This window comes from Mesorhizobium sp. GbtcB19 (assembly GCF_019091085.1).
Taxonomy (GTDB): Bacteria; Pseudomonadota; Alphaproteobacteria; order Rhizobiales; family Rhizobiaceae; genus Mesorhizobium.
Genome location: NZ_JAGXJY010000020.1, coordinates 1 through 56,404 on the forward strand (window position 1 = coordinate 1; position 56,404 = coordinate 56,404).

Genomic DNA, 56,404 nt, shown 5'->3' on the forward strand with positions numbered 1-56,404 from the left:
GGAAGCTCCTGGTCGTCCTCAACGCCATCATCAGGGACAAAATCGCATTCGCATGAACACAGTTGCCATTCCGTGACTTGGAAGCGTCGCTACGGTGCAGAATTCTGCAGCGCCGTATTCTACGGCTCAGGTAACGGAATGGATCCTCGGGTCTGCGCCGCGTCGCTTCGCTCCTTGCTTCGCCCGTGGATGACGAAGGTGCGAAATTACCCCTGTGCGGCCTGCAGCCTGTTATAATCATGCAGCGTGCGGCTGAGCCTTCGGCGCAGGAAGTTCGAGATGTTGTCGAAGATGAAGACGACGAGCAGCGTCAAGAGCACCATATAGAAGACGTTGGCCCAGTTCGAATTGGTGCGCATCGCTTCCCAGAGCTTCAGGCCGATGCCGCCGGCGCCGACGGCGCCGATGATCGTGGCGCCGCGCGTGTTCGATTCCCACTGGTAGAGTGTCTGGCTGATGAAGATCGGCACCACTTCGGGCAGCACGCCGTAGCGCTGCACCAGCAGACCGTTGGCGCCGGTCGAGAGCACGCCTTCGCGCGGCTTGTCGTCGATGTTCTCCAGCGCCTCGGAATAGGTTTTGCCCAATGTGCCGATCTCGGTGAAGAAGATGGCAGCGCTCCCCGCCAGCGGTCCGGGGCCGAAGGCGCGGGTGAAGAACAGCGCCCAGATCAGCATGTCGACCGAGCGCATGAAATCGAAGAAGCGTTTCAGCACCTGGCTGAGCAGACCGCTCGGCGTGATGTTGCGTGCGGCGAAGAAGGCAAGCGGGAAGGCGACGATGCCGCCGAGCAGGGTACCCAGGAACGCCATGACGATGGTCTGTAAGAGCTTCGTCCAGACGTCGCCATGCTGCCACTGCGCGTTGTTCCAGATGTTGTCGGCGGCCAAAGCAAGGTTCGACGTGCCGGGCTGCAGCTCAGGCCCGGAGACGATCAGCGAGATCACCTCGCCGGCCGGCTTGCCGAAGAAGGGCGAGCGCGTGTCGAAGACGAAATTCGCCCAGCCGAGGAAACGCTTGCGCACCTTGACGCGGTCGACGGTGACGCGCACCTCGCCGGCAAACCCCATCTTGGCGACGATCTCGTCGTCATGGACGGTCACCCAGTCGGGCACCGGACCGGTCACCACCGGCTTGCCGCCGGTCAGCGCGATCGGCACGGTCACGCCATTGGCCGTGATCGTCGCCTTCGTCTTGTCGAAGGTGACGGATTTTGCGTTGCCGTCGATCTGCACCGTGAAGGTGCCGTCGGGGTTCTTGATCACCCAATCGGGATTGGGGTTTTCGCCGAGCGCGGAGAAGCGCGGATATTTCGGCGTGATCTCAGGCTGGTCGAGACGGAATTCCGGCTGCAGGTCGTAGCTGATCCATTGCGACAGGAAGAGCGGCAGGCGCTCCCAATGCGACTCGCGCAGCACCTGCGGCAGGCTGAAGAACCACAAGGCATAGCCGAGATAGAGCACCGTGCCGGCGATCAGGAGCAGCGGCCAGAAGCGCTTGTAGGCCGGGCGCTGGAACACTTGCGGGAAGCGCTCCTCGATGGCCCGTACTTCATCAACCGTCATGGCCATATTACGCGGCACCCATCAGGAAAGCTTGCTCGCCGACCAGCTTGCGGCGCAGCCAGGCGGAGAACTGGTCGATCAGGAAGATCGTGACGAAGAGAAGCAGCACGAGCGCCAGGGTCTTGGCGCCGAAGCCGCGTGAGATGGAAAGCTTCAACTCCTCGCCGATGCCGCCGCCGCCGACGGCGCCGATGATGGTCGAGGCACGCACGTTGATCTCGACGCGCAGCAGCGTGTAGGACATGAAATTGGGCAGCACCTGCGGCAGGTCGGCGAAGCGCACGCGCTCGAACCAATTGGCGCCGACGGCCCTCAAGCCTTCCTCCGCGCGCATGTCGATGTTCTCGTTGATCTCGTAGAACAGCTTGCCCAGCGCACCGATCGAATGCAGACCGATGGCGATGATGGCGGCGATCGGGCCGGTCGAGACGATCGCGGCGAACAGGCCGGCAATGACGATCTCGGGAAAGGCGCGCAGCAGTTCCATGAAGCGCTTGACGATCAGCCTGAGCGCCGGGTGCGGCGTCAGGTTACGCGCGGCGATGAAGGAGAAGGGCACGGCGAAGACGAAGCCGATGAAGGTCGAGACCAGCGCCACGTTCACCGTGGTCAGCATCAGCTCGAAATATTCAGGGATGTAGAAGCCGCCCCAGACATAGACGCGGCCAAGCGGGAAGTTGAATTCCTGCGTGCCCTTGTCGCTGGGCGAGGCGATGTCGAACAGCGCGCGCCAGACGTCGTTCCAGTCCTTCGGGATCAGCCAGCTCAGGAAATCCAGGATATGCGGCAGCCGCTCGAAAAAGTGGCCGGCATTGGCCTCGTCGGCAAACCACATGCTGGCGACCATGGCCGCGAGCAGCAGGCCGACGCCGAGCACCGTATAGAGCCGGCGCAGCGACGTCTGGCGCTGCCAGGCATCCGCCTGCTGACGGGTCGCGTCGGAATGGAGTGTCGCGGATGTCATGATCGGGACATGCAAAAAGGGCGGTGCTGGAGGCACACCGCCCTTTCTGATCTTGCCTTTAGCCGCCGATAGCGGCTTTGCGGGCTTCGACGATGACGCTGTAGAAGTCCGGCTTCACGGGAACATAGCCGGTGAAATCGCCACCCTCGACGCCTTCGAAGCAGGCCTTGTCCTTGGCCGGCAGGGCGGTGAAGAAGGCGGTCAGCTTGGCGGTCATGTCGTCGCCGAGCGCGGTGCGAACGACCAGCGGGCCGTTCGGGATCAGGCCCGAGCGCCAGACTTCGACGAAGTCGTTGGGGTCGACGGCGCCCTTGGCGACTTCCTTGTGGAAGGTGCCCGAGGTGTAGCCGTTCTTGAAGTCGCCGATGCCCGAGGAATCGTCCACGGCAACGTCGACCTTGCCGTCGCGCACGGCCAGCACGTTGTTCTCATGGCCGCCATTGAACTGCGTCGAGGCGAAGTAGGTCTCGTTGGAAGCACCGGTGTCCTTCGGGATCTGGGTCAGCGGGATCAGGTAGCCCGAGGTCGAATCCGGGTCGGCATAGCCGAGCTTCTTGCCCTTGGCCGACTTGATGTCGGTGATGCCGGAAGTCTTGAGCGCCAGGCCGATCGAATAATAGCCGGTGGAGCCGTCGGTCTGCTTGGTGGTGAGGATCGGCGTGACAGCCTTCGGATCCTTGAGATAGACGCTGGCATAACCGGACGCGCCGAGCTCGGCGAAGTCGAGCGTGCCGCCGAGCAGACCCTGAATGACGCCGTCATAGTCGGCGGCCGGGAACAGCGAGACCTTCTCGAAGCCGAACTCGGCCTTCAGATGGTCGGCGAGGCACTGGTAGTTGCGCAGACGATCGGTCTCGTTCTCGCCGCCGAGGATGCCGACGCGGAATTCCTTGATGTCAGCGGCGTGCGCGGCGCTTGCGGCCATGGCGAGCAGCGAAACCGCCCCAAAAACCATCTTCCTGAACATTTTGATCTCTCTCCTGTTGCTCCGGCTGCGCGCCGGCGGCGTTCTGATTTTTCAAGTCTTGCCTTTGACGCTGGCGGGCGATCCGGGTTGCTCGGCTGAATCCGCTGTACGCCCAGAATCGCCTGGGGCCGGAGCGGTGAGTTCAGTAGCCAGGGAATGCTGGTTCGAGCGGTCCGGCGGATGCGGTGATCTTCGGCTTGATGGTCACGCTGGTCGACGTGATGGCCTCGGAGATTTCGGCGCCGCTGGCATCGGCGCCGTAGACCGTGCGCACGGCGTCGCGGTCGAGGTCCTCCGGGCCGCCATCGAAGACGACCTTGCCGGCGGCCATGCCGATGATGCGGGTGCAGTAGGCCCGCGCCGTATCCAGCGTGTGCAGATTGGTGACGACTGTGATGCCCTCGCGCAGGTTGATGTCGCGCAGCGAATCCATCACCACCTTGGCGTTGAGCGGGTCGAGCGAGGCGATCGGCTCATCGGCCAGAAGCACCTTCGGCTGCTGCATCATGGCGCGCGCGATCGCCACGCGCTGCTGCTGGCCGCCGGAGAGCGTGCCGGCCGGCTGCAGCGCGGTGCGTGCGATGTCGAGGCGCTCGAGCGCGGCCACCGCCTCGGCGCATTCGGTGCGCGTGAACATGCCGAGGAGATTGGAAACCGTGGAGCGATGGTTGAGGCGGCCGAGCAGGACGTTGGTCAGGACGTCGAGGCGCGGCACGAGATTGAACTGCTGGAAGATCATGGCGCAGTCGCGCTGCCAGCGGCGCAGCTGCGAGCCATGCAGGCTGGAGACCTCGGCGCCGTCAAAAAAAATCGACCCCTGACTGGGATCGATGAGACGGTTGATCATGCGCAGAAGCGTCGACTTGCCGGCGCCGGAACGGCCGATGATGCCGACCATCTGGCCGCGCGGGATCGAGACGTTGATGTCGCTGACAGCGGTGTTCTTGCCAAATCGTCGGGTTACGCCGCGGATTTCCAGCGTGGCCGATGATGCCGACATACCAAATACTCCAGTCCGTCGCCGTTTGAAGGTCTGTTAACCTTCGCTAGCGCAGGCCGATGAAGCTGGGGTGTCGGATTGATGTCAGTTTTGTTACGAGTCACAGGCTTGGCGGGTCATCCAAGCACAAGCAATTCCTCGAAATGCTTCATGTCCTTGAAACTGCAGAGGGCCGGAGCCTTCAGCTCGATCACCGGAGCCTCGCGCTCGAGGAACGACAGACAGTCGTCGAACAGGTCCTGCCAGGCCGCGGCACGCTCGTCGGCCAGGCGGCGGATCTGGTAGGCGAAGGTGATGTGGAAGACATAAGTCTCGTGGTCCGGATGGCGGTAGCCGAACGGAACGGATAGCGCATCGCGCCAGGCTTTCAGGATTTCGCGGTCTTCCTCGGTGGCGCCGGCGACGGTCAGGCCGGTCGGAACGACTTCGACAACCTTGATGTTGAATGCGCCGTGGCCCTCGAAGCCTCGCAGGCGTTCGAGATAAAGGCGGGTCATGTCGTCGATGGCGGTGTCGAGCGGCACGTCGGACGGCCAGTAGGGAAGGCGGCGTCGGTATTCGATGACGCCCTGGAAGAGGGTCATGTGCAGGCTGGAGACCGGCGTGAAGGCGAGGCGATCCGCATCGGACATGGCGAGCATGCGCTCACGCACCTTGATGACGGCCGCTTCGAAAGGCGAACCCGCAACCAGATGGCTGACGACCGTGTTGCCGGGTTCCTGGAGGAAATCGCCCGCCGTGTCGTAGCGCGTGCCGAGATGGGTTGGCTGCGTCGGATTGGTGCCTTCGAAAAATCCGGCGAGTGAAGGTTTGATTGTGTCGAGCATGGCGATCTCCTGGGGAGATGCGTCCTGGCCGAGTCATGTGTCAAGGATGTGAATGGTGAATGGTGAGAAAGAAGGGACTTCGTCGTCATTCACCATTCACCGAAATCAGCCGCCATGTTTCTCCAGAAACGCCTCGGCCGACAGCTCGCGAAAATCGTCGAGCGTGGTGCGCAGCTTCGCATGGTCCCAATCCCACCAGGCAAGCGCCTGGTAGCGCTCGGCGGTGCGGCGGTCGAAGCGCTCGCGGATCGGCTTTGCCGGCACGCCGCCGACGATGGTGTAGGGTGCGACATCCTTCGACACCACCGCGCCGGCGCCGACCGCCGCGCCGTCGCCGATGGTGACGCCGGGCAGGATGGTCGAGCCATGGCCGAGCCAGGTGTCGTGGCCGACGGTCACACGTTTGGCGCGGCGCTGGGCAAAAAATTCGCTCTCATGCTCGGCATCGTCCCAATAGTCCGAGGCGCGGTAGGTGAAGTGATGCAGCGTCGGCCGCCAGGTCGGGTGGTTGGTGGCGTTGATGCGCACGCTTGCCGCGATGTTGGAGAACTTGCCGATGGTCGCGCACCAGACCGCGCAGTCCTGCATCATGTAGGAATAGTCGCCGAGCTCGCATTCGGCGACGCGGCTGCGCTCGGCAATCTCGGTCCAGCGGCCGAGCGTCGAGTTTTCGACCTGCGCCGTCGGGTGGATCAGCGGCGCCTCCGAGAGTTTCTTGCTCATGCGGCGATCTTCCCGGCGGCAAAGGCGGTGACGTCGATGACGCGATCGGCCACCGCGTCGCGCACGTCGAGGTCGTGGAAGATGCCGAGCAGGGCGACGCCCGCCGCCTTCTTGGCGGCGATGAGCTCGACCACCACGTCGCGATTCCGGGCGTCGAGCGAGGCGGTCGGCTCGTCGAGCAAGAGGATCGGATGCTCGGTAATGAAGCCGCGCGCGATGTTGACGCGCTGCTGCTCGCCGCCCGAGAAGGTTGCCGGCGGCAGGGCCCAGAGTTTTTCCGGCAGGTTCAACCGCGCCAAGAGGGAGCGAGCTTTCGTCCGCGCGGTCTCGCGATCCTCGCCGCGCTCGACCAGCGGCTCGGCCACGACGTCGAGCGCGGAGACGCGCGGCACGGTGCGCAGGAACTGGCTGACATAGCCGATGGTGTGGCGGCGCACGGAAAGAACGGTGCGCGGGCTGGCGGAGGCGAGGTCGATCAGACCGCCGCCATGCTGGACGATGATCTGGCCTTCGTCGACGGCGTAGTTGCCGTAGAGCATCTTCAGGATCGAGCTTTTTCCCGCGCCCGACGGCCCGCCGAGCACGGCGCACTCGCCGGCGCGGATCGAGAAGGAAACGCCCGCCACCACCGGCAGCGTGACGCCGTCGCGCAGATGCATGGTGAAGCTTTTGGCGACATCGGAGACAACGAGAGGAGTGGCCATCATCACACCTGCAGGATCGAGGAAACAAGCAATTGGGTGTAAGGCGCGCGCGGATCGTCGAGCACGCGGTCGGTGAGGCCGCTTTCGACGACGCGGCCGTCCTTCATCACCATCATGCGCTGCGACAGAAGCCGCGCTACGGCGAGGTCGTGGGTGACGACGATGGCGGCAAGGCCGAGGTCGGTGACCAGTCCGCGCAACAGGTCGAGCAGGCGGGCCTGCACCGAGACGTCGAGGCCGCCGGTCGGCTCGTCCATGAACACCAGTCGCGGCCCTGTCACCAGGTTGCGGGCGATCTGCAGGCGCTGGCGCATGCCGCCGGAAAAGGCGCGGGGCTCGTCGTCGATGCGGTCCTCGTCGATCTCGACGCGCGACAGCCAGTCTATCGCCGTGGCGCGGATCCTGCCATAGTGCCGGTCGCCCACCGCCATCAGCCGCTCGCCGACATTGGCGCCCGCCGAGACGGTCATGCGCAGCCCGTCGGCCGGGTTCTGGTGGACAAAACCCCAGTCGGTGCGCATCAGGAAGCGGCGCTCTGCCTCGCTCATGCGGTAAAGCTCGCGCCATTGGCCGTCGCGCATCCGGTAGCTGGCGGTGCCGGAGGAGGGCAGCAGCCTGGTCGACAGGCAGTTGAGCAGCGTCGTCTTGCCGGAGCCGGACTCGCCGACCACCGCCAGCACCTCGCCCGGCCAGAGATCGAAAGTGACGTTCTCACAGCCGACGCGCGAGCCGTAGAATTTGGAGAGCGCGGAAACGCGCAGCAGCGGTTCGTCGGTCATTCGGCCGGCTCCATTTTTCCAGAAGCAGAATGGGTCTCGGGGGCAAGGTGGCCGTGATGGCCATCGGCTCGCCGCTTCTCGCAATGGTCGGTGTCCGAGCAGACGAACATGTGGCCGCCATGGTCGTCCAAGATGACCTCGTCGAGATAGACGTTCTCGGCGCCGCAGAGCGCGCAGGGCTGGTCGAAAGTCTGCACCTCGAACGGGTGATCCTCGAAGTCGAGGCTGACGACATCGGTGAAAGGCGGCACCGCATAGATGCGCTTCTCGCGGCCGGCGCCGAACAATTGCAGAGCCGGCGAACGATGCATCTTCGGATTGTCGAATTTGGGCGTCGGCGAGGGGTCCATTACATAGCGGCCCTCGACCTTGACCGGATAGGCATAGGTGGTGGCGATGCGGCCATGCTTGGCGATGTCCTCGTAGAGCTTCACATGCATGAGGCCGTATTCCTCCAGCGCATGCATCTTGCGCGTTTCGGTCTCGCGCGGCTCGAGGAAACGCAACGGCTCGGGGATCGGCACCTGGAAGACGAGCACCTGGCCCGCGGTCAGCGGCTGCTCGGGGATGCGGTGGCGGGTCTGAATGATCGTCGCCTCGGCGGTTTCCGTGGTGACGGCGACCTTGGCGACCTTCCTGAAGAAAGCGCGGATCGAGACGGCATTGGTGGTGTCGTCAGCGCCCTGGTCGATGACCTTCAATGTGTCATCGGGGCCGATGATCGACGCCGTGACCTGCACGCCGCCGGTGCCCCAGCCATAGGGCATCGGCATCTCGCGCGAGGCGAAGGGCACCTGGTAGCCAGGAATGGCGATGCCCTTCAGGATGGCGCGGCGGATCATCCGCTTGGTCTGCTCATCGAGATAAGCGAAGTTGTAGGTGGCGATGTCGGTCATGGCGATCACGTCCGCTCTGTGGTACGAAATTGATGTCCGGAACGCGGGAGCGGCCCCAAATGGACTCTACCGGTTGGATGCATCTTGGCGTGCTGTTGCTGGTGTTTGCTGGCGTCGCGGTGTTCGCGCTGCGGAAGATGTTTCTGCCCGCGCCAAAGGATCCTCCGCACGGTGAGACCGTTCCCGGCGCCGCCGGCTCCGGTGCCGGCGGCTATGGCGGCGGTTCGTTCGACGGTGGCGGCGGACATTCCGGGGGCGGGCATTAAGCTCATTCGGCGGCCTCGCGTTTTTTCTCGGCTGCCTTCTCCATGGGCCATCACATCCATCCGCTCCTTGCTGTGGAGCTGCCAACACGGACGGGCCAAATTCGAATGGACTCCAGTGGATTGACGCATCTCGCAATCCTGCTGCTGGTATTCGCAGCTGTTGTCGTATTCATCGTTCGGCGCATGGTTCTGCCGGCGCGGAAAGGGGGCGCGATAGACGCAACCGATCTCCGCAACCGTGACTACACCAGGTGGCATGGCCACGATGATGGCGGCCATCACGGCGGGGGCGACTGAAGTCATTCCGCGGCCTCCCGCTTTTCCTCGGCGGCCTTGTCCTCATTTTCCCGCTCCTCGTATTCGGCGCGCATGCGACGGACCAGGCCGAGCTCTGCCTGGAAGTCGACATAGTGCGGCAGCTTCAAATGCTCGACGAAGCCGGTCGCCTGGACATTGTCGGAATGGGAGATGACGAACTCCTCGTCCTGCGCGGCGGCAACGACATCCTCGCCGAGTTCGCCGGCGCGGAGCGCCCGGTCGCACAGCGCCATCGCCATCGCTTTGCGCTCGCTCTGGCCGAAGACGAGGCCGTAGCCGCGGGTGAATTGCGGCGGCGCCTTGGCCGAACCCTTGAACTGGTTGACCATCTGGCATTCGGTGACGCGGATGGAGCCAAGCGGCACGGCAAAGGGCAGCTCCGGCACGTCGAGCTCCAGCTCAACCTCGCCGATGCGGATCTCGCCGACGAAAGGATGATTGCGCGCATAGCCGCGCTGTGTCGAATAGCCGAGCGCCAGGAGAAAACCTTCGTCGCCGCGCGACAGCGCCTGCAGGCGGATGTCGCGCGCCATCGGGAATTGCAGCGGCTCGCGCGTGATGTCGCCCGGCACATGGTCGAGCGGCATCTCGCCGTCGGCTTCGATCAGGCCTTCATGGGCGAGGATCGCGGAAACGCGCGGCATCGCCTCGGCCTCGACCGGACGTTGCGCCGGCATCTCGACCTCGGCGCCGGCGGCGAGCTCCGGATCGAGCAGGCGGTGCGTGTAGTCGAAGGTCGGGCCAAGCACCTGCCCGCCGGGCAGGTCCTTGTAGGTGGCCGAGACGCGCCGCTCGACCTGCATCGCTCCGGTATCGACCGGATTGGTGTAGCCGAAGCGCGGCAGCGTGGTGCGATAGGCGCGCACCAGGAAGATCGCCTCGATCATGTCGCCGCGCGCCTGGACGACGGCCAGAGCCGCGAGCTCGCGGTCATAGAGCGAGCCTTCGCTCATCACCCGGTCGACGCCGAGCGCCAGCTGCTCGACGATCTGGTCGAGGCGCAGAGCCGGCACCGAGCGATTGCCGCGGCGGCGGTCTGCAAGCAGACGATGGGCGTTGGCAATGGCGGCCTCGCCGCCCTTCACCGCGACATACATGTCATGCCTCCATCGTCTTGACGCGGGTGGTGCGCGGCAGGCAGGCGAGGTGGCCTGGCGCCGCCAGGATGATGTCGACGCCGCGCGGAAAACGCTGGTTGTTCTGCTTCCACTGCTCGACGAAATGGCGCGGCATGCCTGGAGGCGCGATCATCGACGTCTTTTCGATGCCTGGTCCTTCGAGCAGCAGCGGAGGGCCGGAAGCGAGGTCGTCGACCAGGAGGATCAGCGTCGTCGAGCGGTCGGGATATTCCTGCGTGCCCTGCGCAAAACCGTCGAGCGCCGCCATCTCCTTCGGATTGGCGACAAGCGCGAAATGCGCGTCGGCCGGCGTGTTGGCCAAAGGCGCGCCGCTGTGAAAGCCGAGCCAGGCCTTGACCGAGGCTTCGGCCTGCAGCGGCGGATCGAGCCAGACCGGCGTGTCGTTGTCGCAGAGTGCCAGCGCCACCGCGCCGGCGGTCGCCGACAGCGGCGCCGGGGGACGGGCGAGCTGCGGCACTGGCTGGACCGTGCCGGGGCGCGCCATCGCATCCATGATGGCGCGGAAGACCGCCTGGGCGTTGAAGACCGGCTCGGCGAAGCCGCCGTCGATCGATTGGGTGGCGATGTTCATCAGTCCTCTCCGCGCACCATGGTGAAGAAATCCACTTTCGTGGCCGCCGTCTCGACGCGCCGCGTCTCGCGCGCCGCGTCGAGCGCCGCGCGCAGCGGCGCGACCAGTTTTGCCTCGACCGTTTCGCGCTGCGCCGGGTCCTGCCACAGCGCGTCGGCGATCGCCGCGAGCCTGGCCTTGGCCTTGTCGCGGCCGAGCGCATAGGAATGGCCGACCTGGCCGGAAGGCAGCCGCACCGTGGCGCGGGTGACCGTTGCCTCGCCGACATTGAAGGGCGCGCCGCCGCCGCCGATCCGTCCGCGCACCGTCACCAATCCGGTTTCCGGGCCGCGCAAAAGCTCCGCCTCGCCAGGCAGGCCCGACTCGTTCCACAGACGGGCAATCTCATCGGCCGCGGCATGCGCCAGCGTCGCCATCACGGCCTTTCGCCCGGCCTGCTCGCGCGCTTCCTGTCCTCGCATGGCATCGCTCCTTGCATGCATAAATTTGTCTATTGATATAGACAACTATACAAATTATACTCAACCCCTAACGAGAGTCCATGACGGGTGGATGACAAGGCGGGAAAAATGCGCGGGGGCGATCGGTGACAGGACTGGCGGCGAGTATCGAGAGGCGCAACGGCGTGTCGCTGTGGCGGCAGATCGCCGACAGGATCCTGCAGGCGATTGCCAATGGCGATTTCGCCGAGAATGCGGCGCTGCCGCCGGAGATGGCGTTGGCCGAGCGCTACGGCGTCAACCGCCATACGGTGCGCAGCGCCATCGCAGCACTTGTGCAGGAAGGCGTGCTGAAGGCCGAGCAGGGGCGCGGCACCTTCGTCTTGTCGCGCAAGCGCCTGTCCTATCCGATCGGCGCGCGGACGCGCTTTTCGACCGGGCTGCAGGGGCAGACGAGCGAGCGGCATATCGCGCTGCTATCGTCATCGAAGGAGCCGGCCGGCCGGCGCATCGCCGAGGCGCTGGGCATCGCCAGGGGTGCTGCCGTCATCCGCCTGGAGACGCGCGGCGAGGCCGACGGACACCCGGTGTCGCGGGCGACGACCTGGTTCGACGCCAAGCGCTTCGCCGGCATCGAAGCGGCAATGGCGGAAACGGGATCGATCACCGCCTCGCTGAAGCGCTTCGGCATCAACGATTATCTCAGGCATTCGACGGTGCTGTCGGCGCGCCATGCCGATGCCGACGATCTCGCGGCGCTGGACCTGCAACCGGGCGCCATCGTGCTGGTGACCATCGCCGTTAATGTCACGCTCGACGGCCAGCCGATCCAGTTCGCCGAGTCGCGCTTTCCAGCGGAGCGGGTGGAACTCAGGCTGTCGGCCGGCGATTAGCTAGCCGGAAGCGGCGCGATAGTATAATACGTCCGTCACTGCCACGTTCGATGAGTGAAACGCTTCTTGTGGGGGCGCGGAATGCTGAAATCGAAGTATTGTGTGCCGTCTCTGCTTCTCCCCAGCTTTACGCTTATAGGTGTACTGTCCGGCTGTTCGGGTGGAAGCCCTCCGCCCGTGACCTTCAGCCTGACGGATCTCGGCACGCTCGGCGGAAACCAAAGTTACGGCTGTGCCATCAACGAGGGCGGACAGGTCGCGGGCTACTCGACCACGGCCGACGACGCTGACGCCCACACGGTGGCGTGGACCGGAAAGGCCGTGGCCGATCTCGGCTCGATGGGCGGAGCGTCGGGCTGTTCACAAGGGATCAACGATGCGGGGCAGGTGGCCGGATTTTCGCCCATTGCCGCCACATCCGATATCCACGCGACGCTATGGACGGGAACGACATTGACCGACCTCGGCACCATCGCCGGCGACCACAGCAGCGCCGTGGGCATCAATGCCAAGGGTCAGGTGGCGGGGAATTCGACATTCTCGGACAATTCCCTTGAGCACGCCGCGCTGTGGAACGGCAGCACCGCGACCGATCTCGGCACGCTCGGCGGCCAAACCAGCTCCGCCACTGGCATCAACGATAGCGGATGGGTGGTCGGCTATGCGGAGACGACCGGGAATTCCAAGACCCACGCAGTACTCTGGAAGGGAACCGAGCCCATCGACCTCGGCGCGCTCGGCGGGGATTACAGCTACGCCATGGCCATCAACGATCACGGCGTGATCGTCGGCTATTGCGTCCTCGGTTCCAATGCGGGAACCCACGCCACGGTGTGGGCCGACACGAAAATCTCCGACCTGGGCACGCTCGGCGGCCAATTCAGCATGGCGCTCGGGATCAACGACGCGGGGCTGGTGGTCGGAAACGCCGCGCTCGAGGACAAATCCACGCACGCCGCTTTGTGGATCGGGAAGCAGATCTACGACCTCAACGATATGCTGGGGGCGAGCGGTCGCGGCTGGACGCTCCAGGAGGCGCGCGACATCAACTCCGCCGGCCAGATCGTCGGCTGGGGTGACAGTCCATCGGGACAGAAGCACGCGTTTCTGCTGACGCCAACGAAACCCATCCCGCTTTCCCCGGCAGGCGGCTCGTAGAGCTCGGCGCCGTCTCACCCGACCTCGATAACCGCCTTGATCAGGCCGGACTTCTCCTGCGCCCACCGCGCCAGATCGCGCGGCGTTGCGGCGAGCGTCGTGCGATGGGTGACGAGCTTGTTCAACGGCACCGCGCCGTCGCGTATCGAGGCCGCGACATGGTCGAAATCGGCTCTCAGCGCGTTGCGGCTGCCGACCAGCGTCATCTCGCGCTTGTGGAATTCCGGGTCGGAGAAGGTGATGTCGTCCTTGACGACGCTGACCAGCACCAGCGTCCCGCCATGCGCCACATGGGCGAAGGCCGACTGCACCGAGCTTGTGTTGCCGGTGGCGTCGAACACAAGGTCGAACCCTTCGCCGGCTGTGGCCTGGCGTACCAGGTCGCCGGCCGTTGCCTTCGAACCGTCCAGCGCGGCAAAGCCGAGTTCGGCTTCGGCGAAGCCAAGACGCTCGCTGCTCATGTCGAGCAGGCTGACGTCCAGCCCGGCGATGCGCGCGAAGATCGCCGTGCCGAGCCCGATCGGCCCGGCGCCGATGACCAGCGTGCGCTGGCCGGGCAGCCCAAGCGATCGGCGCACCGCATGCGCGCCGATGGCCAGGAATTCGACCGCAGCTGCGTCGGCCAGCGACAGGCCATTCGTCGGATAGAGGTTCTGCGCCGGCACCAGGATCTCGTCGCACATGGCGCCGTCGCGATGGACGCCCAGCACTTCGATCTTCACGCAGCAATTCGGCTTGCCGTGCCGGCAGGCGATGCATTTGCCGCAGGCGAGATAGGGGTTGATGATGACTGGCTCGCCGACAGCAAGATCGACGCCGTCGCCCTTCTCGACGATGGTGCCCGCGACCTCGTGACCCATGATGCGCGGATAGGCCAGAAACGGGTGCTTGCCTTCGAAGATGTGATAGTCCGTGCCGCAAATGCCGACATGGCTGACCGCGACGCGCGCCCAGCCGGGCGGCGGCGCTCCCGGGTTGGCGCGGTCTTCGAGGACAAGGTCGCCGGGCGAACGGCAGACAACGGCTTTCATAGGCAATTCCAATATTCAAAAAAGGCGCCGGTCCCTCGATTGAGCGGACCGGCGTCAGGTCAGGGAGGATTCATTTGCCGCGACGGCGCAGACCGTCGAAGTAGACGATGACGATGATCAGCAGGCCGGTGATGATGCGCTGCCAGAAGGCATTGACGTTGAGCAGGTTGGCGCCGTTGTTGATGGTGGCGAGGATGAAGGCGCCGAGCAGCGGCCCATGCACCGAACCCACCGCGCCGAACAGCGAGGTGCCGCCGATCACCGACGAGGCGATCGCCTGCAGTTCCCAGCCCTCGGCCTGCGTCGGATTGCCGATGCCGATGCGCGAGGCAAGCAGCACGCCGACGAAGGCCGCGCACAGACCGGACAGCGTGTAGGCCATGTAGATGGTGCGCTGCACGTTGACGCCGGACAGGCGCGAGGCCTCGGCGTTGGAGCCGACCGAGAACAGGTAACGGCCCCAGCGGCTGTGGTGCAGGAAGATGTAGGCCGGAATACCGACCAGGATCACCATCCAGAACAGGTTGGGGATGCCGACGAAGGAGTTGCGCGAGAATTCCTGGAAGGCGTCGTTGTTGATCGAGATCGAATTGCCGTTGGTCATCAACAGGCCGATGCCGCGCAGCGACGTCAGCGTCGCCAGCGTGATGATGAAGGGCGGCAGACCCATCTTGACGATGCCGAAACCGTGGAACAGGCCGATGGCGACGCCGACCAGAAGCGTGATCAGGATGGCTGCGAAGACCGGCACGCCGGCATTGATCAGCATGGCGGCGATGACGGTGGTGAAGCCGACCACCGCGCCGACCGAAAGATCGATGCCGCCGGTGATGATGACGAAGGTCTGGCCGACCGCCAGGATGGCGATCATCGAACCCTGACGCAAGAGGTTCGAGATGTTGTTGGCCGAGGCGAAGCTCGACGTCGCTAGCGACAGGATGACCCACAGCAGAACCAGCAGCGCCAGCAGCGTCAGCCCGAACAGGGCGTTGTAATTTCGCTTGGGCCTTTCGGCGGCGATAGCCTCGGTGCTCATGTCTGACCTCCCTGCTTTTCTTGTTTCTCGGCGAGCGCCTGCGTGAGAATGTCCTCGTGATCGGCGGTGCGGAAGCCATGCGTGGCGACCAGCTTGCCGCGCCGGAACACATGCAGCGTGTCGGCAAGCTCGTAGACTTCCGGCAAATAGGACGAGATCAGGATGATGCCGGCGCCCTTCGACAGCAGTGCGCTGAACAGGCGGTAGATCTCGGCCTTGGTGCCGACGTCGACGCCGACCGTCGGCTCGTCGAAGATGAACAGCTTGGCGCCATGCGCCAGCCATTTGCCGATGACGATCTTCTGCTGGTTGCCGCCCGACAGGCTGGAGGCGAGCGCGTTGCGCGTCGGCGTCTTGATGCGCAGGTCGGCGATCTGGCGGTCGGCCTCGGCCTTTTCCTTCGCGCCGGAGATCAGCAGGTTGCTCGATATCCGCTTATAGATCGGCAGGTTGAGGTTCATGCCGACCGGCAGATTGAGGCACAGGCCCTGGTCGCGGCGGCTTTCCGGGGCCAGCGCCATGCCGAGCCGGATGGCGTCGTGCTCTGAATTGACCTGAACCTCCCTGCCTTGCCACAGTATCTGGCCGGCCGACTTTTTGTGGCGGCCGTAGAGCGTGGTGACGAACTCGCTGCGGCCGGCGCCGATCAGGCCATAGAGGCCGACGATCTCGCCGGCGCGCACGGTCACCGAGACATTCTCGAAACCTTTGCCGGAGAGGCTCTTCGTCTCCACGATCGCGGCGCCGGGGGTGAAATGCTCCTTATGGTAGATCTGCTCTATCGAGCGGTTGATCATCAGCTTGACCAGCTCGGGCTCGTTGGTCTCGGCGATGTCGCGGGTGCCCACCAGCGTGCCGTCGCGCAGCACGGAGACGCGGTCGGCAAGCTCGAACACCTCCTCCATGCGGTGGCTGATATAGATGATGGTGACGCCTTCGCCCTTCAGCCGGCGGATCAGCTTGAAGAGCTGGTCGGCCTCCTTGCGGGTGAGGTAGGCGGTCGGCTCGTCGAAGATCAGTAATTTGGTGCCGCGCACAGTGGCCCGCGCCGCGGCGATCAGCTGCTGCTGACCGATGGTGAGGTCGCCGAGCACGACATGCGCCGGCAGGTCGAAGCCGAGGCCATTGATGATCTTCTGCGCGTCCTTGACCATGGCGCGCTGCTGCAGGAGGCCGAAGCGGGACTCCTCCTCGCCGAGAAACATATTGGCGGCGACGGTGAGATGGCGGCACAGCACCACCTCCTGGTGAACGGCGTTGATGCCGAGCGCCATCGCCTCGTGCGGCGTGGCCAAAGCTGCGGGCTGACCTTCCCAGATGACCTCGCCCGAGGTGCGCGGCATGACGCCTGTCAGAAGCTTGATGAGGGTGGATTTTCCGGCGCCGTTCTCGCCGACGATGGCATGGATCTCACCCGCCTTGAAGGCAAGGTGCACGGGCTTCAGCGCATGCGTGCCGGGATAGCGCTTTTCCAGCCCGTTGAGTTCGAGGATCGTCCTGCCCGGCTGCAGCGTGGGGGCCGGGTGCAGTTCCTGCGCCGTCGACGTCATGACAATCCTCCCAGATTGGTCTCGACCATTGGGTATGCGGCGATGCGTCTTCAGGTGCGCATCTTGATTGGCAAGGTAAGGCAAGTTCACGCAATTCCGAACGGAAAACCGCTACGCACTTTTCCTGGAATTGCTTGGGCCGCCGGATTTCCAAGCCATCCCACCCCAGGGATGTTTCCGGGGCGACGCCGCCCCGGAAACGGATAGGGTCACGGTGCTCACTTAAGCTTCGGGTTGAGCAGCGCGTCGATCTTCGGGTCCTTCATGTTCGCCTTGGTGACGAGGTTCGCGCCGGTGTCGACATTGGCTTCGACCTTCTCGCCCTTCGAGGCGGCCAGAGCGGTCTTGATGCCGTCATAGCCCATCCGGTAGGGGTCCTGGACGACCAGGCCGGAGATGACGCCGTCGTTGAGGAACTTGATCAGCTTCTCGTCGCTGTCGAAGCCGATCAGCCCCACCTTGCCGGCAAGCTTATTCTCGGCGATCGCCTGGCCGACGCCCTGCGCCATGATCAAGTTGGAGGCGAAGATGCCCTTGAGGTCCGGATTGGCGGTGATCAGGTCGGTCGCGATGTTGAGGCCGGTGGTGGCCTGACCGTCGGCATATTTGTCGGCGATGAGCTCGAGGCCCGGATATTTGGCCTTGATCTGTTCGATGAAGCCCTGCTTGCGCTGCTCGAGCGAACCGGCGCCCGGAAGTGCCGTGATCAGCGCGACCTTGCCTTCGACCTTGCCGCCATTGGCGGCGCCGATCGCCGCGGCCAGACCGTCGGCGGCGACGCGGCCGCCCTGAACGTTGTCGGTGGTCAGGAAGGAGGTGAAGGCCTTGGAGTCGGCGCCGGAGTCGATGCCGATGACCTTGACCTTGGAGGCTGCCTCATCGATCGGCTTACCGAGCGCCTTGAATTCGGTCGGCGAGATGACGATGGCGGCCGGGTTGCTGGCAACGGCGTTTTCGAGGATCGAGATCTGGCCGTTGACGTCGGTTTCAGCCTGGGCGCCGAGTTCCGGCACGTTGACCCCGAGATCCTTGCCGGCCTTGCGGGCGCCGGCCAGAACGATCTGCCAGTAGAAGGAGGTGGTGTCCTTGACGATGATCGGAATGGTCACGTCGGCCGCCGAGGCCGGTGCGGAATGCAGCGCGCCGGCAAGCATCGAAGCGGCGGCCAAAGCCACGAAAGCGCGGCGGTTGAGAAGGCTGGTCACGAATTTCATTAGGTTCCTCCCTAAGTCGCCTGGTGAAGGTTTCGGAAGCTCCGTCTGGATAGGCGTGGCCCAAACAGAACTTTATCAATAAAAAACAGATGCCGTTTTTTGATAGTGCATCGCCATGGTCGATGCAAGCGGTCTCTGATGCCTTTTGCGTGATGCGGGGTGAGATTTGTTCGGCTCTGCCGGCTCCTCCCGTGCAGCGCACGGATGCTTCCGTTCCTCCTTGTCAAGATGGAACATCGATTTCATGTATCTGTCAATATGGAATATTCATTCCATATTGACATCGCACGATTGTGAGGGCTCGGGGTCCTCGTCCGTTTGCTTCAGCTGGTCTTCCGACTAAAGCGTCGCGCCGAGATGCCAGGGCACGAACTCGTTGTCGCCGTAGCCGAACGCCTCGCTCTTGGTCTTGCGGCCGGACGCCGTCTCGATGATCAGTTCGAAGAGCTCGCGGCCCATGCCGGCGATGGTCTTCTCGCCCGAGGCGATGACGCCGCAATTGACGTCCATGTCCTCTTCCATCTGGTGGTACATGGTCGAGTTGGTGGCGACCTTGATCGACGGCGTCGGCCGGCAGCCGAAGCAGGAACCGCGGCCGGTGGTGAAGACGATGACATTGGCGCCGCCTGCGACCTGGCCTGTGGCGGAGACCGGGTCGTAGCCGGGCGTGTCCATGAACACCAGGCCGCTGCCGGAGACCTTCTCGGCGTAGCCGAAGACGCCGTTGAGCGGCGTCTGGCCGCCCTTGGCGACCGCGCCCAGCGATTTCTCCAGGATCGTGGTCAGGCCGCCGCGCTTGTTGCCGGGCGAGGGGTTGTTGTCGATCGAGGCGCCGTGCTTGGCGGTATGGTCCTCCCACCATTTCACAAAGCCGTCGAGCTTGGCGGCGATCTCGGGCGAGGCGGCGCGATAGGCAAGCAGATGCTCGGCGCCGTAGATCTCGGTGGTCTCGGAGAGGATGCCGATGCCGCCGCAGCCGGCCAGGATATCGACGGCCGCGCCCAGCGCCGGGTTCGCGGTGATGCCGGACATGCCGTCGGAGCCGCCGCATTGCAGGCCGACGACGATCTCCGAGACCGGGATCGGCTCGCGCTGCAAGTGGCCGACCTCATCGGCGATCTCGGCCAGCACGCCCATCGCCCGCTCGACCGATTTGCGCGAGCCGCCGGCTTCCTGGATGTTGAAATGGCGTTTTCCCGCGGCGACGCCCTTCTGGCCGTAGAGGGTGAGCTGATTGACTTCGCAGCCCAGCCCGACCATCAGGATGCCGCCGAAATTCGGGTGCCGCGCATAGCCGGCGAGCGTGCGGTGGAGAACCATCATGCCGTCGCCGGTGGCGCTCATGCCGCAGCCCTGGCCGTGCACGATCGGCACGAAGCCGTCGATGCCGGGATATTTCGGCAGCAAGGTGCGGTTGGCCTCGTCGGCGATGGCATGGCAGACGGTCGACGAGCAATTGACGCTGGCGATGATGCCGATGAAGTTGCGCGTGCCGGCGCGGCCGTCGGCGCGACGATAGCCCATGAAGGTGCGCTTGCGGTCGGCCTCGGTGGCGTGCTCGGCCTCGCTCGGCGGCACCACCGGCAGGCGGCCGCTCTCGAACACCAGATTGTGCGAGTGGACATGCTCGCCGGGCGCGATGTCTGTCGTCGCGCGGCCGATGGCCTGCGCGTATTTCACCACGGCTTCGCCTGCCGAGATCGGCTTGATCGCCACCTTGTGGCCGGGCTCGATCACGGCAGCCGCGGCGGCGCCGCCCGGTAATGGCGTTCCGATGTCGATGCGCCCGTTGGCGACGGCGACATTGTCGGAGGGGGAGAGAAGGATGGTGTTTGCAACGGTCACGGGCGGCTGTCCTGGGAGGGGCGGGCGGATTGACTCGCGCCCTTTTAAGGGTAATGTCTTTTATCGGGAAAAAACATTTTTGCGTCAATTGTTTTTTCGTCGCGGGCTCCGTGCGTCATGAAGGAGCACGGGCGCGTCTTTGGCGAGCCAGCGAAAACCTTTCGTGTTTTCGGATGCTTGCGCTAGGAACGCAACATAATTGCGCCTCAAGCCGGCCGTCGCAAGCGCCGGCGAGGCAACGGGGCAGGGAATGTCGAAGAGCAACAATGTCTATAAGGACGCCTTCAACCGCTGCCTCAGGCTGTTGGACGAAACCAAGAGCCTGCCGTCCGAGCCTGAGCTCGGCACGCTGCTCGGCGTCAGCCGCACTACCGTGCGCAGCATTCTTTCACGCATGGAAGAGACCGGGCTGATCGACTGGAACAAGCGCAACAAGACGGTGCTGCGGGCGCCCCGCCCGGAAGACTTCTTCCCCGAGGAGGAAACCGACTCGCTGGCCGAGATCATCGAGCGCTCCTTCATGCGCCGGCTGCTTGCCGAGGGCGCCGAGGCCGGCATGCAGATCAACGAGCTGGAACTGGCGCGCGAGATCGGCGTCGGCACCACTAGCGTGCGCGAATTCCTGATCCGCTTCTCGCGCTTCGGACTGATCGAGAAGCGGCGCAACAGCCATTGGGTGCTGAAGGGTTTCACGCGCGCCTTCGCGCTGGAGCTGACCGAGATCCGCGAGATGTTCGAGCTGCGCTCGGCCGTGGCTTTCGTGGCGCTGCCGGAAGATAGCGCAGTCTGGGTGGACCTCGACATGCTTGAGGTCCAACACCGCCAGCTAGCCAGCGAGATCGCGACGCGCTTCAACGAATTCTCGGAGCTCGACGAACGGTTCCACCGGCTGATCCACCGCGCCTCGCACAACCGCTTCATCGTCGACTTCTACGATGTGATCGCGATGATCTTCCACTACCACTATCAGTGGAACAAGGCCGAGGAGCGCCAGCGCAACGAGGTCGCGGTGCAGGAGCACCTCGCCTATATCGCGGCGTTGAAATCGCGCGATCCCGCCAAGGTCGACGCCGCCTGCCGCAAACACCTGAAGTCGGCGCGGCAGACGCTGCTGAGCTCGATTCCGGAAGGACGCCAGGCGCAGCCGGCCTGACAAGCGCGCATGGTCATCCAGCAGGCAAATCGCGCCGCGTTGCCGCAGCCCGGTTTTGCCGATTTTCCGACCGCATCCCCCCGTGTTACGGTCGGTGCGTTTCTGGGAGAGGCTTTTTCGTTGGATATCCGGCTGAGACGATGGAGCATGCCGGCCGCGTTCGTCGCGGCGCTGCTCCTGTTGCTCCAGTCTTCGCTCGGCGCTTTCGCCTTCGGCGCGCCTTCGCAGCTCGATGCCTTCGGCAATGTCATCTGCACCCATGAAGGGGCCGTCAAACTCCCCGGCGGCGATCCGCATCGGCAGCATATGCCGGCCTGCTGCTCGCTCGGCTGCAGCATGGTCTCGGCGGCGCATCTGCCGCCGCCGGAAGCGGGCGCGCTGGCCGCAACGCCGGTTTTCGAGACCGTCGCTTTCCAGCTTCCGGCCTTCCGGCACCAGGATTTCGCCCGCGACCGCTCTCCCGCCAATCCGCGCGCGCCGCCGGCAATGGTTTGATCCGCGGAACCTTTTCGCGGGCGCATCCATCCAAAGACCAGACTGTTCGCGGCCGCGAAGCGGCGCGACCCTCATATTCATGGAGCAACCATGTCCAATCTTCTTCCCAAGGTGCAGACCTTCGCCTCCCACGGCGCGCCGACGTTCCACCTCCAGCAACGCGTCGGCATTGCCGTGCTTGCGCTCCTTCTCCTCTTCGCCTGCATTCCTGCCGCGCTGGCGCATGAATTCAAGGTCGGCGATCTCGAGATCGAGCATCCGTGGTCGCGAGCGACGCCGCCCGGCGCCAAGGTGGCCGGCGGCTATTTCACCGTGGTCAACAAAGGCAGCGCACCGGACCGGCTGCTGTCGATTACCTCTGACATCTCCGAAAAGGCCGAACTGCATGCGATGGGCGTCAAGGATGGCGTCATGACCATGCGGCCGGTCGAGGGCGGGCTGGAGATCCCGGCCGGCGGCAAGGTCGCGCTGAAGCCCGGCGCCTACCATCTGATGTTCACCGGGCTGAAGCGGCAGCCGAAGCAGGGCGAGAAATTCCCCGCGACGCTGACCTTCGAGAAGGCCGGCAGCGTCAAAGTCGAGTTCCTCGTCGAAGGCATGGGCGAGACGGGCAGTGGCGATATGGACATGGATCACGCCGAGTAATCCGCCAATCCGGAACCCGAGGGACATTTCCATGAAGAAGTATCTTTTGGCGGCGGGCGCGCTTTGCGTGCTCGGAACGAACGCTGCATTTGCCCACATCACGCTCGAAACGCAGGAAGCGCCTGTCGGCTCGACCTATAAGGCGGTGCTGCGCGTGCCGCATGGCTGCGAGGGCAAGGCGACCACTGCCGTGCGCGTGCAGATTCCGGAAGGCGTGATCGCGGTGAAGCCGATGCCCAAGCCCGGTTGGACGCTGCAGACCAAGAAGGGCAAGTATGAGAAATCCTACCAGCTCTATGGCGAGACGCTGACCACCGGTGTCAAGGAAGTCGACTGGAGCGGCGGCAATCTGCCCGACGAATTCTATGACGAGTTCGTGTTCCGCGCCTCGCTGGCGGCCGATCTGCCGGCCGGCCAGACGCTCTACTTCCCCGTGGTGCAGGAATGCGGCGACGCCACCGATCGCTGGATCGAGATCCCGGCGGCCGGCCAGAATGAAGACGCCTTGGAAACGCCGGCGCCCAGCATCAAATTGCTGCCCAAGAAATGATCTCCTGTTGGCGCGCTCCATCGGGGCGCGCCAACCATTCCTGTTACGACGGCATGAACGCAGCACAATCCTCCACGACGATCCACCTGCATACCGGCCCGCTTGTTTGGCTGGTCGCGGCGGTCATGGCGATTGCGGTCTTGGCCGTGCCCGGCCGTGCCTTCGCGCATGCCGCGCTGGTTGCGACCGATCCGGCTGATGGCGCTGTGCTGGCGCAGGGTCCCTTGCAGTTCTCGCTGACTTTCAGCGAGCCGGTCTCGCCGCTGGTGCTCACCCTGGTGCGTCCGGACGGTACGCAACTGCCTCTGACCTCCTATCGCCTGGACGGCCAAACGCTGGCGATCGACAATCCCGAGAGGCTCAAATCCGGCACGCATGTGCTGAGCTGGCGGGTGGTTTCAGAGGATGGCCATCCGGTCGGCGGTTCGACGCTGTTTTCCATCGGCGCGCCAAGTGCCGCGCCGGTAGCGGGCGAACCCGTCGATTGGACGCTGCGCACGGCGATCTGGGCAGCCAGGCTGTTGCTCTATGCCGGCCTCTTCCTCGGCGTCGGCGGCGCGTTCGCGCTCGCCTGGCTGGCCAAGGACCGGCGCTGCGGCCAACGCTTTGTCGCCGCGGCACTGCTTTTCGGCCTCGTCGCGGCGCCCGTGTCGCTCGGCCTGCAAGGGCTGGACGGGCTTGGCGCGCCGCTCGCCCGCTTTGCGGCGCCGGCGGTCTGGAAGACCGCGCTGGAGACGAGCTTCATCTGGACCGTGCTGATCGGCCTGATTGCGCTTGGTCTTGCTTTGCTGTCGCTTGCCGGGCCGCCAGGCCTTCGTAAGCTGGCCGCGAGCGTGGCGCTGCTCGGCGTCGGCGGCGCCCTTGCCGCGAGCGGTCACGCCAGTTCCGCCGAACCGCAATGGCTGACGCGGCCGCTTGTGTTCCTGCACGGCACGGCGATCGCCTTCTGGGCGGGCGCGCTGGCGCCGCTCGGCCTTGCATTGCGGCGGCGGCCGGCCGAGGCGCGCGCGTTCCTCCGCCGGTTTTCGCGCGCGATCCTGCCCGTCGTCGTCGTGCTCGCCGCCAGCGGCATCGTGCTGGCAGTCATCCAGGTGCAGGCTCCGGCGGCGCTGGTCCACACTGCCTATGGCCGTCTGCTGCTCTTGAAGCTCGCTCTGCTGCTGTTCCTGTTCACGTTGGCCGCCGTCAACCGCTGGACGCTGACGGCGCCGGCCGAAGCGGGCGACACTGAAGTGCAGCGGCGGCTGGTGCGCTCGATCGGCATCGAAATGCTGATCGCGCTCGCCATCTTCGGCGTCGCCGCCGGCTGGCGCTTCACCCCGCCGCCACGCGCGCTGGCGATCGCCGCCGCGCAGCCGGTGTCGATTCACATCCACACGCTGCAGGCGATGGCCGATCTCAGCATCACGCCTGGACATGCCGGCCAGGTCGCGGCCTCGGTGGTGATCATGACCGGCGATTTCGGACCCCTCGACGCCAAGGAAGTGACGCTGGTGCTGTCGAAACCGGATTCCGGCATCGAGCCGATCAGGCGGCCGGCGAGGAAACCCGGCGACGGCACATGGCGCGTCGACAATCTCGTCATCCCAATTCCCGGCCGTTGGAACGCACGGCTCGATATTCTCGTTTCGGACTTTGAGATGATGAAGATCGAAGCGCCCATTGATATCCGGTCCGATTGAGGACCAGTCCATGCAGAATACGGCGAGGCGGTTGACGGCGCCGCCAAGGCCCGTCATTCATCTTGCGAAACAGTGGGCATCGCCCGAAACGCGACCATAACAAGCATCCGAAAACAGGGAGGAAACGATGGAAAAAGCCGAAATCGGCCTGATCGGCCTTGGCACGATGGGTTCCAACCTGGCGCTCAACATCGCCGAGCACGGGCACCGCATCGCCGTCTTCAACCGCACGCCGGCACGCACCGACGCCTTTGTCGAGAGCGCCGGTTCGCTGAAGGACATGGTCGTTCCCTGCTACAGCCTCGAGGAACTCGCAGCGGCGATCCGGCCGCCGCGGCCGATCATCATCATGGTGCTGGCCGGCAAGCCGGTCGATGAGCAGATCGCGGCGCTGCGCGGCGTTCTGTCGGCCAACGATATCGTCATCGATGCCGGCAATGCCAATTTCCGCGATACGATGCGGCGCTTCTCGGAGCTGTCCGGCTCGGGCCTCACCTTCATCGGCATGGGCGTGTCGGGCGGCGAGGAAGGCGCGCGCCACGGGCCGTCGATCATGGTCGGCGGCACCGAAGAGTCCTGGAAGCGCGTCGAGAGCGTGCTGACGGCGATCTCCGCCAAGTTCAAGGACGAGCCCTGCGCCGCCTGGCTCGGCACCGACGGCGCCGGCCATTTCGTCAAGACCATCCACAACGGCATCGAATATGCCGACATGCAGATGATCGCCGAGATCTACGGCATCCTGCGCGATGGCCTCGGCATGGCGCCCAAGGAAATCGGCAAGGTCTTCGAGCAATGGAACCAGGGAAGACTCAACTCCTATCTGATCGAGATCACCGCCAAGGTGCTGGCCGCCGATGATCCCAAGACCGGCAAGCCGGTGGTCGACATCATCCTCGACCGCGCCGGCCAGAAGGGCACCGGCAAATGGTCGGTCATCGAGGCGCAGCAGCTCGGCATTCCGGCAACTGCCATCGAGGCTGCGGTCGCGGCGCGCGTATTGTCCTCGATCAAGGACGAGCGCCAGGCGGCGGAAAAGGCCTATGGTAATATCGGAGTCGAAAAGATCTCCGGCGACAAGGCCGCGTTGCTCAAGGATCTGGAATTGGCATTGTTCGCCGGCAAGATCGCGGCTTACGCGCAAGGGTTCGCGGTCATGAGCGGCGCGTCGAAGGAATTCAACTGGAACCTGCCGATGCCGACCATCGCCAAGATCTGGCGCGCCGGCTGCATCATCCGCTCGCAGATGCTGGACACGATGGCCGAGGCCTTCGGTTCGGGCAGCGCTTCGACCAACCTTCTGATGGCGCCGGCCTTCATCGCCATGATGCAGGAAGCGCATTCCTCGCTCAGGCGCATCGTGGCGCGCGCTTCCGAAGCCGGCTCGCCGGTGCCGGCGCTGTCGTCGGCGCTCGCCTATTTCGACAGCTACCGCCAGGGTCGCGGCACCTCGAACCTGATCCAGGCGCAGCGCGATTTCTTCGGCGCGCATGGTTTCGAGCGCATCGGCGAGCAGGGCGCGTTCCACGGACCGTGGGGGAGTGGCGCGGGGCACTAGAGTGGCTGAGCGTTTCACGGAATCGCCGAACCACTCTAAGCCTTTGTTTTTGCGCAATTCCGGACGGAAAACCGCTACGCACTTTTCCTGGAATTGCTCTAGCCCCGATAGGGCAAAACCTCGCTCGGCTTGCTGAGCGATTGCAGCGTGCCCGGCTCTGCGCCGCCGATCCAGCCGAGCACGGCGCGGGCGAGCTCGGAGCCGGCCAGCCGGAAGTTCTCGTTGACGACCAGCAGTTCCCGCCTGAACAGATGCAGCAGCTCCGACGACTGTTTCGACACCACGTCGACGTCGCGGCCCAGCTTCAGCCCGGCATCCTCGATGCCGGCGACGATGGCGAGCGTCGCGGCGGCGGCGCTGCTGACGATGCCGTCCGGACGATCGTCGCGGCGCATCAATTGCGCGGTGCGCATCCTGATCTGCTCGATCGTGTGGTCGATGGAGACGGTGTTGAACGGCACCTCCGAGGCGCCGACCTCGCTCAGCGCGTCGGCAAAGCCGTTCACCGTATGGCCGTAATAGGTGAGGCCGACCGGCGGCGTCACCAGGGCAAGCCGGTTGCGGCCCTTGGCGGCGAGCGCGCGTACGGCTTCGCCGGCAAAGGCGTAGTTGTCGAAGTCGTGATAGGGATGCACCAGCCCCATATCGGTGCGGCCATGCGTGGCGAAGGGAATGCCGCGCTCCAGCATGTAGCGCGCCCGCGGGTCGTTCGGCTGCGTGCGCGAGATGATGACGCCGTCGGCCGAGCCCGTCTCGACCAGATAGCGCACCGGGTCCAGCGGATCCTGCGAGCGCGAATAGGGCGTGACGATCAGGTGGTAGGGCGTGTCGGCGATCACCTCGGTGACGCCGTAGATGATGTCCGAGACGAAGCTCATGATCTCGCGCTCGGTGTCGAGCACGAGCGAGATGACGTTGGTCTTGCCGGTTCTCAAACGTACGCCGGCGCGGTTGGGACGATAACCGATCTGCTTGGCGACGAGTTGGACGCGGCGCCTGGTCTCGGCGCCGATCTCGGGCGCGTCCTTGAGCGCCCGCGACACGGTCGTGACGCCGAGCCCGGTCATGAAGGCAAGCGTCTTCAGCGTCGGCCGCTCCTTGCCCGACGTGTCGTCGTCCTTCTTCGTTACCCGTCTATCCATTCGTCCCGCCCGTCAGGCGCATAGCAGCCGCGGGGCTGGCCGGCAATCGTGCGGTGTCGACTTTTGCGCGACCTTCAGCCTGCGGTCAGCCCAATATACTGAAACGTTACAGATTGCCAATATTCGTGATTGCCCGGGAAATTCGCAACCCTTGGCTTCAGCATGGAGATCGGGCGAAAGCCGCTGGAATCACGGAGAAATATCGGCTTCGGCGCAATTGTGGCATCAATCAACTGCTTGATCGTCGAATTAGCAGTCTCTAAAGGAAGATTTTGTTCGTGCCTCGAAAAAACTTCGATCGACTTTGAGGCCAGGGGTTGCCTAGGCGGATCATTTGCCGTATCGAAAATCTGTAACGTTTCAGATTCTGGGAGGAAGCCGAAATGCGATACAAATTCCTGACCGCTGCATTTGCCGCGACGGTCGCACTCAACGTCGCCGGTCCGGCGACCGCGACCGACCTGGAAGTCACTCATTGGTGGACTTCCGGCGGCGAGGCGGCGGCGGTGGCCGAACTTGCCAAGGCATTCGACGCGACGGGCAATCACTGGGTCGACGGCGCCATCGCCGGCTCCGGCGGCACGGCGCGGCCGATCATGATCAGCCGCATCACCGGCGGCGATCCGATGGGTGCCACCCAGTTCAACCACGGCCGCCAGGCGGAGGAACTCGTCCAGGCCGGGCTGATGCGCGACCTCACCGACATCGCCACCAAGGGCAAGTGGACGGAGGTCGTGCGGCCGAAGAGCCTGCTCGACAGCTGCACCATCGACGGCAAGATCTATTGCGTGCCGGTCAACATCCATTCCTGGCAGTGGCTGTGGCTCTCCAGCGAGGCTTTTCAGAAGGCCGGCGTGCCGATGCCGAAGGACTGGAATGAATTCGTGGCCGCCGCTCCGGCGCTGGAGAAGGCCGGCATCATCCCGCTGGCGGTCGGCGGGCAGCCCTGGCAGGCCTCGGGCGCCTTCGACGTGCTGCTCGCCGCTGTCGGCGGCACCGACGCCTTCCTCAAGGTCTATAAGGAAAAGGACGCCAAATTCGCCGGCGGCCCCGAGATCGCCAAGGTGTTCAAGGCGGCGGACGACGCCCGCAAGATGGCCAAGAACACCAATGTGCAGGACTGGAACCAGGCGACCAACCTGGTCATCACCGGCAAGGCCGGCGGCCAGATCATGGGCGACTGGGCGCAGGGCGAATTCCAGGTCGCCGGCAAGACCGCCGGCAAGGACTATACCTGCCTGCCCGGCCTCGGCCTGAACGAGGTGATCGCCACGGGTGGCGATGCCTTCTATTTCCCGCTGCTCAAGGACGAAGCGAAGTCCAAGGCGCAGGAGGTCCTGGCCGAAACGCTGCTCGATCCGAAGACCCAGGTCGCCTTCAACCTCAAGAAGGGCTCGCTGCCGGTACGCGGCGACGTCGACCTCAACACCGCGAACGACTGCATGAAGAAAGGTCTCGCCATCCTCGCCAAGGGCGCCGTCATCCCGTGGACGGACCAGCTGCTGTCGCAGGACAGCCAGAAGCAGAAGGAGGACCTGTTCTCCGAATTCTTCGCCAAGCCCGACATGACGCTCGAAGAGGCGCAGAAGCGCTTCGCCGACATCATCGCTTCGGCGGATTGATCCACGGCGCCCCCGCCGGTTCCCGGCCCCTGCCTATCGGGGGTCGGGAGCACGATGTCCTCATTGTCCCAGCCCGGCTGCCGAGATGAGCAACAGCGAACGCCCAAGCCAGATTTTGCGTAACCTCAACGCGAAAATTGCATCGATCCCGATGATCCTGACGGCGCTTGTGGTGTTCGTCGGCGGCACGGCGTGGACGGTGCTCTACTCCTTCACCAATTCGAAGCTGCTGCCGAGGCTCAGCTTCGTCGGGCTCGACCAGTATCACCGGCTCTGGTCGACATCGCGCTGGCTGGTCTCGATCGAGAACCTTTTGATCTATGGCGCGATCTCGCTGGTGTTCTCGCTGGTCATCGGCTTCGTGCTTGCGGCACTTCTCGACCAGAAGATCCGCTTCGAGGATACGTTCCGCACCATCTTCCTCTATCCCTTCGCGCTGTCCTTCATCGTCACCGGGCTGGTCTGGCAATGGCTGCTCAATCCGGATTTCGGCGTGCAGCGTGTCGTGCGCGATCTCGGCTGGACGAGCTTCAGCTTCGATCCGCTCTATAATTCCAGCATCGTCATCTACGGCATTTCGATCGCGGCGCTCTGGCAAGGCACGGGGTTGATCATGTGCCTGATGCTCGCCGGCCTGCGCGGCATCGACGAGGACATCTGGAAGGCCGCCCGGGTGGACGGCATACCGATGTGGAAGACCTATCTGTTCATCGTCATCCCGATGATGCGGCCGGTGTTCATCACCACGTTGGTGATCATCGCCGCCGGCATCGTCAAGGTCTATGACCTGGTCGTGGCGCAGACCAGCGGCGGCCCCGGCATCGCCTCCGAGGTGCCGGCGAAATATGTCTACGACTACATGTTCTTCGCCCAGAACCTCGGCCAGGGCTTCGCCGCCTCGACCATGATGCTGTTGTCGGTGGTGATCGTCATCGTGCCGTGGGCCTATCTCGAATTCGGAGGCCGCAAGCGTGGTTGACGTCGCCTCCCTGTCCACCGGCGCGCAGGCGCCGCGGCGCGACGCCGCCGGCCCGAGCGGACCGAAACCGCGGCACGCGTTGTCGCGCCGCAATATCTTCCTCTACGGCACGCTGATCGTCGTGGCGCTCTATTACCTTTTGCCGCTCTACGTGATGATCGTGACGTCGCTGAAGGGCATGCCGGAAATCCGCCTCGGCAACATCTTCTCGCCGCCGATGGAAATCACCTTCGAGCCCTGGGTGAAAGCCTGGGCGACCGCCTGCACCGGCCTTAATTGCGACGGGCTCTCGCGCGGTTTCTGGAATTCGGTGCGCATTACCGTGCCGTCGGTGATCCTGTCGATCGCGATCGCCTCGGTGAACGGCTACGCGCTGGCCAACTGGCGCTTCAAGGGTGCCGACACCTTCTTCGTCATCCTGATCGTCGGCGCCTTCATCCCCTACCAAGTGATGATCTATCCGATCGTCATCATCCTGCGCGAAATCGGCATCTACGGCTCGCTGACCGGCCTGGTGATCGTGCATTCGATCTTCGGCATGCCGATCCTGACGCTGCTCTTCCGCAACTATTTCACCTCTATGCCGGAGGAATTGTTCCGCGCCGCGCGCGTCGACGGCGCCGGCTTCTGGGGCATCTATCTGCGCATCATGCTGCCGATGTCGCTGCCGATCTTCGTCGTCGCCATCATCCTGCAGGTGACCGGCATCTGGAACGACTTCCTGTTCGGCGTCGTCTACACGCGCCCCGACACCTATCCGATGACGGTGCAGCTCAACAACATCGTCAACTCGGTGCAAGGCGTGAAGGAATACAACGTCAACATGGCCGCGACGATCCTGACCGGCCTGGTTCCGCTCATCGTCTACTTCATTTCCGGCAAGCTCTTCGTGCGCGGCATCGCCGCCGGCGCGGTGAAAGGATGATGATGGAAGCTGAAATCGCCAATCCCAGCGTTTCGATCCAGGACCTGTCGCTCAATTTCGGCGCCGTGTCGGTGCTGCAGACGCTCAATCTGGATGTCGCCGAGGGCGAGTTCATCGTGCTGCTCGGACCATCCGGCTGCGGCAAGTCGACCTTGCTTAACTGCATCGCCGGCCTGCTCGACATTTCGGACGGGCGCATCTTCATCAAGGGCAAGAACGTCACCTGGAAGGAGCCGAAGGACCGCGGCATCGGCATGGTGTTCCAGTCCTACGCGCTTTATCCGCAGATGACGGTGGAGAGGAACCTTTCCTTCGGGCTGCGCGTCGCCGGCGTGCCGAAGGATGAGATCACCAAGCGCATCGCGCGCGCGTCGGAAATCCTGCAGATCGAGCCGCTGCTGCAGCGCAAACCGTCAGCGCTTTCGGGCGGCCAGCGCCAGCGCGTGGCGATCGGCCGGGCGCTGGTGCGCGACGTCGATGTCTTCCTTTTCGACGAGCCGCTGTCCAATCTCGACGCCAAGCTGCGTTCGGAACTGCGCGTCGAGATCAAGCTTTTGCACCGCCGCTTGCAAAACACGATGATCTACGTCACCCACGACCAGATCGAGGCTATGACGCTTGCCGACCGCATCGCCGTCATGAGAGGTGGAGTCATCCAGCAGCTCGATGCGCCGCAAACGATCTACAACCGGCCAGTCAACCGCTTCGTCGCCGGCTTCCTCGGTTCGCCGGCGATGAATTTCCTCAAGGGCGAGCTGGAGGCGGGCGCCGTCCCCGTCTTCAAGGCGGACGGCGTGTCGGTGCCGCTCGGCCGCTATCAGTTCGAGGGCGACGGTGGCCGGGCCGCCAAGCCTTGCATCTTCGGCATCCGGCCTGAGCACATCGCCTTCGGCGATGCCGCCGGGGCCATGCCGTTCACCGCCGAATCGACGGTCGAGATCGTCGATCCGATGGGCTCCGACACGCTGGTATGGACCAAGCTCGGCGGCCAGATCATCTCCTTCCGCGTCGAAGCGGATAAGACGCTGCGCAACGGCGATGCGATCCGCATCGGCTTCGACCCGGCGCGCGCCTCGCTGTTCGACGCTCAAACCGATAATCGCCTTTAACTCCGAAAAACATCCCCCAAGCAGAACGGACAGGACAGATGAACTGGTCATTCCAACTCTACAGCGCCCGAAACTTCCAGCCATGGAACGGCGTGGTGAAAATGCTCGGCGAGCTCGGCTACAAGCAAGTGGAGGGCTTCGGTGGCGTCTATGACGACCCGAAAGCGTTCCGCGCCGAGCTCGACAAGAACGGGTTGGCGATGCCCACCGGGCATTTCTCGATCGACGCGCTGGAAAATGATTTCGACGGCGTGCGCAAGATCGCCGACGCGCTCGGGATCACGCTCTTGATCTGCCCTTATCTGATGCCCGATCAGCGCCCGGGCGACGCAGCCGGCTGGCGCGGCTTCGGCGAGCGTCTCGCCAAGGTCGGCGAGGTGGCAAAAAAGGCCGGCTACGGCTTTGCCTGGCACAATCACGATTTCGAGTTCAAGGTGCTTGCCGACGGCTCGCTGCCGCAGGACCACATCCTGTCCGCCGCGCCCGATATCGGTTGGGAAATGGACGTCGCCTGGGTGGTGCGCGGCGGCGCCGATCCGCTGCCCTGGATCGAAAAGCACGGCAAGCGCATCGTCGCCGTCCACGTCAAGGATATGGCCAAGCCCGGCGAGGGGCTGGACGAGGATGGCTGGTCCGATGTCGGCCACGGCACAATCGACTGGGCGGGCCTGTTCAAGACATTGCGCGCCAGGAGCGCGGCGCAGTATTTCATCATGGAACAGGACAACCCCAACGACATCGAGCGTTATGCCCTGCGCTCGATCGCGGCAGCCAAGAGCTGGCAGGAGTAATCGAAATGGCAGACAAACTTGGCGTTGGCGTCATCGGCTGCGGCAACATCTCGAAGGCGTATTTCTCGCTGGCGCCGCTGTTCCGCGGCATCAAGATGCGGGCCTGCGCGGATATCAACATGGAGGCCGCCAAGGCGCGGGCGAAGGAGTTCAAGCTCCGCGCCGAGACGGTCAACGACCTGCTCAAGGACGACGAGATCGACATCATCGTCAATCTGACGATCCCGGCCGTGCATTACGAAATCTCAAAAGCGGTGCTCGACGCCGGCAAGCATGTCTATTCGGAAAAGCCGTTCGTGCTGTCGATCGAGGAAGGGCTCGATCTCAAGAAGCGAGCCGAGAAGAAGGGCCTGCGCATCGGCTCGGCGCCGGATACGTTCCTCGGCGGCGCGCACCAGCTGGTGCGCGATCTGATCGACAGCGGCAAGCTCGGCAAGATCACCAGCGGCACCTGCCATGTGATGGGCCACGGCATGGAGCACTGGCACCCCAATCCGGACTTCTTCTTCCAGCCGGGCGCCGGTCCGGTGCTGGACATCGGTCCCTATTACGTCACCAACCTGATCCAGCTGATCGGGCCGGTGAAGCAGGTTGCGGCCTTCGCCACCACCCCGGCCAAGGAGCGCACCATCAGCTCCCAACCGCGCGCGGGCGAGAAGATCCCGGTGAACACGCCGACCACGATCCATGCGCTGCTCGAATTCGCGAATGGCGCGGTGATCACGCTCAACACCTCCTGGGACGTGTGGAGCCATGGCCACGCGCCGATGGAGCTCTATGGCGAAGCGGGCACGGTCTTCGTGCCGGACCCGAATTTCTTCGGCGGCGAGGTGCGCTTCACCGACGCCGCCAAGCCGGTGAAGAAGCTGCCCAAGTGGAATCACCCTTTCGGCGTGCCGAACGAGATGCATGGCCAAGGCATGATGGCCAACTACCGCACCGCCGGCCTTGCCGACATGGCGGTCGCGATCGCCGAGGGGCGGCCGCATCGCTGCTCGATGGAACTGGCGCTGCACGCCGTCGATGTCATGACCGGCATCCTGCGTTCCGGCGAAAGCGGCAAATATGTCGCCATGCAGACAACCTGTGAACGGCCGGCCGCGCTTGGCGTCAAGGATGCGAAGGCGCTGCTGGCCAAGAAGAAGTAGCCCGCGGCGATTATCGATAATTTTTCCATCGCCCTCTCCCCGTTTTGCCGGGGAGAGGGTAAGGAAGAGGGGCAAGCATCGATTCAATTCACATTAGAGCAGAGCATGATGTCGCCCGAAAACCGCTCCACACTTTTCGGCATCATGCCCTAGCGGCGGTCGTGGCGCCGCTTCGATCCGGAGGATTCCCCATGCCCTATGTCGCCGCCGAGAACCGCTACGAAAAGATGATCTACAACCGTTGCGGCCGCTCCGGCCTGAAGCTGCCGGCGATCTCGCTCGGGCTGTGGCACAATTTCGGCAACGACACGCCGCACAGGACCAAGCAGGCGATCGTACGCCGGGCTTTCGACCTCGGCATCACGCATTTCGACCTTGCCAACAATTACGGTCCGCCGCCCGGCTCGGCCGAGACCGCCTTCGGCGAGATCCTGCGCACCGATTTCGCCGCCTATCGCGACGAGATGATCATCTCGACCAAGGCGGGTTACGAGATGTGGGCGGGTCCCTATGGCGAATGGGGCAGCCGCAAATATGTGCTGGCGAGCCTCGACCAGAGCCTGAAGCGCATGGGGCTCGACTATGTCGATGTCTTCTACTCGCACCGCTTCGACCCGGAAACGCCGCTGGAGGAGACGATGGGCGCGCTCGACCATGCGGTGCGTTCCGGCAAGGCGCTCTACGCCGGCATCTCGTCCTACAATTCGCAGCGCACGCGCGAGGCCGCCGACATATTGAAGCGGCTCGGCACGCCCTGCCTCATCCATCAGCCGAGCTATTCGATGCTCAACCGCTGGGTCGAGGAGGACGGGCTGCTCGATACGCTGGAGGGGCTGGGCATCGGCTCGATCGTGTTCTCGCCGCTGGCGCAAGGCATGCTGACCGACAAATATCTCGGCGGCATTCCAGAGGGCAGCCGCGCTGCCCAAGGCAAGTCGCTCAGGCCCGCCTTCATCAACGACAAGTCGATCGCCAACATCAAGGCGCTCAACGCCATTGCCGGGCGCCGCGGCCAGACGCTGGCGCAGATGGCGCTGGCCTGGGTGCTGCGCAAGGGCAGGGTGACGACGGCGCTGATCGGCGCCAGCTGGCCGGAACAGGTCGAGGACTGCGTCGGCGCGCTGAAGGCGCTCGAGTTCAGCGATGCCGAACTGGCCGAGATCGACACTTACGCGCGCGAGTCCGATATCAACCTGTGGGCCGCTTCCGCCGAACGAAAGGGACCGCCGCGCAAATAGCGATTGGTCGCCGCGAAGCACCGGTTACCGCTCGTGGCCCAGCAGCGAGCGGTGCGGAAACAGTGGCAAAAAGTCTCGTTCGTCGCTATCTCAAGTGAATGAGATCGTCCGCGTTTGCGGACGGCGCCATGAGTGGACCCGCAAGATGACGGCAAGGGATACGCTGACCAAGAACCAGCTCTGCGTGCTCGAGAAGCTCGAGGCGTCGAGCGGGCCGCTCAGCGCCTATACGCTGCTCGACCAGCTGCGCGAGCGCGGTTTTCGCGCGCCGCTGCAGGTCTACCGGGCGCTCGACACGCTGGTGAAGTCCGGCTTCGTGCACAGGCTCGAAAGCCTCAACTCCTTCGTCGCCTGCGCCGAGCCGCACGACCACAGCCATTCGATGACTGCCTTCGCCATCTGCGACAATTGCGGCCAGGTCACCGAGATGTCCGATCACGATGTCGACCATCGCCTGGACGAGTGGGTGCGCTCGACCGGATTCGCGGCCAAGAAGGCGGTGATTGAGTTTCGCGGGGTGTGCGCGAAGTGCCGGGCGGAAGCTGCTTAGCTCTATACCACTTAGCCTATTGATGCCGGCGCGAAGCCCCCCTCTCTGTCCTGCCGGACATCTCCCCCTCAAGGGGGGAGATTAGCCGTAGTCACGGCTTTCGCCAACTTTCAACGTTGCAAGATGTGTGCCGGCGCCGGAACCGCCAATCTCCCCCCTTGAGGGGGAGATGTCCGGCAGGACAGAGAGGGGGGCGACGGATCGCGGCGCCTCTCGCCCGTGGCGCTCAGTGCGCCTCGTCCCAGTTGTTGGCCGCCCGAGCATCGACATGCAGCGGCACGGACATCGAAACCGCCGGCATCGGCGCGTTCTCCATCACACGGCGCACGACGGGAATAGTCGCCTCGACCTCGGCATCCACCGTCTCGAAGATCAATTCGTCATGCACCTGTAAGAGCATGCGGGCCGAGAGCTTCGCCTTGTCCAGCGCCTCCTCCATATGCACCATGGCGCGGCGGATGATGTCGGCGGCGGTGCCCTGCAGCCTGGCATTGATCGAGGCGCGTTCGTTGAAGGCACGGATCGACGGGTTGGACGACCTTATCTCCGGATAATGGATGCGGCGGCCGAAGATCGTTTCGACGAAGCCGTTTTCCCGCGCGTAGGCCTTGGTTTCCTCGATATAGTCGCGGATGCCCGGGAAGCGTTCGAAATAGCGCTTGATGTAGGCGCTCGCCTCGTCGCGCGGGATCGACAGCTGGTTGGCGAGGCCGAAGGCCGAGATGCCGTAGATGATGCCGAAATTGATCGCCTTGGCGCGGCGGCGCACTTCCGAAGGCATGCCCTCCACCGGCACGTTGAACATTTCCGAGGCGGTGATCGCATGGATGTCGGCGCCGTCGGCGAAGGCCTGTTTCAGCTGCGGGATCTCGGCGACATGGGCCAGCACGCGCAATTCGATCTGGCTGTAGTCGGCGGAGACCAGCTTGTGGCCTTTCTCGGCGATGAAGGCGGTCCTGATCTTGCGGCCTTCGGCGGTGCGCACCGGGATGTTCTGCAGATTGGGGTCGGAGGACGACAGCCGCCCGGTCGTGGTCGCGGCGAGCGCGTATGATGTATGCACGCGATTGGTGCCGGGGTTGATGAAGCCGGGCAGCGCGTCGGTGTAAGTCGATTTCAGCTTGGTCAGCTGGCGCCAGTCGACGATCTTGCGCGGCAGCTCGTGGCCCTCGGCGGCGAGGTCCTCCAGAAGCTGCGCCGAGGTCGACCACTGGCCGGTCTTGGTTTTCGAACCGCCGGGCAGGCCCATCTTGCCGAACAATATGTCGCCAAGCTGTTTCGGCGAGCCGATGTTGATGCGCTCGCCGACGATCCCGTAAATCTCTTCCTCGGCGCGGGCCGCGCCTTGCGCCAGTTCGCCCGAAAGCCGCGACAGGATCTGGCGGTCGACCGAGATGCCGCGCTGCTCCATTCGCGCGAGCACCGGCACCAGCGGCCGCTCCAGCCGCTCGTAGACGGAAACCAGGCCCTTGGCGGCGAGCCTGGGCTTCAGCACCTGCCAGAGCTGCAGCGCAATGTCGGCCTGTTCGGCAGCGTATTTCGTCGCGCGCTCGATATCGACCTGGTCGAAGCCGATGGCGTTCTTGCCCGAGCCTGAGAGTTCCTTTTTGACCGCCGGCGCGTGGCCGAGCCACTTTTCCGACAGCGAAGCGAGGTCGTGGCCGCCGGAGGTGCCTGCGTCGAGCACGTAGGAGATCAGCATCGTGTCGTCGAACGGCCCTACCTCGATGCCGTGCCGGCCCATCACGACGATGTCGTATTTCATGTCCTGCACGATCTTGAGAACCGACCGGTCCTCGAGCAGCGGCTTGAGCAGGGCCAGCGCCTCGCGGACCGGGATCTGGTTTTCCAGCAGGCCGCCGCCGAGCAGGTCGCCATTGCCGCTCGTATGGGCGAGCGGCACATAGGCTGCGCGGCCTGGCGCGATCGCGATCGAAAGGCCGACGAGATCGGCCTGCATCGGGTCCGACGAGGTGGTCTCGGCGTCGAGAGCGAGGGCGCCGGCTTCGCGGGCTTCGGCAATCCAGGCTTTCAGCTCGGCCGCATCACGAATGGCGCTATAGGCGGAGAGATCGATCTTGCGCGCCGTCGCCTGTTCCAGCCGCAGCGCCGAGAGCAGGGACGGGGTGTCGCCCTGCGGCGGCGCGTCCTCGCCCCTCACGGCAGGTTTCGCGGCGCCGTTCGATTCAGGTGCCGGCTGTCGCGGCGGCGCGCCGGCGCCGACATCGGGGCCATGCGCGGTATCGGCGCGCTCGACGGTGACGGCGGAAGCCTGGACGTCGCCGATCTCGGTCGCGGTCGCCTCGGCGACACGCCGCGTCAGCGTGGTGAATTCCATCGTCTTCAGAAAGCCGATCAGCTTCGGACCGTCCGGCTCGTGCAGGACAAGGTCGTCCAGCCCTTCCTTCATCGGCACGTCGTTCTTCAGCGTCACCAATTCGCGCGAAATGCGCGCCTTGTCGGCATTGGCGATGATGGTTTCGCGACGCTTGTCCTGCTTGATCTCGCCGGCGCGCGCGAGCAGCCCGTCAAGGTCGCCGAACTGCTCAAGAAGCTGCGCCGCGGTCTTCGGCCCGATGCCGGGCACGCCCGGCACGTTGTCGACGGAGTCGCCGGTCAGCGCCTGCAGGTCGATCATCTTTTCCGGCGGCACGCCCCATTTCTCGATCACCTCGGGAATGCCGATCTGGCGGTCCTTCATCGGGTCGTACATGCCAACCGTCGGTCCGACCAGCTGCATCAAATCCTTGTCGGAGGAGATGATGGTGGCGTCGGCGCCGGCTTCACGCGCAAGCCGGGAATAGGTGGCGATGATGTCGTCGGCCTCGAAGCCTTCCATCTCGATGCAGGGCAGGTTGAAGGCGACGGTCGCCTGGCGGATCAGGCCGAATTGCGGGATCAGGTCCTCCGGCGGCGCCGAGCGGTTCGCCTTGTATTCGGGATAGAGATCGCTGCGAAAGGTTTTGGACGAATAGTCGAAGATGACGGCGAAATGCGTCGGCACCACGCCTACATTGGTGTTGCGGGCGTCCTGCATCAGCTTCCAGACCATGTTGCAGAAGCCGAGCACGGCATTGGTCGGCAGGCCGTCGGATTTGCGGTTGAGCGGCGGCAGCGCGTGATAGGCGCGGAAAATGTAGCCGGAGCCGTCGACGAGGAAGAGGTGATCGCCTTTTTTCATGTCGGCAGGGATAGCGCGGCCGGGCCTCGCGGTCCATGCCAAAGGCGGAGGAACCCACCGGTTCGGGCAACACCCCTGACAGATCCTGTCCGGCAAAGCGCGCCGCGCGGAAACGGAATCAGGCGACGCGCTTTGGGTCATTTTTCTTCGTGCATGTCGCTTTCCCAAAACCGCTTCACACTTTTGGGCGACATGCACGGAATCCGCCGCTCACGGGCATGTTACAAAAGTGTAATTTTCATGCCCTTGAATCGCCATGTTCAAGGACCCAAATACACGTCATCGGCAGTTTTCGCCGAAGTCCGGAGTAAGGCCCGTCCCCCGCCTATCCCGGGCAACTGCGGCAGCCTATCCCCCCTCTCCGGGCTGCCGCAACGTTTCGAGTAAAGACCGCCGTGGTTCCCCCTCCACCACGGCGGTTCTTTTTTGCCTTCTGGCAAGGCTTTCCGAGCTTGGTCCAACGATCGCGGCTTTTCGTTTCCGGTCCTGACCATTAGGGTCGGCCCAAAAATCGAAAGGCTCCATGATGTCCAGAATCTCCCCCGTCCTCGACCGTCTCGACCAGAATCTCGACCAGAGCCTGGAGCGGCTGTTCGGCCTGCTCGGCATCAAGTCGATCTCCACCGATCCGGCCTTTGCCGCCGACTGCCGCAAAGGCGCCGAATGGCTGGTCGCCGAGCTCAAGCTGATAGGCTTCGACGCGAGCGTGCGCGACACGCCCGGACATCCGATGGTGGTGGCGCATCACGAGGGACCTGCGGGCGCGCCGCATGTGCTGTTCTACGGCCACTACGACGTGCAGCCGGTCGATCCGATCGAGCTGTGGGAAACCGACCCGTTCGCGCCGTCGATCAAGGAGATCGAACCCGGCCGCAAGGTGATCACCGGCCGCGGCTCGGCCGACGACAAGGGACAGCTGATGACTTTCGTCGAGGCCTGCCGGGCCTGGAAGCAGGTGCATGGCAATTTGCCCTGCCGCGTCACCATCCTGTTCGAGGGCGAGGAGGAATCCGGCTCGCCGTCGCTGAAGCCGTTCCTGGAGGCGAACGCCGCCGAGCTGAAGGCGGATTTCGCGCTGGTCTGCGACACCAGCATGTGGAACCGCGAGACGCCGTCGATCTGTGTGTCGCTGCGCGGCATGGTCGGCGAGGAGGTCACCGTCAAGGCGGCCAACCGCGATCTGCATTCGGGCCTCTATGGCGGCCCGGCCGCCAACCCGATCCGCATCCTGGCCAAGGTCCTCGCCGACATCCACGATCAAAACGGCCACGTCACCATTCCGGGCTTCTATGACGGCGTCGAGGAGACGCCTAGCCAGGTGCTGAAATCCTGGGAGGGGCTTGGCGAGACCGCGCAGACCTTCCTCGGACCGGTCGGTCTTTCCATTCCGGCCGGCGAGAAGGGCCGCTCGGTGCTCGAACTCACCTGGGCGCGGCCGACGGCGGAGTTCAACGGCATCATCGGCGGCTATACCGGTAAGGGCTTCAAGACGGTGATCGCGGCGGAGGCGTCGGCGAAAGTGTCGTTCCGGCTCGTCCACAAGCAGGACCCGAAGAAGGTCCGCGCCGCCTTCCAGGCCTTCGTGCGCGAACGCATTCCCGGCGACTGCTCGGTCGAGTTCCATCCGCATGGCGGCTCGCCGGCGATCCAGCTTTCCTACGACTCGCCGTTCCTGGCCAAGGCCAAGGACGCGCTGTCCGACGAGTGGGAAAAGCAGGCCGTCACCACCGGTGGCGGCGGCTCCATCCCGGTGGTCGGCGATTTCCAGACCTATCTCGGCATGGAATCGCTGCTAGTCGGCTTCGGTCTCGACGACGACCGCATCCATTCGCCGAACGAGAAATACGAGCTGACCTCCTTCCACAAGGGGCAGCGTTCCTGGGCGCGCATCCTCGATGCGCTGACGCGCTAGCCAGGGGCGTGACATTCAACTTTTTGTTGATTTTTCAGCGGATCGCGGCAAGGACGGACTTTCTAGTGCATGTGCAGCGTCCTTTGCGCATCCCAGGGGATGCGCGGCGCTGCAGACCGCGATCCGGAGAAGAGAATGACCACCGATATACGTTTCCACAAAAACGATTTGCCTGATCTGTCCCGCTACAATGTCGGGGCGGTGGCCATCGACACGGAGACACTGGGGCTCAACCCGCATCGCGATCGGCTCTGCGTGGTGCAGATCTCGCCCGGCGACGGCAGCGCCGACGTCATCCAGATCGCGCCTGGCCAGAAGAAGGCGCCGAACCTCGTCAGCCTGCTCCGCAACCGGGCGATTACCAAGCTGTTCCACTTTGGCCGTTTCGACATCGCAGTGCTCTACCATAGCTTCGGCGTCATGGCGGAACCGGTGTTCTGCACCAAGATAGCCTCGCGGCTGGTGCGCACTTACACCGACCGGCACGGGCTCAAGGATCTGTGCAACGAACTGCTCGGCATCGGCCTGTCCAAGGCGCAGCAATCCTCGGACTGGGCGGCGGAAACGCTGTCGCCCGAACAGCTCGAATACGCCGCCTCCGACGTGCTCTACCTGCATCGTTTGCGCGAGGTGCTGGCGGCGCGCCTGGTGCGCGAAAACCGCACCAAGGAGGCGGACGCCTGCTTCCGTTTCCTGCCGACGCGCGCCAAGCTCGATCTGATGGGCTGGGCGGAGGAAGATATCTTCGCCCATAGCTGACGGAACCCGGCGGGTCGTGCGGCGTTGCTGCGGGTCGACCGAGGGATAGGATTGGGGAGGAGTGAAATGGCTGAGCGCAAACCGATAGCGAGCGCGCCGAGGGACGGCTCGAAAGTCACGATCATGTGGAAGGACGGCGACGGCGTCGTCAATGAATCCGTCGGCCAGTATCGCGACGGCGGCTGGTGGGTCTACACCGACAGCGACACGCAAAAGAAGGTCGATCCAACCAGTTGGCGGCCGGCGTCGGGCGATGACGACGACGACCAGTGAGCGATCGCTGGCCGGTCATTGCAAAGCCGGCGCGAGGCTCGGCCGCAGCAAAGGGGCGCAATGAGGCAGAACACGCTCTATCTCATCATCGGGGCGCTGATCGCGGTGGTCATCGCGCTCGGCATCTATGTCTATCGCGAGCAGACCAGGCCGAAAGGTGTCGAGCTCAAGATCGACGACAAGGGTATTTCGATCCAGCAGAATTGATGTCATCGCTGCCTGCGAGCCAAGTTTGGCAATCAGGCCCTGCGCTTCCACTTCGAACCGGCGGAGTGCCCGGCTTGGCACTCTTTGATCGAACAAGTCCCGGCAATCGCCGAGCATTTTATTTTCAATCGCATCGATTCTTCCTCACTTAACGCGCCTTTAAACCGCCGCATCTAGTCTTAAACCCAGACGCCATCGGGATCGGGGACAGACAGCTAGAGCGCATGGCGAACCGCAGAGACAGTCGCATCGAACCGAGCTTTGAGGACTCGCCGCGGGCGAAATCCTCCGAAGGCTTTTCGGTGAGCGAGGAGGATCGCGTCGTGCCGCGCACCCGCAAATCCGCTGCAAAAGGCAAATCCGCCAAGGCGAAATCACGCGGCCGTGGCCGCGACCGCAACCGGCGCGGGCTGCTCGGCATTGCGACCCGCCTGGTCTACTGGTGCTTCGTGTTCTGCATCTGGGGCGGCATCGCGGTGGCCGGAATCGTCGTCTATTACGGCGCCAAGATGCCAGCGGCGACGACATGGTCGATCCCGGACCGCGCGCCCAACATCAAGATCGTCTCGGTCGATGGCAATCTGATCGCCAATCGCGGCGCGTCGGGCGGCGAGGCCGTCGGCCTTGACGAAATGTCGCCTTACATACCGGAGGCCGTGGTCGCCATCGAGGACCGCCGCTTCTATTCGCATTTCGGCGTCGACCCGATCGGCCTGTCGCGCGCCATGGTGACCAATTTGCTGGGCGGCCATTTCTCGCAGGGCGGCTCGACGCTGACGCAGCAGCTGGCGAAGAACCTGTTCCTGACGCCGGACCGCACGCTGGAGCGCAAGGTGCAGGAAGTGCTCTTGGCGCTCTGGCTCGAGCATAAGCACAGCAAGGACCAGATCCTCGAAATGTACCTCAACCGGGTCTATTTCGGCTCGGGGGCCTATGGCGTGGAGGCGGCCTCGCGGCGCTATTTCGGCAAGAGCGCGCGCGACGTGTCGCTTTCGGAGGCCGCATTGCTGGCGGGCCTGCTCAAAGCGCCATCGAAGCTTTCGCCGGCGCGCGACCCGAAGGCGGCCGAGGAGCGGGCGCAGCTGGTGCTGGCCGCCATGCGCCAGGAAGGCAAGATCAGCGACAAGGAATACAAGACGGCGCTGAGCGCGCCGGCGACGCGCGCCCCGTCCTACTGGACCGGCTCGGAAAACTACGTTGCCGATACCGTCATGGACGAGCTTCCCGACCTGATCGGCGACGTGCGCGGCGATATCGTCATCGACACCACTGTCGACCTCAACCTGCAGAAGCTTGCCGAACAGTCGATCCGCCGGCTGATCGACGAGAGTGGCAAGAAGCTCAACGTCACACAGGGCGCGCTGGTGTCGATCGACGATTCCGGCGCCGTGCGCGCCATGGTCGGCGGCTATGATTATTCGACCAGCCAGTTCGACCGCGCCTCGGAAGCGCGCCGGCAGCCGGGCTCGGCCTTCAAGCCCTTCGTCTATATGGCGGCGCTGGAAGCCGGCCGCACGCCGGACAGCATCCGCAACGATGCGCCGATCAAGATCGGCAAGTGGACGCCCGACAATTACGGCGGCAAATATTACGGCAAGGTCACGCTGGCGACCGCGCTGGCGAAGTCGCTGAATTCGGTTGCGGCGCAGCTCACCATGGAGGTCGGGCCCGACGCCGTGGTGGAAGCCGCGCATCGCATGGGCATCCAGTCGGACCTGCAGGCCAACACCTCGATCGCGCTCGGCACCTCGGAAGTGACGCCGCTGGAATTGACCTCGGCCTATGTGCCTTTCGCCAATGGCGGCTACAAGCCGGATATCCACTTCATCCAGCGCATCACGACCGCCAACGGCAAGGTGCTCTACGAGGGCAGCACCGGCAGCGCGCCGCGCGTCATCAAGGCCGATATCGTCGGCATGATGAACTCGATGATGACGGGCACGGTCGAGGTCGGCACCGCCAAGAAGGCCGCCTTCAACTGGCCCTCGGCCGGCAAGACCGGCACCAGCCAGAACTCGCGCGACGCCTGGTTCGTCGGCTACACCGCCAACCTCACCACGGGCGTTTGGTTCGGCAATGACGACGGCAGCGCGATGAAGAAGGTCACCGGCGGTGCCTTGCCGGCACAGGCCTGGCACGAATTCATGGTGGCCGCGCATGAGGGCGTGCCGGTCAGGCCGCTGCCCGGCACCTGGAAGTCGACGCCCTCCGATACGATCGTGCCGGATGAGATCCCGTCGGCGGATGCCTCGCAGCCGCCGCCTGCACCGCCAGCGGCCATCGGCCAGTCGCAGCCCCAATCACAGCCTGTTGCCCAGGCGCCGGCGCGGCAGGCGCGTCCAGCCCAGACGGTCGATGCCGACGGCTTCGACATGCCGAGCGACAGCGGATCGACCGCCTCGATCAAGCATCCGGTGCCGCCCGGCAATGTCGGCGGCCCGACGAAAAAGCGCCAGACCTCGATCCTCGATATTCTCGGTGGTGGTTAGGCGATGGCCGGCGAACCGGCCGAGCCGGCTGACCTGAAAGCATACAAGCGTCTAAGCACGTGGCAGTGGCTCTTGCTGGCCGGGATGACGGTCAGTGTCGTGGCCATCCGGCATCTGCCATATCTCTATTACCCCGATCCTCGATATCTCGATCAGGAAAGAGTCGGGGCGGTATACGGCTCCGTCATCCTGGGGTTTTTGTTGCCCTATGGGCTGGCCTGGGGCATTTCGCGTGTGGCCAGGCGGTCGCGGAACGCTTTTCTAGCGGTGCTCTGGACGTTGTCGGGTCTGGTTTTTCTTCTCAATCTCGGCCTGTATGCGGCGTGCCCGACCTGCTATTGAATGGCGATTGCCGGCCGACCCTGCGATCTCTGATGGCCCTCGCCATTGTAACCATATTCGGCTAGACCACGCGCGGAGACCGCGACATGGCCGAAACCGACAGCAGAAAAACCATCGTGCTCACCGGCGCCAGCCGGGGCATCGGCCATGCGACGGTGAAGCGCTTTTCGCGCGAGGGCTGGCGCGTCATCACCTGCTCGCGCCAGGCCTTTGCCGAGGATTGCCCGTGGCCGGCCGGCCCGGAAGACCACATCAAGGTCGATCTCGCCGACCAGGAAGATGTCGGCATCGCGGTCTCGGAAATCCGCCATCGTCTCGAGGCGCATGGCGGGCAGTTGCACGCGCTGGTCAACAATGCCGGCATCTCGCCGAAGCTGAAGGACGGCAGCCGGATGAACTCGATCGAGACGCCGATGCATGTCTGGCGGGATGTCTTCCAGGTCAATTTCTTCGCGCCGATCATGCTGGCACGCGGCCTGTTCAAGGAACTCGCCGCCGCCAAGGGCTCGATCGTCAACGTCACCTCGATCGCCGGCACCAGGGTGCATCCTTTCGCTGGCACGGCCTATGCGACGTCCAAGGCCGCACTCGGCTCGCTGACGCGCGAGATGGCGCATGATTTCGGCCCGCACGGCATTCGCGTCAATGCGATCGCGCCAGGCGAGATCGACACGGCGATCCTGTCGCCCGGCACCGACAAGATCGTCGAGACGATCCCGCTGAGACGCCTCGGCGCCACCTCGGAAGTGGCCGACATCATCTACTTCCTGTGCTCCGGCCAGTCGTCTTACGTCACCGGCTCGGAAATCCACATCAATGGCGGCCAGCACGTTTAGACGGCCAACTTCAAGCCATGGTGAGAACAGCCTTGCCGCTGAAGCTGCGTTGTCGCAGCGCCTCCAGGGCCCGCCCGATGTCTGTCCACCGCATGGTCATGGCCACGCGGGTTTCCAGCCTGCCGGCCGCGACCAGATCGAGCAGCGCGGCGATATCGGCGCCGATCACCGGACCGGACGTGTAATAGGCGAAGGTCTGCAGTCTCGCGCCCTCGTGGCCCGGAACGAACTGGCGGAAGGAGACGGGCGTCGGCTCGCCGCTGCTCGAACCGAACATGACGATGGTGCCCCCTGGCGCGACGCGTTCGATCGCGTCGGCGAGGCTTTTGCCGCCGACCGATTCGGTGATCAGCGAGAACGGCCCCTCGGCCACCTCAATCGACTCGACAACCTGCTTTGCTCCCAACGCCCGGAGATCCTCGTCATGCCTGGCGGCGGCGACCGCGGTCACCGAAGCGCCTTGCTGGCGGGCGATCTGGATCTGGAAGCGACCGACAGCGCCGCTGGCGCCGGTGATCAGGACCCGCTGGCCAGCGAGGTCGCTCCCATGGCGCAAGGTTCTCAGCGCCGTCGTGCCCGCGACCGGAAGCGTGGCGGCGGCGGCGAAGCTTACGCCTTCAGGCAGAACGGCCAGACGGTCGGTCGGAATGGCGACACGTTCGGCCCAGCCGGCCTGATCGACCAAAGCCGCAACGCGACTGCCCGCGGCCGGGCCTGAGCCATCGGCCGCCGCGCGCTCGACAATGCCAACGACGTCCTGGCCGGGTACCCAGCCGTCGGGGCGTATGCTGAGCAGGCGCAGCTCGCCACGATTCAACGATGTTGCATGAACTGTAACCAATGCTTCATTTACATTGCAGTTTGGCCCGTCGATTTCGGTGAGCTTCAGCCTGTTGGGACTGTCTGATGAGATAGCGAGAGCAAGCATGGGCCACCTTTGAAATCAACGCTCCGGAGCTGCGATCGATTGCGACGGAACCGGCTCGAACCTATCGACTTTCGCGGCTGAAGAATTTAGAGATAGAGCCAAATGATCGCTAAAAGCAGTCAAGCATGAGACAACCGCTCCGCTGGCCCTGGCTGGACTTCGACGTCGACGACGTGGCCGCGCCGGCGATCGCCGTTGGCGTCGACGTGACAGAGACGAGGGCCGAGGTGCGCGAGCATTGGCATCGCAAGGGGCAGCTCGTCTTCGCGCTCGGGGGCGGCGTCACCTGCCGCGTCCCCGGCGGGTTGTGGATGGTGCCGCCGCATTGCGGGGTGTGGGTGCCGAGCCGCATGCAGCACAGCAACATCGCGACCGCCAATGCGCGGATTTTCTTCGTCTATATCGAACCGGGCGCCGCCGAATTGCCGGACCACTGTTGCACGCTCTCCATCTCGCCTTTGCTGCGCGAGCTGATCATCGAACTGTCGGAGTGTGCGCCGGACGATGCGCGGTGCGATTTCCTGGGAAAGATCCTGCTCGCCGAACTTCCCCACATGCCGGTGCAGCAATTGCACCTGCCGATCTCGGCGGAGCCGCGGCTACGACGGATCGCCGAGGCGCTGGTGGACGATCCCGCGGATCGAAGTACCCTGGCGCAATGGGCCAACCGGGTGGCGCTCAGCGAGAGCAGCCTGGCGCGCCTCGTGCTGAAGGAGACCAGTCTGAGTTTCGGGCGCTGGCGCCAGCAACTGCACCTGATCGTCGCGCTCAGGGAACTGTCTTCCGGCGCCAGCGTGCAGCGGGTGTCGGGCGATCTCGGCTATGAATCCGTCACCGCCTTCATCACCATGTTCAAGAAGGCGCTGGGCAAGCCACCGGCAAAATACCTCAGCGATACCGCGCAAAACGGCGGTTCCGCCTTCGTGGCCTGATATCGATCAAGCAGGTTGCGGTTTGACCTCGATGGCGGGTTCGACCGGGACCGTGGCCTTGCCGGTCACGACCTCGACGATGCCGCGCGCGATCTCGCGTTCGCCCATGATCACGGTGTCGGCGCCGAGGCCTTTCAGATGCTCGACCTCGGCGTCGGAATGGGCGCGGGCGATGACATTGATCGCCGGATTGGCCGCGCGGGCCCTGAGCACGATCTGGCCGGCTTCGAAGGCGTTGGGGATGGCGAGGATCAGCCGCCTGGCGCCTTCCGGATTGGCGGCTGAAAAGACATCGGCATTGGCGGCGTTGCCGGCGACAGTTTCGACGCCATCGGCCCTTAACTTCGCCAGCGTCTTGTCGGCATCCTCGATGACGAGGAAGGGCAGGGCGGCTTCCTTCAGCGCGGCGCCCACCAGGCTGCCGACGCGACCATAGCCGATCAGGATGGTATGGCCGGCAAGCGTCGTCCTGGGCGGCGGGCCGTCTTCCTTGCCCGCAGCCGCCGACACCGAAGCGACCTGGCCGGGCTCGGTCGCCGGGCCGATCGGCTTCTGCTCCGCGGCCGGCGCGGCATCCTTGCCGGCGCGCTTTTCGAGCCACGGCTTCATCCAGTCGACGACCAGGAACATCAGCGGGTTGAGCAGGATCGACAGGATGGCTCCGGCGAGGATCAGGTCGCGGCCCTGCTCGGGCAACAATTTCAGGCCGACGCCGAGTTCGGCCAGGATGAAAGAGAATTCGCCGATCTGGGCAAGGCTTGCCGAAATCATCAAGGCCGTCGCGATTGGATAGCGGAAGAGGATGACGATGACGAAGGCGGCGATCGACTTGCCGATGACGATGATGGCCAAGGTGGCGAGGATCGGCAGGCCGTTGCTGATCAGGCTGAACGGGTCGAACAGCATGCCGACCGAGACGAAGAACAGCACCGAGAAGGCATCGCGCAGCGGCAGCGATTCTTCCGCCGCGCGGTGGCTGAGCTCGGATTCGCTCATGATCATGCCGGCGAAGAAAGCGCCGAGCGCCAGCGAGACGCCGAACAGCTTTGCCGCGCCGAAGGCGACGCCGAGAGCAATCGCCAGCACAGCGAGCCGGAACAATTCGCGCGAGCCGGTATGGGCGACGTAATGCAGGATCCACGGAATGACCCGGCGGCCGACCACCAGCATCACGACGACGAAGGCAGCGACCTTGGCCAGCGTCATGCCGACCAAGCCCCATATGCCGTAGCTCGCCGGCAGCGAGAGCAGGCTCGCATGGTCGTCGACTTGCGGCTGGCCGCCCAACACACCGGCAAGCGCCGGCAAAAGCACCAGCGCCAGCACCATGGCGAGGTCCTCGACGATCAGCCAGCCGACGGCGATGCGGCCGCGTTCGGTCTCGATCAGCCGCCGCTCCTGCAGGGCACGTAAAAGCACCACGGTCGAGGCGACCGAAAGCGCCAGGCCGAAGACCAGGCCGGCACCCAGCGACCAGCCGAGCAGCCAGGCCAGCCCGACGCCAAGCAGGGTGGCAAAGCCGATCTGCACGATGGCGCCCGGCACGGCGATGGCGCGCACGGACAGAAGGTCCTTCAGCGAAAAATGCAGGCCGACGCCGAACATCAGCAGGATGACGCCGATCTCCGCGAGCTCGTTGGCCAGGCTGGCATCGGCAACGAAGCCCGGCGTGTTCGGCCCGACGAGGACGCCGGCGACAAGATAGCCGACAAGCGGCGGAATGCGGAAACGGTTGGCTAAAGCCCCGAAGACGAATGCAAGCCCCAGACCGGCGACGATGGTGGCGATGAGGGGCGTGTCATGCGGCATTGTCTATGGAGCGCCTTTCGGAAAACTGCGATGTCGGATGGGCGCCCGCCGAGGCTGTCGCCTTCGGCAATATGGTGGAGGGAGCGGCGATGATGCAACCGCCACAACGCAGAAATCGACGTCGAAACAGGGCATCCCGCGCAAGATCGGCATCGCGCCGCGAAAGAGACAGCTTCGCGGCGCGATCCGGCCTCGAAGCCGCTACCTTTCGGCCGCTTTACGCCGCCTGCAACAGGGTCTCGATATCCGAAATCGTGTGGTTGGTGAGGGTCTTCGGGATTTCCGCCTGCACTTTCTCGCCGACTTCCTTGTGCAGTTTCCGGCGCATCTCGCCAAGCACGCGCGGTGGCGCGATCAGCACAAGCGCGTCGAACTCGCCGCGATGCGCGAGCTTGTAAAGCTGGTCGGCGATGTCGACGGCGAAGCGCTCCTTGCCGAGACGGTGCCAGTCGGTCTCTTCGATGGCGCTGCGCGGCCCTTCCGCGTAGCGGCCCGGCTTGTCCGTGCCTTGTTCGCGCGTGGCGGGATTGTCCTGCTCCATCTCATGCACCACTTCCAGGTTCGGGAATTTGTTGTCGCCCTGGTTGCGCAGGAAGAGCGCCTTCTCGCCATCGGCCACGACGACCCACAATCCGTGCTTCAGTCTGATGCTCATGGCGTTCCTCCTTGCTTCAATGATTGCCGATCGGTCGAGTTCGGGATCGACAGGATGGACTGCTAGGCAAACGAGCCGCGACGCATGATTGTTCCGATCTGGCAGTGGCGCCTCGATCGCCGCCGGCCGGCGTGGCTGGCGCCGATCCGGCAAGGTCGGCTTTAATCTACTAACTTAGTAGAATTTAGAAAAAACTGTTTTGCGGCTTTGTGGTCTTGGCGCTAAAAATTACGGCGGATCAAGGCGGTTTCCCGTGCCTGTCAGAGCGCCTTTCTCGCAAAGTAGAATTTTTTTCTCTTGCTCTTCGCGGTTGCGAAAAAGCGATTGCCTGCCGTTCGGCGGCGCGCGAGTGCTTGCCTTCTGGTTTTTGGCCAGCCCGCGTAAAACTGCCAAACTGTTCCAGTATTGCTTATCGCCATGTCGCCAGCCAATGCCAAGCTCAATGCCTTTCCCGTGTTCATGCGGGTCGACGGCGAAGCCGTAGCCATCGTCGGCAATGGCGAGGAGGCGCTCGCCAAGGCAAGGCTGCTATCGCAGTCGAGCGCGGTGCTGCGCATCGTTGCCGACAATGCCGGCGGCGGCCTGTTGGATTTCATCGCATCGACCGGCGCCGTTCACATCGACACGGCCTATGATGCGGCGCATCTCCAAGGTGCCGCCCTGGTCTTCGCAGCGAGCGGCGATGCGGCGCTCGATCGCCGCGTCGCCGAGGACGCGCGCCGCCTGGGCATTCCGGTCAACGCCGTCGACCGTCCCGAGCTTTGCGATTTCTTCACGCCGGCGCTGGTCAATCGCGCGCCGGTCGCCATCGCCATCGGCACCGAGGGCGCCGGACCGGTTCTGGCGCAGATGCTGCGCGGGCGCATCGACCGCATGCTGTCGCCGTCGCTCGGCCGGCTGGCGGCGCTTGCCGCGTCGTTCCGCGCCGCCGCCGAGAAGCTGCCAAAGGGCAATCGCCGTCGCCGCTTCTGGAACGATTTCTTCGCCGGCGTGCCAGCCAAGGCCATTGAAGCCGGCGAGCTCGCGCAAGCGCATGGCGCCGCGCTCGAACTCCTGAACGCGGACGCGCCGGCCAAGGGGCATATCGCGCTGGTCGGCGCCGGCCCCGGCGCGGAAGATCTGCTGACGCTGCGCGCGCATCGCCTGCTGATGGAAGCCGACGCCATCGTCTATGACGCGCTGGTGCCGGAGGCGATCGTCGCCATGGGCCGCCGCGACGCCGAGCGCCTGCCGGTCGGCAAGCGCAAGGGCTGCCATTCGAAGAGCCAGGAAGAGATCAACGCGCTGCTCATCGAGCTTGGCCGCGCCGGCAAGCGCGTGGTGCGGCTGAAGTCCGGCGATCCGCTGGTGTTCGGCCGCGCCGGCGAGGAAATGGCGGCGTTGCGCGAGGCCGGCATCGCCTATGAAGTCGTTCCGGGCGTCACCGCCGCTTTCGCCGCCGCTGCCGATTTCGAGCTGCCGCTGACGCTGCGCGGCGTCTCGTCCTCGATGGTGTTCACCACCGGCCACGATCTCAAGGGCAACTCGCTGCCCGATTGGGCCAAGCTTGCCATCTCCGGCGCCACCGTCGCCGTCTATATGGGCCGCTCGGTGGCGGCGGAAGTCGCCGGCAGGCTGATCGAGGCGGGTCTGTCGTCCGACACGGCCGTCGCCGTCGTCGAGAATGCCAGCCTCGGCAACCGCCGCCGTTTCCACGGCACGCTGGCCGACCTGCCGTCGCTGGAAGAGCGCGCCGACCTCACCGGTCCGGTTATGACGATCATCGGCGACGCGGTCGCCGGCGCCAATTTTGAACAATCCGAGCCGCTCGCGGCACATAAGCATGAGGGCGCGGCGTCAGCCGTCGCCGAAGGAGTTCAACCATGAAGGTTCTGACCGCGAACAGGCTCTCCGACGGCATCGCCGTCTGGTACGCCGATGGCGGCTGGGCGGAGACGGTCGGCCATGCCGATATCGCGCATGACAAGGCGGCGGAGGACCGGCTGGAGGCGATCGGCGCCGCGGCCTACGCCAACAATGAGGTGGTCGACGTCAACCTGATCGACGTCGATGTGGTCGATGGCTTGGTCGAGCCGGTGCGGCTGCGCGAAAAGATCCGCGCCGCGGGGCCGACCATCCGCACCGATCTCGGCAAACAGGCGAGCCTGGAAGCGATCCAGGCGGCTTAAGATTTGAAGTAAAGAGCGGGCGGACGCGCCCGGAAAGACGAAGCATGTACCGTTACGACGAGTTCGACCAGGATTTCGTTCACGCCCGTGTCGCCGAGTTCAGCGACCAGGTGCAGCGCCGGCTTGCCGGCGAGATCACCGAGGACCAGTTCCGGCCGCTCAGGCTGATGAACGGCGTCTATCTGCAGCTGCATGCCTATATGCTGCGCATCGCGGTGCCTTATGGCACGCTGAACAGCAAGCAGATGCGCATGCTCGGCCACATCGCGCGCAAATACGACAAGGGCTACGGCCACTTCACCACGCGCCAGAACATCCAGTTCAACTGGCCGGCGCTGTCCGACATTCCGGCGATCCTGGCCGATCTCGCCAGCGTCGAGATGCATGCCATCCAGACCAGCGGCAACTGCATCCGCAACGTCACCGCCGACCATTTCGCCGGGGCCGCCGCCGACGAGGTCGCCGATCCGCGCCCCTATGCCGAGATCCTGCGGCAATGGTCGTCGGTGCATCCCGAATTCTCGTTCCTGCCGCGCAAGTTCAAGATCGCGGTGACGGGTGCCGAGCGCGACCGCGCTGCCATCCAGACGCATGACATCGGCCTGCATCTGAAGAAGAACGCTGCCGGCGAGCTTGGATTCGCCGTCTATGTCGGCGGCGGCCAGGGCCGCACGCCGATGGTGGCGAAGAAGATCCGCGACTTCTTGGCCGAAGCCGATCTTCTGTCCTACTGCACGGCGATCCTGCGCGTTTACAATCTCTATGGCCGCCGCGACAACAAGTACAAGGCGCGCATCAAGATCCTCGTCCACGAGACCGGCGAGGAAGAAATCACGCGCCAGATCGAGGCCGAATGGCAGGAGCTGAAGGACGCCGAGCTCAAGCTGCCGGAGGCCGACATCCAAGCCATCAACGCCTATTTCGCGCCGCCGGCGCTGACGGACCGGCCGCAAGGCGATGATGCCGTAAAGCAGGCGCGGCTCGATTCCAAAAACTTCTCGCAATGGCTCGACCAGAATGTCGTGACGCATCGCCACCCCGACTATGCGGCGGTGACGATCTCGCTCAAGGGCATCGGCGAGGTGCCCGGCGATGCCACCGACAGCCAGATGGAAGCGGTTGCCGACATCGCCGAGAAATACGCTTTCGACGAATTGCGTGTCAGTCATGAGCAGAACCTGATCCTGCCGCATGTGGCGCGCGCCGACCTCAAGGCGGTCTATGACGCGCTGGTCGAGATTGGTCTCGCGACGGCCAATTCCAACCTGATCAGCGACATCATCTCCTGTCCCGGCCTCGACTATTGCGCGCTGGCCACGGCGCGCTCGATCCCGATCGCGCAGGAGATCTCGCAGCGCTTCGCCTCGCTCGAGCGGCAGCGGGAGATCGGCGAGCTGAAGCTGAAGATCTCGGGCTGCATCAATGCCTGCGGCCACCACCATGTCGGCCATATCGGCATTCTCGGCGTTGAGAAGAAAGGCTCCGAGCTCTACCAGGTGACGCTCGGCGGCTCGGCCGACGAGAACACTTCCGTGGGCGAGATCATCGGCCGCGGCTTCTCATCGGAAGAGATCACCGATGCCATCGAGCAGATCGTCGATACCTATCTCGGCCTTCGGCTCAATCCCGAGGAACGTTTTATCGACGCCTACCGCAGAGTCGGTCCCGCGCCGTTCAAGGAGGCGCTCTATGCTGGCGAAACCAAGGCCGCTTGACCGGACCGGCGCCGTCGAGGCCGGGATCGCCGCGGAAGCGGCGGGGCTCGACGCGCTGCATGGTCATCTGAAGCCGATCGAGATCATCGAACGGTCGGCGCGTGAGTTCCGTGGCGCGATCGCGGCCGTGTCGTCCTTCGGGGCGGATTCGGCGGTGCTGCTGCATATGATATCGGAGATCGACCGTTCGCTGCCGGTGATCTTCCTCGACACCGGCAAGCATTTCGAGGAAACGCTCGGCTATCGCGACGCGCTCGCCGCCGATTTCGGCCTGACGGATATCCGCGTGATCAAGCCGGACGAGGCGGCGCTCGAACGCGTCGACCCGACCGGCAGTCTCAATGAGACCGATACCGATTCCTGCTGCAATGTGCGCAAGGTCGAGCCGCTGGCGCGCGGCGTCGAGCCGTTCCGCGCATGGTTCACGGGCCGCAAGCGCTTCCAGGCCTCGACGCGGGCGGCACTGCCGGTCTTCGAGGCGGTCGGCTCGCGTATCCGCATCAACCCGCTGGCGCATTGGACGACGTCGGACCAGGCCGACTACATGCGCGCGCACGCGCTGCGGGAAAATCCGCTGGTCGCCTATGGCTATCTCTCGATCGGCTGCTTCCCCTGCACGCAGCCCGTGCAGCCCGGCGAGGACGCGCGCAGCGGCCGCTGGGCCGGTCACGCCAAGACCGAGTGCGGCATTCACCTCTCCGGTTTGGAGAAGTCGCTGACCGACGCTTCACTTTAGGCTATGCCGATAGTCAGGTGAGGCCGGCCTGCGAACGGCGGCTTCCTGCGCTTCCGGTGCTCACGTACTTCAAGTACGCTCCGCTCCGGTTCTCGGAAGCCACCGTTCTCGCCTCGGCCTGACCTGACTCTCGACACAGCCTTCGATTTTTGGACCTTGGGATTTTTGATGACTGGAACGACAACAGCGGGGACCCGCCTCTGGACCCCGGACGGTTTTCGCGAGGATGAGTGGACGCATGCCGAAAGCGCCGAGGCGCTTGCCGGCAATGGCCGCTTCATCCTGCCGCTGCAGGCCTTTCTCGGGCTTGAGGAGCAGACGCGCAAGTCGGCGCGCGAACGCATCGGTGTGCTGCTGCAGCCGGGCGACGAGCTCGACAAGATAACCGGCCTGCTCGACCAGCTGTCGCTGGTGGCCCTGGCCTTCCCGGCCTTCAATGATGGCCGCTCGTTTTCCAAGGGCGAATTGCTGCGGGCCCGGCATCATTTCAAGGGTCCGGTGCGCGCCACCGGCCAGGTGCTGGTCGACCAGCTGCCGCATATGCTGCGCCTCGGCTTCGACGAGTTCGAGGTCTCCAATCCGGTGCTGTTGAAGCGCCTGGAGGAAGGCCGCACCGGCGGCCTGCCGGTCTATTATCAGCCGGCCGTGGAGCCGGAGCCCAAGGGCCCGAAATATTCCTGGCGGCGCAAACGCGCTGGATCAGAATGATGTTCGGTTGAACGTCATCCTGATCCAGTCCTTTGTTGGAGCATGATCTTATCCGAACCTTCGGTTCGGGATCATGCTCTGACTGACGCAGCGGCATCTTTACAATCTTCGCGACTGAGCCTTCTCTGACGGCACGGACGGAAATATCCGCCGGGAGGGAACCATGCGCTACGACTATGTCATCGCCGGCGGCGGCTCCGCCGGCTCGACGCTTGCCGCCAGGCTTTCAGAAGACCCATCGAAGACGGTTTGCCTGCTCGAAGCGGGCGGCGCCGGCAAGGACCTCTTGATCCGCGCGCCGGCCGGCATCATCGCGCTGCTGCCGGGCCGGCCGAAGATCAACAACTGGGGCTTCCAGACCGTGCCGCAGGAAGGCCTGAACGGCCGCAGGGGCTACCAGCCGCGCGGCAAGGCTTTGGGCGGTTCCAGCGCCATCAACGCCATGCTCTACACGCGGGGCAACCGCCGCGACTATGACGAATGGGCCGATCTCGGCTGCGACGGCTGGTCCTGGGAGGAGGTGCTGCCTTATTTCCGGCGCGCCGAGGGCAACCAGCGCGGCACCGATGCGCTGCATGGCGGCGAGGGGCCGCTCAGGGTCTGTGAGCAGCAGGAGCCGCGCCCGATCTCCAGGGCCTTCGTCGAGGCCTGCGGCGAAAACCAGATCAGGCTGAACGACGATTTCAACGGGCCGGAACAGGAAGGGGCGGGGCTCTATCAGGTGACGCAGTTCTGGGGCGAGCGCCGCAACGGCGAGCGCTGCTCGGCGGCCGCCGCCTATCTGCATCCGGCGATGGACAGGCCGAACCTCACCGTGGTCACCGGCGCGCATGCGACCGGCGTCGTGCTCAACGGCAAGCGCGCCACGGGCGTGCGCTATCGCACCGGCAAGAGCGAAGCTGTGGCGGAGGCCCGGCGCGAGGTCATTCTCTGCGGCGGGGCGTTCGGCTCGCCGCAGTTGCTTCTGCTCTCCGGCATCGGTCCGGCGGTAGAGCTCGCGGCGCATGGCATTCCGCTCGTCCACGAATTGCCCGGCGTCGGCAGGAACCTGCAGGACCATCTCGATTTCATCCTCGCCTGGAAGTCCAGGCAGACGGATCTGATGGGCATCGGCCTCACCGGCATGCCGGGCCTGATCAGGCATATGCTGCGCTGGCGCAAGGACGGCAGCGGCATGATCGCAACGCCCTATGCCGAGGGCGGCGCCTTCCTCAAATCCAACCCGGCGATCGAGCGACCCGACCTGCAACTGCATTTCTGCATCGCCATCGTCGACGACCATGG

53 protein-coding genes (1 of these 53 cut by a window edge) are annotated in these 56,404 nt (G+C 64.5%); 31 read left to right on the forward strand and 22 right to left on the reverse strand.

The features are described from left to right. Positions 1-206: 206 nt before the first annotated feature. The 9 genes from phnE (KVT37_RS26070) to KVT37_RS26110 form a co-directional block, all read right to left on the reverse strand. Positions 207-1,571: a phosphonate ABC transporter, permease protein PhnE gene (gene phnE / locus KVT37_RS26070; protein WP_217577890.1), complete on the reverse strand. Its 1,365-nt coding sequence runs from the start codon at positions 1,569-1,571 to the stop codon at positions 207-209. A gap of 1 nt (position 1,572) precedes the next feature. After that, positions 1,573-2,529 carry a phosphonate ABC transporter, permease protein PhnE gene (phnE, locus tag KVT37_RS26075; protein WP_217577891.1) on the reverse strand — a complete coding sequence of 319 codons (957 nt, stop codon included), beginning with the start codon at positions 2,527-2,529 and terminating at the stop codon, positions 1,573-1,575. A gap of 58 nt (positions 2,530-2,587) precedes the next feature. Continuing rightward, the gene (gene phnD / locus KVT37_RS26080; protein WP_217577892.1) at positions 2,588-3,496 is read right to left on the reverse strand and encodes a phosphonate ABC transporter substrate-binding protein; all 909 of its coding nucleotides are present in this window, start codon (positions 3,494-3,496) and stop codon (positions 2,588-2,590) included. A gap of 142 nt (positions 3,497-3,638) precedes the next feature. After that, a complete protein-coding gene (gene phnC, locus KVT37_RS26085) occupies positions 3,639-4,496 on the reverse strand; it encodes a phosphonate ABC transporter ATP-binding protein (RefSeq protein ID WP_217577893.1) in 858 nt (285 codons plus the stop codon). A 116-nt stretch (positions 4,497-4,612) separates the two neighbouring features. Next, positions 4,613-5,323, reverse strand: a complete 711-nt coding sequence (locus tag KVT37_RS26090; protein ID WP_217577894.1) for a DUF1868 domain-containing protein — start codon at positions 5,321-5,323, stop codon at positions 4,613-4,615. A 105-nt stretch (positions 5,324-5,428) separates the two neighbouring features. Beyond that, positions 5,429-6,046 carry a DapH/DapD/GlmU-related protein gene (locus KVT37_RS26095; RefSeq protein ID WP_217577895.1) on the reverse strand — a complete coding sequence of 206 codons (618 nt, stop codon included), beginning with the start codon at positions 6,044-6,046 and terminating at the stop codon, positions 5,429-5,431. Next, positions 6,043-6,750, reverse strand: a complete 708-nt coding sequence (gene phnL, locus KVT37_RS26100; RefSeq protein ID WP_217577980.1) for a phosphonate C-P lyase system protein PhnL — start codon at positions 6,748-6,750, stop codon at positions 6,043-6,045. The genes KVT37_RS26095 and phnL overlap by 4 nt, the downstream gene beginning before the upstream one ends. Positions 6,751-6,752: 2 nt before the next feature. Then, positions 6,753-7,529, reverse strand: a complete 777-nt coding sequence (phnK, locus tag KVT37_RS26105) for a phosphonate C-P lyase system protein PhnK (RefSeq protein WP_217577896.1) — start codon at positions 7,527-7,529, stop codon at positions 6,753-6,755. Continuing rightward, entirely contained in the window at positions 7,526-8,425 is a 900-nt protein-coding gene (locus KVT37_RS26110) for an alpha-D-ribose 1-methylphosphonate 5-phosphate C-P-lyase PhnJ (RefSeq protein WP_217577897.1), read from the reverse strand. Before KVT37_RS26110 ends, phnK begins: the two co-directional genes overlap by 4 nt. Positions 8,426-8,484: 59 nt before the next feature. On the opposite strand from KVT37_RS26110, the gene KVT37_RS26115 reads away from it, so the two are divergent. After that, complete coding sequence (locus KVT37_RS26115) at positions 8,485-8,691, forward strand: hypothetical protein (protein ID WP_217577898.1); 207 nt, start codon at positions 8,485-8,487, stop codon at positions 8,689-8,691. 299 nt (positions 8,692-8,990) lie between these two features. On the opposite strand, the gene KVT37_RS26120 is transcribed toward KVT37_RS26115, so the two are convergent. From KVT37_RS26120 to phnG, 3 genes are read right to left on the reverse strand one after another with little or no spacing between them, the layout of a single operon-like run. Further along, a complete protein-coding gene (locus tag KVT37_RS26120; RefSeq protein ID WP_217577899.1) occupies positions 8,991-10,106 on the reverse strand; it encodes a carbon-phosphorus lyase complex subunit PhnI in 1,116 nt (371 codons plus the stop codon). A gap of 1 nt (position 10,107) precedes the next feature. After that, a complete protein-coding gene (gene phnH, locus KVT37_RS26125; RefSeq protein ID WP_217577900.1) occupies positions 10,108-10,719 on the reverse strand; it encodes a phosphonate C-P lyase system protein PhnH in 612 nt (203 codons plus the stop codon). Further along, positions 10,719-11,180, reverse strand: a complete 462-nt coding sequence (gene phnG / locus KVT37_RS26130) for a phosphonate C-P lyase system protein PhnG (RefSeq protein ID WP_217577901.1) — start codon at positions 11,178-11,180, stop codon at positions 10,719-10,721. Before phnG ends, phnH begins: the two co-directional genes overlap by 1 nt. Positions 11,181-11,314: 134 nt before the next feature. Here phnG and phnF point away from each other — a divergent pair, with 134 nt between their 5' ends. Beyond that, positions 11,315-12,052 (forward strand): phosphonate metabolism transcriptional regulator PhnF, encoded by a 738-nt coding sequence (gene phnF, locus KVT37_RS26135; protein WP_217577981.1) that lies wholly within the window; start codon positions 11,315-11,317, stop codon positions 12,050-12,052. A 177-nt stretch (positions 12,053-12,229) separates the two neighbouring features. Further along, on the forward strand, positions 12,230-13,210 hold the full coding sequence (locus KVT37_RS26140) for a hypothetical protein (RefSeq protein WP_217577902.1): 981 nt from the start codon (positions 12,230-12,232) through the stop codon (positions 13,208-13,210). A gap of 14 nt (positions 13,211-13,224) precedes the next feature. On the opposite strand, the gene KVT37_RS26145 is transcribed toward KVT37_RS26140, so the two are convergent. The 5 genes from KVT37_RS26145 to KVT37_RS26165 all read right to left on the reverse strand — a co-directional run bounded on the left by KVT37_RS26145 (position 13,225) and on the right by KVT37_RS26165 (position 19,886). After that, the gene (locus tag KVT37_RS26145) at positions 13,225-14,241 is read right to left on the reverse strand and encodes a zinc-binding alcohol dehydrogenase family protein (protein ID WP_217577903.1); all 1,017 of its coding nucleotides are present in this window, start codon (positions 14,239-14,241) and stop codon (positions 13,225-13,227) included. Between the two features lie 70 nt (positions 14,242-14,311). Next, positions 14,312-15,277: an ABC transporter permease gene (locus KVT37_RS26150; protein WP_217577904.1), complete on the reverse strand. Its 966-nt coding sequence runs from the start codon at positions 15,275-15,277 to the stop codon at positions 14,312-14,314. After that, positions 15,274-16,827 (reverse strand): sugar ABC transporter ATP-binding protein, encoded by a 1,554-nt coding sequence (locus KVT37_RS26155; RefSeq protein WP_217577905.1) that lies wholly within the window; start codon positions 16,825-16,827, stop codon positions 15,274-15,276. Before KVT37_RS26155 ends, KVT37_RS26150 begins: the two co-directional genes overlap by 4 nt. A gap of 218 nt (positions 16,828-17,045) precedes the next feature. Beyond that, positions 17,046-18,041 carry an ABC transporter substrate-binding protein gene (locus KVT37_RS26160; protein WP_217577906.1) on the reverse strand — a complete coding sequence of 332 codons (996 nt, stop codon included), beginning with the start codon at positions 18,039-18,041 and terminating at the stop codon, positions 17,046-17,048. A gap of 339 nt (positions 18,042-18,380) precedes the next feature. Continuing rightward, positions 18,381-19,886, reverse strand: a complete 1,506-nt coding sequence (locus tag KVT37_RS26165; protein ID WP_217577907.1) for a UxaA family hydrolase — start codon at positions 19,884-19,886, stop codon at positions 18,381-18,383. 250 nt (positions 19,887-20,136) lie between these two features. Here KVT37_RS26165 and KVT37_RS26170 point away from each other — a divergent pair, with 250 nt between their 5' ends. The 6 genes from KVT37_RS26170 (at position 20,137) to gndA (ending at position 25,966) form a co-directional block, all read left to right on the forward strand. Next, positions 20,137-21,039, forward strand: coding sequence for a GntR family transcriptional regulator (locus KVT37_RS26170; protein ID WP_217577908.1), 903 nt, complete (start codon positions 20,137-20,139; stop codon positions 21,037-21,039). A gap of 147 nt (positions 21,040-21,186) precedes the next feature. Beyond that, positions 21,187-21,534, forward strand: coding sequence for a DUF2946 family protein (locus KVT37_RS26175; RefSeq protein ID WP_217577909.1), 348 nt, complete (start codon positions 21,187-21,189; stop codon positions 21,532-21,534). A 90-nt stretch (positions 21,535-21,624) separates the two neighbouring features. Then, the gene (locus KVT37_RS26180) at positions 21,625-22,179 is read left to right on the forward strand and encodes a copper chaperone PCu(A)C (protein ID WP_217577910.1); all 555 of its coding nucleotides are present in this window, start codon (positions 21,625-21,627) and stop codon (positions 22,177-22,179) included. A 31-nt stretch (positions 22,180-22,210) separates the two neighbouring features. After that, entirely contained in the window at positions 22,211-22,729 is a 519-nt protein-coding gene (locus KVT37_RS26185; protein ID WP_217577911.1) for a YcnI family protein, read from the forward strand. 53 nt (positions 22,730-22,782) lie between these two features. Continuing rightward, complete coding sequence (locus KVT37_RS26190) at positions 22,783-24,411, forward strand: copper resistance CopC/CopD family protein (protein ID WP_254634268.1); 1,629 nt, start codon at positions 22,783-22,785, stop codon at positions 24,409-24,411. A 127-nt stretch (positions 24,412-24,538) separates the two neighbouring features. After that, positions 24,539-25,966 (forward strand): NADP-dependent phosphogluconate dehydrogenase, encoded by a 1,428-nt coding sequence (gene gndA / locus KVT37_RS26195; protein ID WP_217577913.1) that lies wholly within the window; start codon positions 24,539-24,541, stop codon positions 25,964-25,966. 98 nt (positions 25,967-26,064) lie between these two features. On the opposite strand, the gene KVT37_RS26200 is transcribed toward gndA, so the two are convergent. Beyond that, complete coding sequence (locus tag KVT37_RS26200; RefSeq protein ID WP_217577914.1) at positions 26,065-27,108, reverse strand: LacI family transcriptional regulator; 1,044 nt, start codon at positions 27,106-27,108, stop codon at positions 26,065-26,067. Positions 27,109-27,491: 383 nt separating this feature from the next. Between KVT37_RS26200 and KVT37_RS26205 the strand changes: the two genes are divergently transcribed. The 8 genes from KVT37_RS26205 to KVT37_RS26240 all read left to right on the forward strand — a co-directional run bounded on the left by KVT37_RS26205 (position 27,492) and on the right by KVT37_RS26240 (position 35,470). Beyond that, positions 27,492-28,730, forward strand: a complete 1,239-nt coding sequence (locus tag KVT37_RS26205) for an ABC transporter substrate-binding protein (protein WP_217577915.1) — start codon at positions 27,492-27,494, stop codon at positions 28,728-28,730. A gap of 85 nt (positions 28,731-28,815) precedes the next feature. Next, positions 28,816-29,709: a carbohydrate ABC transporter permease gene (locus KVT37_RS26210; protein WP_217577916.1), complete on the forward strand. Its 894-nt coding sequence runs from the start codon at positions 28,816-28,818 to the stop codon at positions 29,707-29,709. Continuing rightward, the gene (locus KVT37_RS26215; RefSeq protein ID WP_217577917.1) at positions 29,702-30,634 is read left to right on the forward strand and encodes a carbohydrate ABC transporter permease; all 933 of its coding nucleotides are present in this window, start codon (positions 29,702-29,704) and stop codon (positions 30,632-30,634) included. Before KVT37_RS26210 ends, KVT37_RS26215 begins: the two co-directional genes overlap by 8 nt. Next, positions 30,634-31,743 carry an ABC transporter ATP-binding protein gene (locus KVT37_RS26220; RefSeq protein WP_217577982.1) on the forward strand — a complete coding sequence of 370 codons (1,110 nt, stop codon included), beginning with the start codon at positions 30,634-30,636 and terminating at the stop codon, positions 31,741-31,743. Before KVT37_RS26215 ends, KVT37_RS26220 begins: the two co-directional genes overlap by 1 nt. 38 nt (positions 31,744-31,781) lie before the next feature. Beyond that, the gene (locus tag KVT37_RS26225) at positions 31,782-32,534 is read left to right on the forward strand and encodes a sugar phosphate isomerase/epimerase (RefSeq protein ID WP_217577918.1); all 753 of its coding nucleotides are present in this window, start codon (positions 31,782-31,784) and stop codon (positions 32,532-32,534) included. Between the two features lie 5 nt (positions 32,535-32,539). Next, on the forward strand, positions 32,540-33,682 hold the full coding sequence (locus tag KVT37_RS26230) for a Gfo/Idh/MocA family protein (RefSeq protein WP_217577919.1): 1,143 nt from the start codon (positions 32,540-32,542) through the stop codon (positions 33,680-33,682). Between the two features lie 191 nt (positions 33,683-33,873). Beyond that, the gene (gene mgrA / locus KVT37_RS26235; protein WP_217577920.1) at positions 33,874-34,920 is read left to right on the forward strand and encodes an L-glyceraldehyde 3-phosphate reductase; all 1,047 of its coding nucleotides are present in this window, start codon (positions 33,874-33,876) and stop codon (positions 34,918-34,920) included. 145 nt (positions 34,921-35,065) lie between these two features. Further along, positions 35,066-35,470 carry a Fur family transcriptional regulator gene (locus tag KVT37_RS26240; protein ID WP_027165401.1) on the forward strand — a complete coding sequence of 135 codons (405 nt, stop codon included), beginning with the start codon at positions 35,066-35,068 and terminating at the stop codon, positions 35,468-35,470. 226 nt (positions 35,471-35,696) lie between these two features. On the opposite strand, the gene polA is transcribed toward KVT37_RS26240, so the two are convergent. After that, positions 35,697-38,651, reverse strand: coding sequence for a DNA polymerase I (gene polA, locus KVT37_RS26245; protein ID WP_217577921.1), 2,955 nt, complete (start codon positions 38,649-38,651; stop codon positions 35,697-35,699). 526 nt (positions 38,652-39,177) lie between these two features. Here polA and KVT37_RS26250 point away from each other — a divergent pair. From KVT37_RS26250 to KVT37_RS26280, 7 genes are all read left to right on the forward strand, one after another. Then, a complete protein-coding gene (locus KVT37_RS26250; RefSeq protein ID WP_217577983.1) occupies positions 39,178-40,563 on the forward strand; it encodes a M20/M25/M40 family metallo-hydrolase in 1,386 nt (461 codons plus the stop codon). A 135-nt stretch (positions 40,564-40,698) separates the two neighbouring features. Then, entirely contained in the window at positions 40,699-41,322 is a 624-nt protein-coding gene (locus KVT37_RS26255; protein WP_217577922.1) for a ribonuclease D, read from the forward strand. A 66-nt stretch (positions 41,323-41,388) separates the two neighbouring features. Further along, entirely contained in the window at positions 41,389-41,595 is a 207-nt protein-coding gene (locus KVT37_RS26260) for a hypothetical protein (protein WP_217577923.1), read from the forward strand. 60 nt (positions 41,596-41,655) lie between these two features. Continuing rightward, complete coding sequence (locus KVT37_RS26265) at positions 41,656-41,802, forward strand: hypothetical protein (RefSeq protein ID WP_112096623.1); 147 nt, start codon at positions 41,656-41,658, stop codon at positions 41,800-41,802. Between the two features lie 224 nt (positions 41,803-42,026). Beyond that, complete coding sequence (locus KVT37_RS26270) at positions 42,027-44,291, forward strand: transglycosylase domain-containing protein (RefSeq protein WP_217577924.1); 2,265 nt, start codon at positions 42,027-42,029, stop codon at positions 44,289-44,291. A gap of 3 nt (positions 44,292-44,294) precedes the next feature. Beyond that, the gene (locus KVT37_RS26275) at positions 44,295-44,633 is read left to right on the forward strand and encodes a hypothetical protein (protein ID WP_217577925.1); all 339 of its coding nucleotides are present in this window, start codon (positions 44,295-44,297) and stop codon (positions 44,631-44,633) included. A gap of 86 nt (positions 44,634-44,719) precedes the next feature. After that, positions 44,720-45,469: an SDR family NAD(P)-dependent oxidoreductase gene (locus KVT37_RS26280; protein ID WP_127225036.1), complete on the forward strand. Its 750-nt coding sequence runs from the start codon at positions 44,720-44,722 to the stop codon at positions 45,467-45,469. Positions 45,470-45,479: 10 nt separating this feature from the next. On the opposite strand, the gene KVT37_RS26285 is transcribed toward KVT37_RS26280, so the two are convergent. After that, positions 45,480-46,397 carry a zinc-binding dehydrogenase gene (locus tag KVT37_RS26285; RefSeq protein WP_217577926.1) on the reverse strand — a complete coding sequence of 306 codons (918 nt, stop codon included), beginning with the start codon at positions 46,395-46,397 and terminating at the stop codon, positions 45,480-45,482. A gap of 125 nt (positions 46,398-46,522) precedes the next feature. Between KVT37_RS26285 and KVT37_RS26290 the strand changes: the two genes are divergently transcribed. After that, positions 46,523-47,329: a helix-turn-helix domain-containing protein gene (locus tag KVT37_RS26290; RefSeq protein ID WP_217577927.1), complete on the forward strand. Its 807-nt coding sequence runs from the start codon at positions 46,523-46,525 to the stop codon at positions 47,327-47,329. A 6-nt stretch (positions 47,330-47,335) separates the two neighbouring features. Here the strand turns inward: KVT37_RS26290 and ybaL are convergent, their stop codons facing one another. Then, on the reverse strand, positions 47,336-49,138 hold the full coding sequence (ybaL, locus tag KVT37_RS26295; RefSeq protein ID WP_217577928.1) for a YbaL family putative K(+) efflux transporter: 1,803 nt from the start codon (positions 49,136-49,138) through the stop codon (positions 47,336-47,338). 217 nt (positions 49,139-49,355) lie between these two features. Next, positions 49,356-49,793: a host attachment protein gene (locus KVT37_RS26300; protein WP_217577929.1), complete on the reverse strand. Its 438-nt coding sequence runs from the start codon at positions 49,791-49,793 to the stop codon at positions 49,356-49,358. A gap of 417 nt (positions 49,794-50,210) precedes the next feature. On the opposite strand from KVT37_RS26300, the gene cysG reads away from it, so the two are divergent. The 6 genes from cysG to KVT37_RS26330 all read left to right on the forward strand — a co-directional run. After that, on the forward strand, positions 50,211-51,659 hold the full coding sequence (gene cysG, locus KVT37_RS26305) for a siroheme synthase CysG (RefSeq protein ID WP_217577930.1): 1,449 nt from the start codon (positions 50,211-50,213) through the stop codon (positions 51,657-51,659). Beyond that, positions 51,656-51,961, forward strand: a complete 306-nt coding sequence (locus KVT37_RS26310; RefSeq protein WP_217577931.1) for a DUF2849 domain-containing protein — start codon at positions 51,656-51,658, stop codon at positions 51,959-51,961. The genes cysG and KVT37_RS26310 overlap by 4 nt, the downstream gene beginning before the upstream one ends. Positions 51,962-52,005: 44 nt before the next feature. After that, positions 52,006-53,676, forward strand: coding sequence for a nitrite/sulfite reductase (locus KVT37_RS26315; RefSeq protein ID WP_217577932.1), 1,671 nt, complete (start codon positions 52,006-52,008; stop codon positions 53,674-53,676). Then, on the forward strand, positions 53,651-54,412 hold the full coding sequence (locus KVT37_RS26320) for a phosphoadenylyl-sulfate reductase (RefSeq protein ID WP_217577933.1): 762 nt from the start codon (positions 53,651-53,653) through the stop codon (positions 54,410-54,412). Before KVT37_RS26315 ends, KVT37_RS26320 begins: the two co-directional genes overlap by 26 nt. A gap of 168 nt (positions 54,413-54,580) precedes the next feature. Beyond that, complete coding sequence (locus KVT37_RS26325) at positions 54,581-55,120, forward strand: DUF934 domain-containing protein (RefSeq protein ID WP_217577934.1); 540 nt, start codon at positions 54,581-54,583, stop codon at positions 55,118-55,120. Positions 55,121-55,283: 163 nt separating this feature from the next. Then, on the forward strand, positions 55,284-56,404 hold the 5' portion of the coding sequence (locus KVT37_RS26330; protein WP_217577935.1) for a GMC family oxidoreductase. It continues 487 nt past the right edge of the window; 1,121 of the gene's 1,608 nt are visible here — the first part of the coding sequence; its start codon is at positions 55,284-55,286; the stop codon falls past the right edge of the window.

What these genes read in the sequence shown, in the direction of transcription:
- phnE (WP_217577890.1), bottom strand. Translation starts at nt 1,571, where the DNA reads ATGGCCATGACGGTTGATGAAGTACGGGCCATCGAGGAGCGCTTCCCG.
- phnE (WP_217577891.1), bottom strand. Translation starts at nt 2,529, where the DNA reads ATGACATCCGCGACACTCCATTCCGACGCGACCCGTCAGCAGGCGGAT.
- phnD (WP_217577892.1), bottom strand. Translation starts at nt 3,496, where the DNA reads ATGTTCAGGAAGATGGTTTTTGGGGCGGTTTCGCTGCTCGCCATGGCC.
- phnC (WP_217577893.1), bottom strand. Translation starts at nt 4,496, where the DNA reads ATGTCGGCATCATCGGCCACGCTGGAAATCCGCGGCGTAACCCGACGA.
- KVT37_RS26090 (WP_217577894.1), bottom strand. Translation starts at nt 5,323, where the DNA reads ATGCTCGACACAATCAAACCTTCACTCGCCGGATTTTTCGAAGGCACC.
- KVT37_RS26095 (WP_217577895.1), bottom strand. Translation starts at nt 6,046, where the DNA reads ATGAGCAAGAAACTCTCGGAGGCGCCGCTGATCCACCCGACGGCGCAG.
- phnL (WP_217577980.1), bottom strand. Translation starts at nt 6,750, where the DNA reads ATGGCCACTCCTCTCGTTGTCTCCGATGTCGCCAAAAGCTTCACCATG.
- phnK (WP_217577896.1), bottom strand. Translation starts at nt 7,529, where the DNA reads ATGACCGACGAACCGCTGCTGCGCGTTTCCGCGCTCTCCAAATTCTAC.
- KVT37_RS26110 (WP_217577897.1), bottom strand. Translation starts at nt 8,425, where the DNA reads ATGACCGACATCGCCACCTACAACTTCGCTTATCTCGATGAGCAGACC.
- KVT37_RS26115 (WP_217577898.1), top strand. Translation starts at nt 8,485, where the DNA reads ATGGACTCTACCGGTTGGATGCATCTTGGCGTGCTGTTGCTGGTGTTT.
- KVT37_RS26120 (WP_217577899.1), bottom strand. Translation starts at nt 10,106, where the DNA reads ATGTATGTCGCGGTGAAGGGCGGCGAGGCCGCCATTGCCAACGCCCAT.
- phnH (WP_217577900.1), bottom strand. Translation starts at nt 10,719, where the DNA reads ATGAACATCGCCACCCAATCGATCGACGGCGGCTTCGCCGAGCCGGTC.
- phnG (WP_217577901.1), bottom strand. Translation starts at nt 11,180, where the DNA reads ATGCGAGGACAGGAAGCGCGCGAGCAGGCCGGGCGAAAGGCCGTGATG.
- KVT37_RS26145 (WP_217577903.1), bottom strand. Translation starts at nt 14,241, where the DNA reads ATGAAAGCCGTTGTCTGCCGTTCGCCCGGCGACCTTGTCCTCGAAGAC.
- KVT37_RS26150 (WP_217577904.1), bottom strand. Translation starts at nt 15,277, where the DNA reads ATGAGCACCGAGGCTATCGCCGCCGAAAGGCCCAAGCGAAATTACAAC.
- KVT37_RS26155 (WP_217577905.1), bottom strand. Translation starts at nt 16,827, where the DNA reads ATGACGTCGACGGCGCAGGAACTGCACCCGGCCCCCACGCTGCAGCCG.
- KVT37_RS26160 (WP_217577906.1), bottom strand. Translation starts at nt 18,041, where the DNA reads ATGAAATTCGTGACCAGCCTTCTCAACCGCCGCGCTTTCGTGGCTTTG.
- KVT37_RS26170 (WP_217577908.1), top strand. Translation starts at nt 20,137, where the DNA reads ATGTCGAAGAGCAACAATGTCTATAAGGACGCCTTCAACCGCTGCCTC.
- KVT37_RS26175 (WP_217577909.1), top strand. Translation starts at nt 21,187, where the DNA reads ATGCCGGCCGCGTTCGTCGCGGCGCTGCTCCTGTTGCTCCAGTCTTCG.
- KVT37_RS26180 (WP_217577910.1), top strand. Translation starts at nt 21,625, where the DNA reads ATGTCCAATCTTCTTCCCAAGGTGCAGACCTTCGCCTCCCACGGCGCG.
- KVT37_RS26185 (WP_217577911.1), top strand. Translation starts at nt 22,211, where the DNA reads ATGAAGAAGTATCTTTTGGCGGCGGGCGCGCTTTGCGTGCTCGGAACG.
- KVT37_RS26190 (WP_254634268.1), top strand. Translation starts at nt 22,783, where the DNA reads ATGAACGCAGCACAATCCTCCACGACGATCCACCTGCATACCGGCCCG.
- gndA (WP_217577913.1), top strand. Translation starts at nt 24,539, where the DNA reads ATGGAAAAAGCCGAAATCGGCCTGATCGGCCTTGGCACGATGGGTTCC.
- KVT37_RS26200 (WP_217577914.1), bottom strand. Translation starts at nt 27,108, where the DNA reads ATGGATAGACGGGTAACGAAGAAGGACGACGACACGTCGGGCAAGGAG.
- KVT37_RS26205 (WP_217577915.1), top strand. Translation starts at nt 27,492, where the DNA reads ATGCGATACAAATTCCTGACCGCTGCATTTGCCGCGACGGTCGCACTC.
- KVT37_RS26210 (WP_217577916.1), top strand. Translation starts at nt 28,816, where the DNA reads ATGAGCAACAGCGAACGCCCAAGCCAGATTTTGCGTAACCTCAACGCG.
- KVT37_RS26220 (WP_217577982.1), top strand. Translation starts at nt 30,634, where the DNA reads ATGATGGAAGCTGAAATCGCCAATCCCAGCGTTTCGATCCAGGACCTG.
- KVT37_RS26225 (WP_217577918.1), top strand. Translation starts at nt 31,782, where the DNA reads ATGAACTGGTCATTCCAACTCTACAGCGCCCGAAACTTCCAGCCATGG.
- KVT37_RS26230 (WP_217577919.1), top strand. Translation starts at nt 32,540, where the DNA reads ATGGCAGACAAACTTGGCGTTGGCGTCATCGGCTGCGGCAACATCTCG.
- mgrA (WP_217577920.1), top strand. Translation starts at nt 33,874, where the DNA reads ATGCCCTATGTCGCCGCCGAGAACCGCTACGAAAAGATGATCTACAAC.
- KVT37_RS26240 (WP_027165401.1), top strand. Translation starts at nt 35,066, where the DNA reads ATGACGGCAAGGGATACGCTGACCAAGAACCAGCTCTGCGTGCTCGAG.
- polA (WP_217577921.1), bottom strand. Translation starts at nt 38,651, where the DNA reads ATGAAAAAAGGCGATCACCTCTTCCTCGTCGACGGCTCCGGCTACATT.
- KVT37_RS26250 (WP_217577983.1), top strand. Translation starts at nt 39,178, where the DNA reads ATGTCCAGAATCTCCCCCGTCCTCGACCGTCTCGACCAGAATCTCGAC.
- KVT37_RS26255 (WP_217577922.1), top strand. Translation starts at nt 40,699, where the DNA reads ATGACCACCGATATACGTTTCCACAAAAACGATTTGCCTGATCTGTCC.
- KVT37_RS26260 (WP_217577923.1), top strand. Translation starts at nt 41,389, where the DNA reads ATGGCTGAGCGCAAACCGATAGCGAGCGCGCCGAGGGACGGCTCGAAA.
- KVT37_RS26265 (WP_112096623.1), top strand. Translation starts at nt 41,656, where the DNA reads ATGAGGCAGAACACGCTCTATCTCATCATCGGGGCGCTGATCGCGGTG.
- KVT37_RS26270 (WP_217577924.1), top strand. Translation starts at nt 42,027, where the DNA reads ATGGCGAACCGCAGAGACAGTCGCATCGAACCGAGCTTTGAGGACTCG.
- KVT37_RS26275 (WP_217577925.1), top strand. Translation starts at nt 44,295, where the DNA reads ATGGCCGGCGAACCGGCCGAGCCGGCTGACCTGAAAGCATACAAGCGT.
- KVT37_RS26280 (WP_127225036.1), top strand. Translation starts at nt 44,720, where the DNA reads ATGGCCGAAACCGACAGCAGAAAAACCATCGTGCTCACCGGCGCCAGC.
- KVT37_RS26285 (WP_217577926.1), bottom strand. Translation starts at nt 46,397, where the DNA reads ATGCTTGCTCTCGCTATCTCATCAGACAGTCCCAACAGGCTGAAGCTC.
- KVT37_RS26290 (WP_217577927.1), top strand. Translation starts at nt 46,523, where the DNA reads ATGAGACAACCGCTCCGCTGGCCCTGGCTGGACTTCGACGTCGACGAC.
- ybaL (WP_217577928.1), bottom strand. Translation starts at nt 49,138, where the DNA reads ATGCCGCATGACACGCCCCTCATCGCCACCATCGTCGCCGGTCTGGGG.
- KVT37_RS26300 (WP_217577929.1), bottom strand. Translation starts at nt 49,793, where the DNA reads ATGAGCATCAGACTGAAGCACGGATTGTGGGTCGTCGTGGCCGATGGC.
- cysG (WP_217577930.1), top strand. Translation starts at nt 50,211, where the DNA reads ATGTCGCCAGCCAATGCCAAGCTCAATGCCTTTCCCGTGTTCATGCGG.
- KVT37_RS26310 (WP_217577931.1), top strand. Translation starts at nt 51,656, where the DNA reads ATGAAGGTTCTGACCGCGAACAGGCTCTCCGACGGCATCGCCGTCTGG.
- KVT37_RS26315 (WP_217577932.1), top strand. Translation starts at nt 52,006, where the DNA reads ATGTACCGTTACGACGAGTTCGACCAGGATTTCGTTCACGCCCGTGTC.
- KVT37_RS26320 (WP_217577933.1), top strand. Translation starts at nt 53,651, where the DNA reads ATGCTGGCGAAACCAAGGCCGCTTGACCGGACCGGCGCCGTCGAGGCC.
- KVT37_RS26325 (WP_217577934.1), top strand. Translation starts at nt 54,581, where the DNA reads ATGACTGGAACGACAACAGCGGGGACCCGCCTCTGGACCCCGGACGGT.